At 49.1% G+C, this 42,414-nt stretch carries 22 protein-coding genes and 3 pseudogenes; 22 read left to right on the top strand and 3 right to left on the bottom strand.

The window, feature by feature from the left end; translation table 11 throughout:
* Window positions 1–168 precede the first annotated feature (168 nt).
* From DWZ56_RS21755 to DWZ56_RS21705, 11 genes are all read left to right on the top strand, one after another.
* Entirely contained in the window at window positions 169–2,709 is a 2,541-nt protein-coding gene (locus tag DWZ56_RS21755; RefSeq protein ID WP_118558727.1) for a sugar-binding protein, read from the top strand.
* A gap of 145 nt (window positions 2,710–2,854) precedes the next feature.
* Window positions 2,855–3,781 carry an ABC transporter permease gene (locus DWZ56_RS21750; protein WP_118558726.1) on the top strand — a complete coding sequence of 309 codons (927 nt, stop codon included), beginning with the start codon at window positions 2,855–2,857 and terminating at the stop codon, window positions 3,779–3,781.
* Window positions 3,782–3,792: 11 nt separating this feature from the next.
* Complete coding sequence (locus tag DWZ56_RS21745; RefSeq protein WP_118558725.1) at window positions 3,793–4,680, top strand: carbohydrate ABC transporter permease; 888 nt, start codon at window positions 3,793–3,795, stop codon at window positions 4,678–4,680.
* A gap of 76 nt (window positions 4,681–4,756) precedes the next feature.
* Window positions 4,757–6,295 carry an ABC transporter substrate-binding protein gene (locus tag DWZ56_RS21740; protein WP_118558724.1) on the top strand — a complete coding sequence of 513 codons (1,539 nt, stop codon included), beginning with the start codon at window positions 4,757–4,759 and terminating at the stop codon, window positions 6,293–6,295.
* Between the two features lie 121 nt (window positions 6,296–6,416).
* Entirely contained in the window at window positions 6,417–8,432 is a 2,016-nt protein-coding gene (locus tag DWZ56_RS21735; RefSeq protein ID WP_118558723.1) for an MGH1-like glycoside hydrolase domain-containing protein, read from the top strand.
* Window positions 8,433–8,448: 16 nt separating this feature from the next.
* Window positions 8,449–9,351: a glycyl-radical enzyme activating protein gene (locus tag DWZ56_RS21730; protein ID WP_118558722.1), complete on the top strand. Its 903-nt coding sequence runs from the start codon at window positions 8,449–8,451 to the stop codon at window positions 9,349–9,351.
* Window positions 9,352–9,361: 10 nt separating this feature from the next.
* Window positions 9,362–11,527: a pyruvate formate lyase family protein gene (locus DWZ56_RS21725; RefSeq protein ID WP_199679632.1), complete on the top strand. Its 2,166-nt coding sequence runs from the start codon at window positions 9,362–9,364 to the stop codon at window positions 11,525–11,527.
* Window positions 11,528–11,542: 15 nt separating this feature from the next.
* Window positions 11,543–12,613, top strand: a complete 1,071-nt coding sequence (locus DWZ56_RS21720) for a hypothetical protein (protein WP_118558721.1) — start codon at window positions 11,543–11,545, stop codon at window positions 12,611–12,613.
* Window positions 12,614–12,735: 122 nt separating this feature from the next.
* Window positions 12,736–14,124, top strand: a complete 1,389-nt coding sequence (locus tag DWZ56_RS21715; RefSeq protein ID WP_118558720.1) for an ABC transporter substrate-binding protein — start codon at window positions 12,736–12,738, stop codon at window positions 14,122–14,124.
* A gap of 51 nt (window positions 14,125–14,175) precedes the next feature.
* On the top strand, window positions 14,176–15,354 hold the full coding sequence (locus tag DWZ56_RS21710; RefSeq protein WP_118558719.1) for a glycoside hydrolase family 130 protein: 1,179 nt from the start codon (window positions 14,176–14,178) through the stop codon (window positions 15,352–15,354).
* A gap of 65 nt (window positions 15,355–15,419) precedes the next feature.
* The gene (locus DWZ56_RS21705) at window positions 15,420–17,858 is read left to right on the top strand and encodes a glycoside hydrolase (RefSeq protein ID WP_118558718.1); all 2,439 of its coding nucleotides are present in this window, start codon (window positions 15,420–15,422) and stop codon (window positions 17,856–17,858) included.
* A gap of 10 nt (window positions 17,859–17,868) precedes the next feature.
* Here the strand turns inward: DWZ56_RS21705 and DWZ56_RS21700 are convergent, their stop codons facing one another.
* The 3 genes from DWZ56_RS21700 to DWZ56_RS21690 all read right to left on the bottom strand — a co-directional run bounded on the left by DWZ56_RS21700 (window position 17,869) and on the right by DWZ56_RS21690 (window position 23,236).
* Window positions 17,869–19,617: an ammonium transporter gene (locus tag DWZ56_RS21700; RefSeq protein WP_118558717.1), complete on the bottom strand. Its 1,749-nt coding sequence runs from the start codon at window positions 19,615–19,617 to the stop codon at window positions 17,869–17,871.
* A gap of 102 nt (window positions 19,618–19,719) precedes the next feature.
* Window positions 19,720–21,108 (bottom strand): amidophosphoribosyltransferase, encoded by a 1,389-nt coding sequence (gene purF / locus DWZ56_RS21695; RefSeq protein ID WP_118558716.1) that lies wholly within the window; start codon window positions 21,106–21,108, stop codon window positions 19,720–19,722.
* 28 nt (window positions 21,109–21,136) lie between these two features.
* Window positions 21,137–23,236, bottom strand: a complete 2,100-nt coding sequence (locus DWZ56_RS21690) for a glutamine synthetase III family protein (RefSeq protein ID WP_118558715.1) — start codon at window positions 23,234–23,236, stop codon at window positions 21,137–21,139.
* Window positions 23,237–23,940: 704 nt separating this feature from the next.
* Between DWZ56_RS21690 and gltB the strand changes: the two genes are divergently transcribed.
* From gltB to DWZ56_RS21635, 11 genes and pseudogenes are all read left to right on the top strand, one after another.
* Entirely contained in the window at window positions 23,941–28,494 is a 4,554-nt protein-coding gene (gltB, locus tag DWZ56_RS21685) for a glutamate synthase large subunit (protein ID WP_330424943.1), read from the top strand.
* A 10-nt stretch (window positions 28,495–28,504) separates the two neighbouring features.
* On the top strand, window positions 28,505–29,989 hold the full coding sequence (locus tag DWZ56_RS21680; RefSeq protein ID WP_118558729.1) for a glutamate synthase subunit beta: 1,485 nt from the start codon (window positions 28,505–28,507) through the stop codon (window positions 29,987–29,989).
* Window positions 29,990–30,027: 38 nt separating this feature from the next.
* On the top strand, window positions 30,028–31,359 hold the full coding sequence (locus DWZ56_RS21675) for a glutamine synthetase family protein (protein WP_118558714.1): 1,332 nt from the start codon (window positions 30,028–30,030) through the stop codon (window positions 31,357–31,359).
* A 16-nt stretch (window positions 31,360–31,375) separates the two neighbouring features.
* Window positions 31,376–31,924, top strand: coding sequence for an ANTAR domain-containing response regulator (locus tag DWZ56_RS21670; RefSeq protein WP_118558713.1), 549 nt, complete (start codon window positions 31,376–31,378; stop codon window positions 31,922–31,924).
* A 68-nt stretch (window positions 31,925–31,992) separates the two neighbouring features.
* A complete protein-coding gene (gene asnB, locus DWZ56_RS21665; RefSeq protein ID WP_243095422.1) occupies window positions 31,993–33,576 on the top strand; it encodes an asparagine synthase B in 1,584 nt (527 codons plus the stop codon).
* Between the two features lie 325 nt (window positions 33,577–33,901).
* Entirely contained in the window at window positions 33,902–34,381 is a 480-nt protein-coding gene (locus tag DWZ56_RS21660) for a metallophosphoesterase (RefSeq protein WP_118558712.1), read from the top strand.
* Window positions 34,382–34,436: 55 nt separating this feature from the next.
* Window positions 34,437–34,932 (top strand): annotated as a pseudogene (locus DWZ56_RS21655) (virulence RhuM family protein); the annotation flags it as partial.
* Window positions 34,922–35,014 (top strand): annotated as a pseudogene (locus DWZ56_RS23880) (DEAD/DEAH box helicase family protein); the annotation flags it as partial. The pseudogenes DWZ56_RS21655 and DWZ56_RS23880, both read left to right, overlap by 11 nt.
* Before the next feature lie 342 nt (window positions 35,015–35,356).
* Window positions 35,357–36,889, top strand: a complete 1,533-nt coding sequence (locus DWZ56_RS21645; protein ID WP_118558711.1) for an RNA-binding domain-containing protein — start codon at window positions 35,357–35,359, stop codon at window positions 36,887–36,889.
* A gap of 78 nt (window positions 36,890–36,967) precedes the next feature.
* Window positions 36,968–41,518: a hypothetical protein gene (locus DWZ56_RS21640; RefSeq protein WP_118558710.1), complete on the top strand. Its 4,551-nt coding sequence runs from the start codon at window positions 36,968–36,970 to the stop codon at window positions 41,516–41,518.
* An 87-nt stretch (window positions 41,519–41,605) separates the two neighbouring features.
* Window positions 41,606–41,878 (top strand): annotated as a pseudogene (locus DWZ56_RS21635) (DEAD/DEAH box helicase family protein); the annotation flags it as partial.
* Window positions 41,879–42,414 lie beyond the last annotated feature (536 nt).

Below are 42,414 nucleotides of genomic sequence, written 5' to 3'. Positions count from 1 at the left end.
GGAACGGCAAAATTTTTTGCACTTCTATTGCTTCTTTATCACACATAAGCAAACGCGGACGGCAGTGTCGCAAGGCTGTTAGAAGATAAGGAACAGGATTTCTGCGATTATATAGTAAAATGTCTGGATCATCTGACAAAAGAAGAGAAACTGCCCGCGCCGATCGCGATGAGCCTGCAGAATGAACCGAGCACTGCCACCGCATATCAGTCCTGCTGGTATGATAAGGTACAGTATAAGCGGGTTGCCATCATGCTGCGCCATACCCTGGATGCGGCAGGCTATGACGGTGTAAAGCTCATGGGACCGGAAAGCGATGAATACAAGAACTCAGTCGTATGGATGGGTGAAGGCTTTTCAGAGCTTTTAAACGATCCGGAGTACAATGATGCCATTGATGTTCTGGCAAGTCATTCCTATAAGGGCAAGGACGCAACGGACCAGAATATCATTGACTGGGCGCAGAATGTGGCTAAATTTCCGGAAAAGGAAGCCTGGATGACGGAGTACTGCACAGCCGGCAATCAGATGGGCGATCTGGAAATCGACCGGGCGATTGAAGCGATGAGAATCCTGACCTCAGACCTGGCGTGGGGCGGTATCAACTCCTGGTTCTGGTGGCTTGGATGGGATCCGAGATATTCTGCCAAGAACCCTTACCAGGAAGTGATCCTTGAGGGAGAGGGAAAAACCGACCTTTACAAGGGCACAACCTATCAGGTTCTGGCCCAGCTGTTCAACAGCGTGCCGGTGAACTCCCATGTGCAGAGAATGTCAACCGATGATCCGACTGCGGCGAATAAAGCCGCTCTGCTAAGTGACCTGGTGGCGTTTAACACGGGAAGCGGAACCGTATGCATGATTACCAATACCTCCCGTGTTGCGAAAGCATATGACATCAGCGGACTGAAGGGCCAAAGCGCATCGGTGTACACCACTTCAGAAGTGAACCAGTCCGTTAAAAATACGGACAGCATCAACATAATCGGTGAAACGGCCAAAGATGTATTTGTTCCGGCCAGAAGCATCGTGATTGTTACGACAGACGCAGCGGATCACGCGGCACCTGCGGTCTCTGTGGACGAAAACCCTCAGCTGTTTGAGGAGAACGGTTCCTACACCAGCAGGGATCAGATCCTGCATCTTAGCGGAAGTGTAGATGAACAGGCCAGTGTTACGGTAAATGGAAGAGAAGTGGCTCTGGGCGCGGATTTTACATTTACCGCGGATATCACGCTGACAGAAGGCGGCAACATCATTACAATCGAAGCGAAAGATGTAAACGGAAACAGATCGGTTAAAAAATTGAACGTGAAGTACGATCCGAGCTATCTGGCGCTGGTCATGGAGAAAACCGCCGACAGGGTTAATAATACCGGCTATACCCTGAAGGGCAGAGTAAATGTACCGGCGGAAGTTACAGTTAACGGAACCGTAGTGGAAGTGAAGGATGACCTGACCTTTGAACATCAGGTGACCCTGAATCAGGGCGTCAACACATTTGAAGTTGCCGCAGTCAGCACAGAAGGCACAAAGACAGTTACCGTAAAGGTGAGCTGCGATTCCGTTGCGCCTGTTATAACCGTGAATCAACAGGGCGGAACGGTCACAGATTCCGAATATGTCATCACCGGATCTGTGAGCGAGACACTGGCAGGCTTTCGCGTTGACGGCGAAGATGTATCCGTGAGCCTTGATGATACCTTTATCACTAAAGTATCTTTAAAAGAAGGCAAAAACGAAATAAAACTGACCGGCACAGACCCTTACAAAAATGAGGGAACCACCGTTTTAACAATCACTTATAACAGGACGGAAACTTCACCTTTGCTGCCTGATCCGGATAATGCCGTCGCCTATGCGGTCAGGACAGATAACAAAGTCACTGTAGACGGCGACATCAGTGAAGCCGACTGGGCGATCAGCCAGAAGGCTGCAAAGCCGCTTTCCGGCACACCCAATAACATTTTTAATTTCGGCACCATGTGGGACGATGACTATCTCTATGTCGCCGCTGTCGTTCAGGATGAGGCGCTTTGCTTCGGCGACGAAAAGAACAGACAGTATATGCAGGATTGTTTCGAGCTGTTCTTAAATCCGACCAATTCCAAGGCGGGAGCATACAGCGGCAAAGACATGCAGCTCTTCGCCGGCTGGGACAAAGACAGACAGAACGCATTTGATAACGGAAAGGGCATCCTGACCGGATGGAAAGATCTGGAAGACGGATACTCCGTGGAGATGGCTATTCCGTGGGCATCCCTTGATATCACTGACCCGGCCGCAGATCTTGCGATCGGCTTTGATGTAGCCAACGATGACTCGGATATTTACGGAAGCAGGCAGCACATCATCGGATGGGCAGGCACGGGCGACAACTGGCAGGATACCAGCAAATTCGGAACGCTGATCCTGTCTGTCAAAAAAGACCAGGGCACCGATAACAGACCGGACTTAGAAACAGACTCGGACCCGGGCAGCTCCAATTCAGGCTCAGACTCTGGCTCTTCCGGTTCCACAGGAGCGAAAGACCCAGTCAGCCCGGCCCCATCGGCGGATACGCCAAATCCGCCAGCCCCGGATAACTTAGCGGCAGCCAGCCCGAATGCAGGGGATCACACCCCCATAAGCATTTTTGCTGCACTCCTGTTTCTATCCGGAGCATTGGCAATTGCCCTGATAAGAGCATCCAAAGCAAAAAGAATCTAACAATTCCCAGACGGAGCCGGCGCTTTACCACAAATGCGCCGGCTCCTTTATCTGTACACTCTCAAAGAGTCCACGAATTATCAACTTCTATTCCACTTCACCCGTTGCTATAATAGGTTCATCAAAACGAAGGAAGGAGATAAAGATGAAACGGTTTCAATCGGGAGTCAAGGGTCTGTGGAAGGACAGGGAACTGGTACTGATGGCGCTGCCCGCTGTGATCCTGCTGATTTTATTCAATTATGTACCGATGACCGGCCTGGTGCTCGCATTTAAGAAATTCGACTTTTCTTTGGGATTATACAGAAGCCCATGGAACGGTCTTGAGAATTTTAAACATCTGTTTTTAGCCGGAAATACATATTGGCGCATTACCCGCAATACGATTGCCTATTATCTTTTGTTCACCGCAATTGAAACGGTATGCAGCATTGCGCTGGCCGTTGCCGTCAACGAACTGGTCTTTAAGAAAATAGGAAAGTATGCCCACAGCGTCATGATCCTGCCTACATTTATTTCCTATGTGGCGGTTACTTATATCGTAAAAGCTCTGCTGGATTATAACACGGGTGTGATTAACTCCATCATCGCATCGGGAGGCGGGGAAAGGGTTAACTTTTATATGCAGGCGCAGTTTTGGCCATTGATCCTTTCGCTGATCACGGTGTGGAAACAGACAGGATACGGATCGGTGCTGTATCTGTCCGTGCTGTCGGGAATCGATCAGGAACTGTATGAATCGGCTTCCCTGGACGGGGCTAACGTCTGGAAGCGGATGCGCTACATCACCTTCCCCATGCTGGTGCCGATGATGATGGTAAAACTGCTTCTGGGGCTGGGCAACATCATGCACTCCGATACGGGCCTGTTCTATCAGGTGACAAGAAACACCGGAGCACTGTATAAAACCACACAGGTGCTTGACAGTTACGTCCTGAATTCCATAATGACAGCTACTGATTTTGGTGTAACCGCGGCGACCACATTTTATCAGTCGATCATCGGATTCGTTATGGTCATTGCCGTAAACCTGATTGTCCGGAAGGTTTCCCCTGAGAATTCGCTGTTTTAAGGAGAAGGAAAATGAGAAAAAAGAAGATAAAAACAGGACAGTATGTTCTCGCGTCCGTGCTCTGCGCATTGGCAATCCTGTTTGTAATGCCGGTGCTTTTAGTATTGATTGCTTCCTTTACCAGTGAGGCCAGCCTGGCGGCCAACGGGTTTACCTTCATTCCGGAAGAGTGGTCCTTAAGCGCGTGGAAGTATATCTTTAACATGGGAGATCAGCTGCTTGTATCCTACGGTGTAACGATTTTTGTTACGGTGGTGGGAACTCTCTCCGGACTGCTCATTCAGAGCATGTTTGCCTATACATTAAGCCGGAAAGGATTTAAGCTGAAAGGTTTCCTTTCCATCATGCTTCTGATCACCATGCTGTTTAACGGCGGACAGTTATCCAACTACATGATTAACTCGTCTGTCTACCATCTTAAAAATACGCTCCTGATCCTGTGTATCCCATCTGTACAGGCGATGACGGTAATCATGATGCGCACTTACATACAGACCAATATCACAGACGCCCTGATCGAATCCGCCAAGATTGACGGGGCGAAGGAATTCCGCATCTACTGCCAGATCTGTATGCCCCTGATGGTGCCGATGCTGGCAGCCTTAGGATTCATGTCGGCGATCAGCTTCTGGAATGACTGGCAGAAGAGTTACATGTACATCACATCCGCCAACAAAATGCCGCTGCAGCTGCTCCTGATCCGGATCGAAAAGAACATTGAGATCCTGACAAGCGGCAAGATATCCTCGGAGGCCGCATATGCGCTGGCTTCCCAGATACCGAAGGAAAGTACGAGAATGGCCATGCTCTTTACGGTGCTCGGCCCGATTATGATCGCATATCCGTTTTTCCAGAAGTATTTTATTAAAGGTCTTACCCTGGGAGCTGTGAAAGGCTGATAAGGGGGTAGTAAAACCAGGTTCCAAACTGATAAAGAATTATCAGTATATTAGATATAATAAGGAGGAAGAAAAAATGAGGAACAAATTTATGAAAGGGCTGGCACTGCTGCTTACGCTGACTATGATCGGCGCATCATTTGCCGGCTGTGCGAAGAAGGATGCAGACCCGACTGTGGCTGCTACTGAAGCGCCTACTACAAAGGAAGCCGGTACCGAGGGAACCACTGCTGCAGATGAAACAACCGCAGCATCACAGGAAACAGTAAACATCACATGGCACCGTACCTGCTGGCATACAAACGATGACGAAAAAGCGGTGGAAGATGCAATCAACGCTTACATCGAGCCTAAGATCGGCGTAACCGTAACCGTATTAAATGACGCTGAGAATACCGCGCTGGACCTTGCGTTAGCAGGCGGGGATGACATCGACCTGTTCTGGTGTGCATCCTGGGCAAACTTGTACAACTTCATCGACGGCAACAGCGTATATGATCTGACGGACGTGCTTGCCGACTATCCGGAATTATATGCTTCCATGCCTGAAACCGTATGGGAATCCGCCAAGAGCGCCGGCCGCAATTTCTACGTACCGGTATACAAAGAGAGCGCCAATGGACAGGGACTGTCCGTTCCCACGTCTTTAGTGGAAAAATACAACTGGGATCTCTCCGCTGTTAAAGAGTTAAAAGACATCGAGCCCATGCTTGCTGACTGCTATGCAGACGGTATGGCAAACCCGATCGCTTTACAGGACCCGACCTTTGACTGCTTCGAACTGGATAAATTCGCATTCCTGACAAAATATGCAGGCGTTGCCCGCGACGGCGATACCACCAAGATTGTAAACATCATGGAAACTCCTGAATACAAAGAATTCGTTGATATGATGTATTCCTGGAATAAAGCCGGCTATATCAATCAGGAAGAGTCCGCTCCGGATTCCATCAGCACTGAAATCGTAACCGAGAAGAGAAAGAACGGCGAGAACGCTTTTTACCGCTGGGCTATGACACCGGACAGCAAGGCAAACGCTTCTTCACGTTTTGGCATGGATGTGGAGATCATTCCTTTAACGGGAAGCTATGTAGAGACAGATTCCGCAGCGGGTTCCGCATACGCAATCAATGCGAAGACCACCAAGCTGGATGCCTGCATGAAATTCTTACAGCTTCTGAATACAGATGAAACCCTTGCAAACCTCGCAGCATTCGGTATTGAAGGCGAGCATTACACCAAGACGGCAGACGGCCGTGTGACTCTGATTCCTGAATCCGGCTATGCTTACCCGGGCGTATGGATCGTTTGTAACGTAAACGCTCCGAGCCTCCTGGACAATGAGTCCGCCGATAAGAAGGAACAGTATGACGCATTTAATAAAGAAGCAGAAGTTTCCTGCACAGCAGGCTTCCGTTTCGATAAGACTGCCGTAGAAGCAGAAGTGACCGCTCTTGACGGCGTTCTTGCCGAGTATCAGGCGCTTCTGGAAAAAGGCTTCTATGATCCGGAAGAATACCTGCCCGAGTTCCAGGCAGCGTTAAAGACAGCGGGTGTTGAGAAAGTCATCGCTGAAATGCAGACACAGTATGATGCGTGGCTGGCAGTGAAATAATCGTAATCCAGATTTGCAATGTGAAATGATATAAGATGCGGGAGGGGAAACGAGACTGTTGAGACAGTTCCCGTTTCCCTTTTCTAAAATGGGATAAGAGTATTCAGGAAGGAAATCAGAAATGAGCTATCAGAGTGAGGATTTTTCCGTTGACCTAAGAAAGTGCACGGCGCCCCCCAACTATATCTGGGTGAACAGCGGCTTTAGCACATGTGCTCCGGCAGGAGAGAATGTGACCGGAGCGGCGGGCTGCTTCTCACCGCCTTATGCGGCGGAGGACACTAAACTGTCGTTTTCCATAGAGGCGGACGGACATTATATAGAAGATACCGGCAATAAGGGGAAGGAGGACTGCGGTCTGCTCTATGCGGGCGGCACGTGGCAGCCCGACAAAATTGTGAGGAAGGGCACCTATCATTACAGGACGCAGAACGGCCTGATTTCCCTGGCAGTGGAAAGCGAGCTGGTGCCCCTGTTTCAAAAGGCGGGATTTCTTGTAAAGATCCGCATTAAAAACAGGGCTAGCAGGGAAACGGCTCTAAAGGTAAATGTGCAGTTTGACCCGGGGCATCCGCGGCTGACGGATTTGTCATCCTGGGATTTCATGCCGCCTAAAGCCGGCGGCAGCGGGATGATGAAAGTCTCGGACTGCGTCTGGGAGAACGGGGAGATAAGGGTGACCCTTGTCCTGGAAGACTGCATGGAGAGAAGAATCGGAAAAGATCAGATCTATGAGTGCCAAGCCGCAGTTGTCTATACAAAGGCCGGGGAATCTGCGGGGGCCGGCCGGCTCTCTGACTGGCAGAAAGAGACAGAAGAGGCCTGGAAAGCACGGCTTAGGATGGCGGACAGGGGGATTCCCGCGCTTAACAGCAATATCCCCGGACTGACGGAGTATTATCACAGATCCTTAATCAGCGGGCTGGTCTGCCTTTGGGAGAATGACGCCTTTGTGACAAACCCGTTTCCCGCTACCAGCGGCATGGACGGGGGCTCCATCTGCTGTTATCCGTGGGATGTGGCGGGATACAGCGCCAGAACCCTGGTGATGCTCATGGGTGAAAAGACGCTTGATTTCCTGAATAAAATGCTTGATTCCGGCATCGACCGGCATATCTGCATGTCCTTAAAGGGCGACGGCCAGGGATGGTGCAGCTATTCCTACAGCATGTGGTCCCTCATGAACCTTTACTGGACCGTTGTGACCATGACGGGAAAAGGCCTGGAGCTCTTTGACAAGATCCTGGCTCTGTTTCAGGCAGAGGAGGAACGGCTTGAGGAGTGGGAGGATTTAAAGGATTACGGCAGACAGCACAATCTGCTTGAAATGAGAAGCTGCGGGTATGAGTATGTGGTTCCCAGCCCCAATGCCGAGCGGGCATGGTGTTACGACCGGCTTTCCGATATCGGGGAGCGTCTGGGCCGTAAGGACACCGCGGGCTGGCGCAGTAAAGCGGAGGCCATCCGGACATCTCTGCGTGAGAACCTGTGGGATGAGGAAGCAGGATGGTTCCGGTGCATTCATCCGGAGCATCATGTTGAATATATCTATTCGATTCAGATGTATGATGCGCTGCGTTTCGGCGTATGTGACGAATCCATGACGGACGCACTGGCAAAGCACCTTGTAGACGGCAGGTTTTTGGGGGCTTACGGAGTCAGCAGCATATCGGCGGAGGATGAGCTGCACTATGAGCTGAATGATCCGGATTGGTCCGGCGGCGGAAGCTACAGCGGAGAAGGGCCGGAACTGGCGGAGACGCTGTGGAAGGCAAAGCGTCCGGAACTGGCGTGGGATGTGCTGCGGCGTCATTTCTGGCTGGGAACCATGGCGCCCTATATTCCCCAGGAGCACTACTGCGATAAGCCCGGCATGCCTGCGAATAAGCGCGCGAATATCATTGCCGGCGTGACCGGACTGCAGGCGGTCCTGTTTGGGCTGGCCGGATTTGAAATCGGACTGGATGGCGGTCTCACTGTCGATCCTGCGCCCGCGCCCGAAGGCTGGTACGAGGTCAAAGGCTTCCCTTACCGGGATCAGCCGGTCGATCTGTGGATAGATCAGGAGCGGATGAAGATATCTGTTGATCATGAAGTGATTTATGAGGGCGAAATCAAAAAGACAGTGATCCAATGACAGGAAGGATAAAAGCATGGAAGGAATTGTAACGGATATACAGAGATTTTCCCTGAAGGATGGGCCCGGAATCCGGACCACCGTATTCCTGCAGGGATGCAATATGGACTGCGCCTGGTGCCATAATCCGGAGACTATAACGCTGAAACCGGAACTTCTGTATTATGAGAAAAACTGCATCCGGTGCGGAAAGTGCATAGAAGTGTGCCCAAAAAGCGCGCTGCATACGGACGGGGACAGAATCCGTGTGGACAGAAACGCATGTATCCGCTGCGGGACATGTTCCGGGCAATGCTTTCCGGGCGCGCTGGCGATGTCCGGTAAAAGGATGAGTGCGGATGAGGTGATGGATGAAATCCTTCAGGATGAAGCATATTATCACAATTCCGGCGGCGGTGTGACCCTGTCCGGCGGCGAAGTCTTACTGCAGCAGGAATTTGCATATGAGATTTTAAGCAGATGTAAAGAACGGCACATTGCGACGGCAATCGAAACCAACTTAAATGTGCCCTGGAGCCGGTTGGAAAAAATGCTTCCCGTTTTAGACCTCATCATGTGCGATATCAAACTCCTGGATGAGCACAAACACAGAGAATGGACCGGGGTCAGCAACAAACTCATATTGGAAAATGCGGCGCGGCTTTCAAAGAGTTTCATTCCCATGATCATCCGGACACCGGTGATACCGGGTGTCAATCAGGATGAGGATGAGATTGCGGCTATTTCCGGATATATACAGGGGATCCATGCCAATCTGCTTTATTATGAGCTTTTAAATTTCAATCCCCTGGGAGATGCGAAATACCGGGGACTGGAAAAGGAGAACCGTTTTGACGGGCAGAAGCCGGCAGAGGAGTGCGTGATGAAGAGGCTGGCCCGGGCCGCTTCGGATCGGGGAATCACTGTACGGATCGGGTGAGGAGGAAACTATGAACCAGAAAATGGAACAGTATCTGGACAGGATCGCGGTCCTGAAACAGAAAAAGCTGGAGCAGACACAGCAAAAGGTGGACGTGGAAGGCGGGCTCGATGAGGATGATTACGGAAGGATCGTCCCTCCTGACGGGTTTGAATGGAAGATCATTCCCAATCATGAGAACGGTTCCTTTTATGGGTATGACGGATGGAGCAGGAATTTCTGCGATCTGATGGAGAAGCATCCGGTGTATGTGGACGCGAACGATGCCTTCTGCGGGAAATGGATGTTCTTCCTGTCCAGAATGAAGGGCCCTGTCTGGAATCCGGACTACGACTATTCCGATCTGAAGCCGGGGCTTGAAACATATGACATCATATCCGGAATCGGCTCCGACGCCCACTTCGCGCCGGATTATACGATCGGTCTGACTCTGGGCTGGGAAGGATTGCGCAGAAAAATCCATACATACAAAGAACAGAACGGCAGCGAATGCCTGGAATTTTATGAGGCGGAAGAAAAAACCATCGATGCCGTCCAGGTATGGATCAGGCACACCATAGAGCGGATCGAGGAAATGATACCGGAGGAAGAAGATCCGGCGCTGAAAGAAAATCTCACGGAGATGAAGCGGGTGAATGAGCGGATTTTGACGGAGGCGCCCGAGACGCTGCGGGAAGCCTGCCAGTGGATCTGCTGGTTCAATATGGCGTCGAGAACCTATAACCGGGACGGAGCAGGCGGGCAGCTGGATGAACTGCTGCGGCCCTATTATGAGAAAGACCTGAAAGAAGGCCGGATAGACGATGCCGATGCCAGATATTATATCGCCTGTCTGCTGCTGAACGATACACACTATTATCAGCTCGGAGGGCCGGACGGCGATGGGACGGATGTGACAAGCCGCGTTTCTTATCTGATACTGGAGGCAGCCGACCTGATCGACACCTCCTGCAACCTGACGGTCCGGGTGCATGACGGCCTGCCGGAGGAATTTTTCTTAAAGGCTGTGGGGTATCTGTTTAAAAACAGGAACGGATGGCCGCGGTTTTCTGGGGATAAAGCTCTCGTGGAAGGGTTTGTAAAAAACGGTTATACGCCTGAGCTGGCAAGAAAGAGGATTGCGGTGGGCTGTAACTGGATGTCTCTTCCAGGGCTAGAATACACGCTCAATGACCTGGTGAAAATCAATACGGCGCGGGTATTTGAGGTGGCCTTTTGGGAAATGATGGCTCTGCCGGAGGATGAATACGGCGTGGATAAGCTTTGGAGCCTGTTTACAAAGCATCTGCTGCGGGCAGTGGATGTCACTGTAAAGAGCATGAAATTCCACATGCGATATCAGGTATACAATGAGCCGGAGCTCCTGCTGAATCTGCTTAGCCACGGTCCGGTGGAGAAAGGGCATGACGTCTCTGACGGCGGCGCCATGTACTATAATCTGGCCATCGACGGAGCCGGGATCGCCGTGGTGGCCGATTCATTTGCCTGCCTGGAACAGCGGATAGAGAAGGAACACCGGCTGTCCTGGATGGAGATGAACGAATGCCTTCAGAATAACTATGGAGGAACGGGCGGGGAATATACGCGCAGGATGATGACAAGCGTTGCCCATTACGGCTCGGGAGGCTCCAGAGCCGATTGGTGGGGCAGGAAACTGTCGGATTTTTTTGCGGAGGCAGTGCACCGTAAGAGCTTTGAGGGGGACAATTTCTGTTTTATCCCGGGATGGTTTTCCTGGGCCAATACCATAGATTTCGGGAAGGCAGTAGGGGCTACGCCAAACGGAAGAAAAGCGGGGACGGCCATCAATCACGGGGCGAACCCCATGCCGGGATTCAGAAAAGACGGAGCGGTGACCGCCATGGCCAATACCATAGCGGATGTCCAGCCCGGATATGGCAATACGGCCCCCATCCAGCTGGAACTGGACCCGGGGCTCATCCGGGATGAGGAAGCCGTGAAAAAAATTGCCGATCTGATCCGCACCATGTTTGAAAAGGGAGCGACGCTTTTAAATATCAATATCATCGATGAGAAAAAGATACTAAAAGCGCATAAGGATCCGTCGCTGTATCCGGATCTGGTGGTGCGTGTGACAGGCTTTACCGCATATTTTTCCATGCTGTCGCCGGAATTTCGGCAGCTGGTTGTAGACCGCATTATAGCGAAAGAATAAAGAGGAGAAACCGTAATGGCTAAGAGATTTTTTGCAGAAGACAGCTTCTGGAACACGAAAATAGAAAAGGCGCCGGCGCTTCATCCGCAGTCGGACCATTATGTAAAACTGCTTGCGGGGCCCAATGGGCAGGACGGATTCCATATGAATCTGTACAATTGGACGCTTCCGATCTATGAAGTGACCAGGGATACCCCAACCGTCAACGTAGAGAAAAGGATCAAATATCATACCGGAGAGGGAAGACAGATGTATGTTCATTCCCAAAAATATGTGGAGGCAGTCGGTGAGGAAAACCACCGCATGGGACACGCGCCGGGCTTTGGCAAGGATGTCCCGATTCCGGAGGATGCGATTCCGGATAAGCAGTCCGATTCCCATATGTCGCTGGTGGATTATGAAAGAGGGCTCGCCTGGGATATGTGGGGCGCGCAGCAGAGGCCGGACGGCCAGTGGTGGTCCTGCAGCGGCATCACCTACGACCTGTACGGCAGCGGCGTATTTGATCCGGACAGCTTTCCGATTCATAACGGAGAGAGCATCCATATGTACGGCGGTTCCCATGCGGCAGGTGTTCCAAACGTCGCCGGAGTCGTGATGTACGATGAGCTGATGGAGGGAAGAATCGAGCATAAGCTGACATGGGCCTGTAAGTTCACGGCACTGCTTGAGCATATCTACCCGCCCACCGTCTGGACGGACGGCGGATATCCCAACGGTATCCCCATGGGCGTGCTGCTGCAGCTGGATCCGGACCTGGATCTGACGCAGTTCCAATTGACGGAATATGAGATGGTGCTTGCCAGGGCTCTGCAGGAATACGGGGCGGTGCCGGTGATGACGGCGGACAGCACCACGCTGTTCGGCGAAGGCTTATGGGCCAAGGAAGGCAAGTCCTGGGACGGAATACTTACGGAAGAGGGGATGATGAAGATTCCGTTTAAGCATTACCGCTTCCTTCAGTCTGGAACCAGTGTGGAAAAGGGAATGATCCCGAACCCTCATCCGGGAATCATGTCCACCTATTACCGCGCGACCGGACTGCCGGATTTTGACTACAAAGGGGATTCGGATGAACGGTGGTAACTGTGCAGGGTAATTGTGCAGGCGGTAATTGCCGCTTTTCAGCGGTGCGGTTTCAGTGGTATAATAGACTGTCAGAATAGGCCATCAGCCTGCGGCTGGTGACAGTAAAGTGGGGGAGAGATATGATGAAAAGAGCATTTGTCCTGTGTCTGGCAGTTTTAATAGCAGTGTCTGCTTTGACGGGCTGCGCTGAAACGGCGGCTACATCCGATGAGACCGTCACGGTTACGGTCTGGACAAACAATTACCATGATAAATCCTTTGTGATGGAGAAAGTGAATGAGTGGAACAGCACCGTCGGAAAGGATAAAAAGATCAGGATCGATTACCAGGTGAAAGATGATATAGAAAAGGTCCTGGAAGTGGCGCTGATTTCAGGACAGGGACCGGATATGTTTCCGATTTTGGGCGGCAGTCTGGAAAAGTATGCGACGGAAGGCTGGATCGAGGCCATAGAGGATCTGCCGGGCGGCCGGGAACTGATCGGCAGGTTTGGCGGAATGCTGTCCTACAACAAGCATATCTATGACGGCAAGACATATATCCTTCCCAACAGCTCCACTACATACGGACTGGTATATAATAAGGATATGTTTGCTGCGGCAGGGCTGGTGGACGAAGAGGGGGAGGCGAAGCCCCCGGCAACCCTGGAGGAACTGCGGGAGTGTGCCAGGATTTTGACAGATCCGGATAAAAACGAGTACGGTATCATATTTCCGGCAAAATACGGGGACTGGTTCAGCGATGATGTTATGAAGCCCGCAACCGGCAGCACCAGATGTTTTGGCTATGATCCGGTTACGGGCAGATATGATTATGGCAGCTTGGTAGATATGATGACCACACTCATGGAAATTAAGGCGGACGGAAGCTGTGTGCCGGGAGCCGACAGCCTGGACAATGATCCGGCGAGATCCAGATTTGCCGACGGGGGCATCGGAATGTATTTTTCCGCAAGCTATGACTACAGTGTATTCACCACGCAGTTTCCGGCTAAGATCCATTGGGGCGTAGCACCTTATCCGGTGTCGGATCCCGCCGATGCCAGGAAGCAGTATACCGCATATAACCGCTATATTGCCATCAATAAGGCTTCTGTGGAAAAGATAGGGGCGGCCAGGCTGATGGAAGTTTACCGGTGGTTTTACAGTGAGGAGATGATGGCGGAGGCATATGTGGAGGGCATCAATCTGCCTACGGACAAGGCTCTGGTAACGGACAATCCTATGGATAAAGACAAGATACAGTGGCAGGAATACGCTGCTCTGCTGGAAGTGAGCGCGGCCACGCCCATGCAGCAGCCCTATGACATCACCGGACTTAGGACTCCGGCAGAGATATGGGAAGAGGATATCTGGAGCGGGAAAACGGCCATCGCGGATATTCCGAAGGTCTGCGATGAAATGTCGGAAATCATGAATGAAGGCGTGCGGCGGTATCAGGAGCTTCATCCGGAGTTTGATCCGTCACAGCTCATCGTGCCGGAGTGGGAAGAGACTTCTAAAAGATAAACCAAATTCAGGTGCCGCACAGGTACTTATGAAACAAGAGGGAGAACGGACATGCTTCATGAAAGATATTATATAGAAAAAGAAAAGCAGGAAAGGCTGATTTCCAGACCCAATGTAAAATCCGATTTTTACAACGGTGTCTTTGACCGGTATGAATATCCGGTGCTGACGAGGGAACATATACCGCTGACCTGGCGTTACGATTTGAATCCGGAGACAAACCCGTTCTTTATGGAACGCCTGGGCGTCAACGCGGTCATGAATTCCGGTGCAATCGAACTGAACGGAAAATATTATCTGGTCGCCCGCATTGAAGGCAACGACCGGAAGTCCTTTTTCGGCGTGGCTGAGAGCGACAGCGGGGTGGACGGATTCCGCTTCTGGGACTATCCGATTCTCTTTGAGGATACCTGTCCGGAGGAGACCAATGTTTATGATATGCGCCTGACGAAACATGAGGACGGTTATATCTATGGCGTATTCTGTTCCGAAAGCAAGGATAAGACCGTAAGTGACCTCTCCGCGGCAGTGGCGGCGGCGGGCATTGTCCGGACCAAAAATCTGAAGGACTGGGAGCGTCTGCCCAACCTTACGACCCTTCGGTCCCCACAGCAGCGCAACGTGGTGCTGCATCCGGAATTTGTGGACGGCAGATATGCCTTTTATACCAGGCCGATGGATGACTTTATCGAGACGGGCAGCGGAAGCGGCATCGGCTTCGGGCTCTGCGAGGATATTACCAACCCTGTGGTTGATGAAGAACGGATGACCAGCCTTAGAAAATACCATACCATCACGGAAGCGAAAAACGGTGCGGGAGCCGTCCCCATAAAGACCGATATGGGGTGGATCCATATCGCTCACGGTGTGCGCAATACGGCTGCGGGTCTGCGCTATGTGATTTACGCCTTTGCCACCGATCTGAAGGAACCGTGGAAGGTGATCGCGGAACCTTCCGGTCTCCTGATCGGCCCGAGGGGAGGGGAACGTGTAGGAGATGTGAGCAATGTTGTGTTCACCAACGGGGCCATCGTCAACGAACAGGGTGAGGTGTTTATTTACTATGCCTCCTCGGATACCCGGATGCATGTGGCGGTTACCACACTGGAGAAGCTGGTGGACTATGTGTTCCACACGCCAAAAGACCCGGAACGTTCCGTGGAGTGCGTGGCTTTAAGATGTGAGTTGATTCAAAGAAATCTAAAATTTCTGGAGCGCACAGATTGCTGAAATGAATCTTCAGACACGCGCTATAGTCCAATTCAGGAAACAAATAACCGAAGAAGGAAACACCGATGAAAGAATATGAGACATTAAAGAAAAATTGGAAAATATATGTGATACATCAGACCCATACGGACATCGGATATACGGATGGGCAGGAGATCATCACGGCCCGTCAGATCGACTTTATCCGTCAGGCGGTCGAAATCAGCGAAGCGATTGCAAGCGGTGAGAAAAAGGAATGGGATGGCTTTCGCTGGGTGTGCGAAACCTTTTGGGGTGTGGAGCAGTTCTGGGAGCAGGCGGATGAGTCCTGGAGAACCAGATTTTTAAAAGCAGTGGAACGGGGAAATATCGAGGTGACCGGCAATTACCTGAATCTGTGTGAGGCTGTGGATGAGCATACGCTGCGGCATTATCTGCATAAGGCAGCGGATTTTGCCGGAGATGAAGGGATCGCTATGGATTGTGCCATGACATCGGATATCAACGGGTATTCCTGGGGATATGCGAGCCTGCTTCATGAGGCGGGCATCCGGAAGCTCTTTTCCTGCGTTCATAACCATCACGGTATGTTCCCTCTGTTTCAGAAACAGACGCCGTTTTACTGGGAGACAAAGGAAGGGGAACGCCTGCTGGTATGGAACGGAGACCACTATCAGCTGGGAAATGAGATGGGCATAGCTCCCGATGCCGTGCATTCCTATATCATCAGGGATGAATTTCAGGCAGGAGCATATATGGAAGGACAGGAGGAACTGTCAGAAAAGAGAATCTGCCGCTATTTAAAAGAGCTGGAGAGGGAAAATTATCCGTTTACTTTTGTACCGCTCAATGTGACCGGTCTCGTAACGGACAATGCGCCGCCAAATCCCAGGATCATGGAGTTCATCAACCGTTGGAACAAAAAATACGGCGGATATGTGACCATGGAAATGACGACGCTCTCCCATTTCTTTCAGGAAGTGACCAAGAGCGGTTACGGGATTCCCGTATACAGAGGCGACTGGCCGGACTGGTGGTCGGACGGAGCCGGATCTGCCAGCAGATTTACCAAGATATGCAGACAGGCCCAGAGCAAGCTGAAATCCATACTAGCGCTGGATCCTGGCCATCGGATTGTAAGCCAAAAAGAGCTGGATGAGATCTACTGGTATCTGATGCTGTATTCTGAACATACCTTCAGCTATTCCGCTTCCATGGAAGAGCCCTGGAATGAAAATGTGAATCTGATCAGCGAGCAGAAGCATGGCTATGCGGTGGAAGCCAACCGCCTCTGCAATATCGCTCTCGGGAAAATCCGAACGGCGAAGGGGGAGATTCTGCTTGGCCCTGCGAATCCGATGCATTTTAAGCTGGTGAACGGGGAGGACAGGCGCGCGGAAGGGATCTACAGGCTGGGCATCGACAGCTGGGAGCGCCCGCTCCTTGAGCGGGGATTTGCGGTACGCGATATGGAAAGCAAGGAGATCCTGCCGTCCCAGTACTTAAGAACTGCGAGAGGGGCGGATGTCTATGTCACAGCTTCGCTGGATGGCGGGAAAGAGCGCATGGTGGAAGTGATTCCGGAGTCGGATGGGCGGGGACATTCAACCGATAATTATGATATGACGGGCGTGGACGGCGTAAAGGATGTGCAGGGCCTTTTTCAGAACCCGGCTGCGGAGGTCAGAACCGGCTGTATAGAGACGGAATATCTTAGGATTCAATGGAAAGAATCGGAAGGAATCACAAGCTGGTATGATAAGACGCAGAAAAAGGAGCTGATTCTGCCGGACAGGAAGCATGCGGCTTTCCAACCGGTATATGAGGTGACCCCGCTGACCGGCAGCGATGATTACTGCAGCGTCCGAAGAAATATGGGAAGAAACCGCAAGGGGGCCGGCGTGGTGAGGACGGCCGGAAGATTTGCCGGGGCCAGAACCGCCTGTAAAGGAGAGGTATTTACGGATATAGAATTCTCCTATGAACTGCCGGGAGTCTCCTATTATGTCATGAATCTAAGAGTATTCCATCATTTTGCCCAGGCGGATGCCTCGGTCCGGATACATAAGGACAGCGTGTGGGAGCCGGAGAATCTCTATCTTTCTCTGCCCTTCGGCCTGCGGGATGGGAAATTATGGATTGAAAAGACCGGCGCCGTGCTGCGCCCGGGCGTAGACCAGCTGCCTGGAACCAATAGGGACTATTACTGCCTCCAGGCAGGGTACGGAATTTCAGGAAATGACGGATGGGTAGCCGTCAATACGGCGGACGTGCCGCTGCTTTGGACAGGGCCGCTGGAATACGGATCCCGCGTCTTAAATGATAATAGTCCCATGGATGATGCCAAGCTGTATTCCTGGATCATGAATAATTACTGGGAAACAAACTTTGACGCCGCAAGCGGCGGCTTCTATGAGTTCACCTACCGGATCAGAAGCGGCGCAGGAACGGTATCACCTGAGGAATTGATGGATCAGGTGCATCAAATGAACCGGATCACCTTAAGTTTCAGGGCAAAAGAATAATGCTGCGGCCTTAATCGGCGTTTTCAGGTGTGTCCTGAAGAGCGGCGCATCCTTCTTCACCGGTGCGGACCTTCACTACGTTTTCAATATCGTAAATGAAAAGCTTGCCGTCCCCGATCCGGCCCGTATAGAGCACACGGCGGGCTGTTTCGATCACCTGTTCCACAGGCACTTTGCTGACGACGATTTCAATCTTGATCTTGGGCAGCAGGCTCATATCCATTTCCACACCGCGGTAGTAGTGCTGTGCGCCTTTCTGCGTGCCACATCCGAGGACGTTGGTGACGGTGATGCCGGTCACGCCGATGGCGTTTAGCGCCTGCATCAAATCGTTCAGCTTGTTCTGGCGGGTGATGACGGTGATTTTTGTGAGTTTTGCAGCACCGGCAGCATTTCCTGTGCCGGGCACTCTCTCGGCAGGTGCCTGGGCGGCGCCGGAGACGTCTGTGAGCGCGGCCTTAGAGGTGGAAAGATTCGGTTCGGGAATGCTTCCTGTGTGATCATAGGTGATGAAATCCGCATAACTGCTTATAAGACCGTGTTCTTTCATATCCAGGCCCGCGATTTCCTCATCTTCGGAAACCCGCAGTCCCACGGTATGCTTGATGATCAGAAAGACGACCGTCATGGTGGCTGCAACCCAGGCGATTACAGATACTGTGCCCAGCGCCTGCACGCCCAGCAGATGAAACCCGCCGCCGGTAAAGAGACCCAGGCCATCCGTTCCCGCCCCGTCTGAGAAGAGTCCCACACAGAGGGTGCCGAGGATGCCGTTTAAGCCGTGTACGCCTACGGCGCCCACCGGATCGTCCACTTTCAGTACCTTGTCGATGAACTCGATGCCGAATACAACCGTGAGACCGGACAGAATGCCGATGATTGCGGAGGAAACAGGGGATACGGTATCGCAGCCCGCAGTGATGGCGACCAGACCTGCCAGCGTTCCGTTTAAGGTCATGGAAACATCGGGCTTTTTATAGCGGATCCAGGTGATAATCATGACGGTGCAGGTTGCGACAGCCGCGGCCAGGTTTGTCGTCACGAAAATCTTGCCTGCAGAAACGATCGCTTCTCCTTCCATGGATACGGTGGAGCAGCCGTTGAAGCCAAACCAGCAGAACCAGAGGATAAAAACGCCCAGAGCGCCCAGCGTCAGGCTGTGGCCGGGGATCGCTTTCGCCTTGCCGTCCTTTGTATATTTGCCGATACGGGGGCCCAGGATCGCTGCGCCGACAAATGCGGCGACACCGCCCACCATATGAACGGCGGCGGAACCGGCAAAATCGTGAAAGCCGAGGGCGGACAGCCATCCGCCGCCCCAGATCCAGTGCCCGGATACCGGATAGATGACCAGACTGATGATCAGGCTGTAGACGCAGTAGGCGGAAAATTTGGTGCGCTCCGCCATGGCGCCGGATACGATGGTAGCGGCGGTTGCGCAGAATACGGTCTGAAAGATCAGAAAGGCGAAGAAGGGTACGCCTTCAGGCAGCATGCCGGTTCCGTAAGTGGTTTCGCTCGCGATCCCCCGGATACTGCCAACCAGGGCACCGGAGCCTCCGAACATCAGCCCGAATCCGATAAGCCAGAACACCGGAGTCCCGATACAAAAATCCATCAGATTTTTCATGATGATGTTGCCGGCGTTTTTAGCCCGGGTGAAACCCGTTTCGACCATGGCGAACCCGGCCTGCATAAAGAATACAAGAGCGGCTCCTACCAGCACCCATATGGTGTTTACTGCTGAAAAATCACTCATACTCATTTCCTCCTTTATTTTCCAATTAATTGAAATAGAATACCGCTTGCGGCGGGCCGCTTCAGCGGAATATATAATATCTTACAGCCGTGATGCGGACATTCATACCGGATATCGGCTGTCAAAGCATGCTTTACATAACGCAAGATCCCCGGTCATCTGCTTCAGGTCTTCGATCTTCATGTAACCGAGGGAATCCGCGCCTATTTTGGCACAGATCTGGTCTGCCGTATAAGAGGCGGCAATCAGCTGATCGTTGCTGGGTACATCGGTTCCGTAGAAACAGGGATACAGAAAAGGCGGAGAGCTGATGCGCACATGGACCTCCCGGGCGCCGGCTTCCTTCAGCATGGTGATGAGTGCCGCAATCGTGGTGCCGCGGACAATGGAATCGTCGATCAGGACGAGCCGCTTATCCCTGACCACACTCTTTAGTACGCCGAGCTTCAGATGGACGGCCGACTCCCGTTCCTCCTGCGTGGGTTTGATGAAAGTTCTGCCCACATAGCTGTTTTTGTGAAATGCGTGGGCGAACGGCAGGTTTAAAGCCTGTGCATATCCCATCGCGGCCGTGAGTCCGGAGTCGGGAACCCCGGTGACCAGATCCGCGTCTGCAGGGCAGGAGGCGGCCAGCGCCCTGCCGGCGCGGATCCGCGCGTCGTATACGTTTACGGAGTCCAGCGTGGAATCCAGCCGGGCAAAATAAATGTATTCAAATATACAGTGCGCATGTTTATCCTGGACGAGGCGGCGGTCGGTCTGCACCTGGTCCCGGGTGACCGTAATGATTTCGCCGGGAGCAATATCACGGATGAAGCTGGCGCCCACCGCCGTAAGAGCGCAGCTTTCGGATGCGAGGATATAACTGCTGCCCCGTTTTCCAAGGCACAGTGGCTTTAAACCGAGGGGGTCGCGCACGCCGACCAGCTTCCTGGGACTCATGATTACCAGCGCATAGCCGCCTTTCAGCCTGCGGGCGGTCTGCAGGATCGCGTCCTCCACGCTGGCGGTCCGGGTCCTCTCCCTGGCGATGCAGCAGGCGATCACTTCAGAGTCCGTGGTGGTATGGAAGATTGCGCCGCTTTCCTGAAGCTCCTGGCGCAGCTTTGCCACATTGGTCAGATTGCCGTTGTGAGCAAGAGCCAGGGTGCCTTTCAGATATTTCAGGACCAGAGGCTGCGCATTTTCTGCGGTGCTGGCACCGGTGGTGGAATAGCGGACATGGCCGATTCCGATGTTGCCGTATAACTGTTTTAAAACGGACGGGCGGAACACCTCTCCCACAAGCCCCATATCCTTATGCCAGGAAATGTTGCCCTTTGGTCCGCCGGTATCGCAGACCGCAATGCCGCAGGCTTCCTGCCCCCTGTGCTGCAGGGCGCATAATCCGTAATAGACGGATGGGGCGGCCGCTGCGCCATCAGGATTAAAAATGCCGAATACGCCGCATTCCTCTTTCAGCTTATCGTTATCAACTATTGGACTGCACATGGCTTCGTATCATATCCTTTCCCGATGATTAAACGTAGAATAACAGTTTTTCGTAATTCGGATAAGGCAGGACGCTGTCGGGAAGATATTCTTCAGCGGCATCCGCGATATTCCTAAGCGATTCCATATCGGTGAGCACTGTTTCCTGATAGAAGAGGGCGGCATCTTTCATATCGGCCGCTGCTTCAGCCTTCGCTAGGTCGAAAGACAGTTTTTCTACCATATGGGACATCTCCTCATAATAGCAGGAAAGCTTGGTAAGAAGCTGTTCTAAAGCATCACAGGAAAATTCCTTAAGCATGCTTTTTCTGCGGCTGACAGAGGAGGCAACCTGGTCCGTATACTCCATCAGGGCAGGAAGGAATTCACGCCGCACCATGTCCAGCATGGTCTTTGCCTCGATATGGATGGTCTTGCAGTAATTTTCCAGCAGGATTTCATACCTGGAATAGATCTCCTGTTCGGTAAAAATATGATGCCCGGTAAAGAGATCCACATTTTTCTTATTTATAAAGTATGGGAGTGCATCGGGAGTGGACTTTAAGTTGTAAAGGCCGCGGCTCTGCGCTTCTTCCACCCACTCGTCCGTATAGCCGTTGCCGTTGAAGATGACCTTTTTGTGTTTGAAAATCGCACGCTTTACAAGCTCATGCACCGCCTCATCCAGCTGGTCCGCGGGGGTATCCTTCAATTCTTCATAGAACTGTCGGAGAGCTTCGGCAACCGCCGTATTCAGCACGATATTGGGCCCTGCCACGGAAATGGAGGAACCCGGCATGCGGAATTCAAACTTATTGCCGGTGAAGGCAAAGGGGGAGGTACGGTTTCTGTCGGTGTTGTCTTTGAAAAAGTGGGGAAGGACCGTAGCGCCGGTTTCCATCTGCACCCTCTGCTGCGTCCCGAAAAAGGTATCATTTTCTATGGAATGTAGGACTGCGGTCAGCTCATCGCCCAGAAAGATGGAAACAATGGCCGGCGGCGCTTCATTGGCTCCGAGCCTGTGGTCGTTTCCCGCGCTGGCTACGGAAATGCGCATCAGATCCGCATATTCGTCCACCGCCTTGATGACCGCCATCAAAAATACGAGAAACTGGATGTTTTCGGTGGGGGTACGGCCAGGATCCAGCAGGTTTGTGCCGGTATTGGTGACCATGGACCAGTTGTTATGCTTGCCGGAACCGTTGATGCCCTCAAAAGGTTTCTCGTGCAGAAGGCATACGAGTCCGTGTCTGTCAGCCACTTTCTTCATCATTTCCATGGTCAGCTGGTTATGGTCTACCGCGATGTTGGCGGTGTCAAAGACCGGAGCCAGCTCATGCTGGGCGGGAGCTACTTCATTATGCTTGGTTTTGGCCGGGATGCCCAGTTTCCAGAGCTCTTCGTCCAGATCGTGCATATAGGCGGAAACACGCGGCTTTAAGGCTCCGAAGTAGTGATCCTCCATTTCCTGCCCCTTGGGAGGCTTCGCCCCCAGCAATGTTCTGCCGGTAAAGATCAGATCTTTTCTTTTTTCGTAATCGGCCTTATCCACCAGAAAATACTCCTGTTCGGGGCCGATGGTCGCGGTGACGCCAGTCACATCTGTTTTTCCCAGCAGATGAAGGATTTTCACAGCTTCCTTATTCAGTGTTTCCATGGAACGCAGGAGCGGCGTCTTTTTATCCAGCGCTTCGCCGCTATAGGAGCAGAAAGCTGTGGGGATATACAGCGTCTTATCTTTGATAAACGCGGGGGAGGTAGGGTCCCAGGCGGTGTAGCCTCTGGCCTCAAAGGTGGCCCTTAAGCCGCCGGAAGGAAAGCTGGAGGCATCCGGCTCCCCCTTTACCAGCTCTTTGCCGGAGAAATCCATGATAACCTGCCCGTCACCGGTAGGTGAGATAAAGCTGTCATGCTTTTCTGCGGTGAAGCCGGTCATTGGCTGGAACCAATGTGTATAGTGAGTCGCGCCGTTTTCAACGGCCCATTCCTTCATGGCCACTGCCACAGAGTTTGCCACATCCAGTTCCAGATGCGTGTTGTTCTCGATCGTTTTTTTAAGCGCCTTATAAATATCCATTGGAAGCTTGTCGCGCATCACACGGTCATTGAAAACCAGGCTGCCATAGAGTTCAGGAATTCCTTTTGCCATAAATATCTCTCCTTTCTCCTGTCACCAGCCGGAGGCTGATGACCTACGCACACGTCAGTGTGCTTCCTCTTTCTCCTGTCACCAGCCGGAGGCTGATGACCTACGCACACGTCAGTGTGCTTCTTCTATCAGATTGAAGAACCTGCAAAAAAATAGCGCTCTGGAAGAAAATCTTCCAAAGCGCCTTTGCTTTACGGTTTGCATCATACACCCGCTTTTTTTGTGTGTCAAGAAAAATTTGAAAAAAATTTAGTCCTGCATAAATTTCAAAGCCGTCTTTCTTTCTGCCATACGCGGACAGCTTACGGGTTACTGCTCACGGCTGCCGATAAAGCAGCACATAGCGGGGCAGAGTATAGTCCCCATAGGGATCCCTTGAAGCCCGCACAAGGAAGCGCACTGATGTGCGCGCAGGTCATCAACCTGGCGGTTGGTGACGATCTGCGCGCTTCACGGAGCGAGAGCGGGTCCCAATGAGGACCATACCCTGCCCTCTCATATGCGGGAATTTTTCGGTAACTGTGAACAGTAACGTTTCCGACAGCCGTGAACAACAATTTTAAAATAAGTCTTTACAAATCCGGATGAATGGTTTATATTAAAACGCATAAAAAAACACCTATGACAATGGCGTCAAAGGGCTTGCGGGAGCGGGCTTCTTTGGCGCCTTTTTTCAATTATTAACTCTGCGGGAGGGCGAAGAGATGGCGATGAATCGGGAACGGATGCAGCAGGGGCTTTACGATCCGGTATTTGAGCATGATAACTGCGGAATCGGGGCGGTTGTACATATAAAGGGAAGGAAGAGCCATCAGATCGTGGCGGACGCCCTGACGATTGTGGAAAATCTGGAACACCGCGCGGGTAAGGATGCGGAGGGCAAAACCGGAGACGGTGTCGGTATTCTGACTCAGATTTCCCACCGCTTTTTCGCAAAAGCATGCAGGGAATGCGGGATTGAGATCGGCGGGGAGAGAGAATACGGGATCGGCATGTTTTTCTTTCCGCAGAGTGAACTCAAACGCAGCCGGGCAAAGAAAATGTTTGAGATCATTGTGGAGAAAGAGGGCATGGAGTTTCTGGGCTGGAGAGATGTGCCCGTACAGCCCGGAGTGCTGGGCCACAAGGCCAGAGAATGCATGCCCGTGATCTGCCAGGGCTTTGTGAAAAAGCCGGAGCATATACAAAAGGGACTGGATTTTGACCGGCGGCTCTATGTGGTGCGGCGCGTATTTGAACAGAGCAACGACAATACCTATGTGCCGTCCCTGTCCAGCAGGACCATCGTATATAAAGGAATGTTTCTGGTTGGACAGCTGCGCACCTTTTTTACAGATCTGCAGGAGACGGATTACGACTCCGCTATTGCCATCGTGCATTCCCGTTTTTCTACCAATACAAATCCCAGCTGGGAACGGGCCCATCCGAACCGGTTTATCGTACATAACGGCGAAATCAACACCATCCGGGGAAATGCGGATAAAATGCTGGCCAGGGAAGAGACCATGCGCGCGCTGCATTTTTCTGCGGATGACCTGACGAAAGTGCTGCCTGTAGTGAATACAGGCGGTTCAGACTCCGCCATGCTGGACAATACACTGGAATTTCTGGCGATGAGCGGCATGGAGCTGCCTCTGGCCGCGATGGTTGCCATACCGGAGCCATGGGCGAATAATGATACCATCTCCCAGGAGGTGCGTGATTTTTATCAGTATTATGCCACCATGATGGAGCCCTGGGACGGTCCGGCGTCCATCCTTTTTTCAGACGGAGATGTGATGGGGGCGGTGCTGGACAGAAACGGACTGCGTCCGTCCCGCTACTATATTACGGATGACGGACGGCTGATCCTCTCATCGGAGGTGGGCGTACTGGAGATTTTGCCGGAACACATCCTGAAAAAAGAAAGGCTGCATCCGGGGAAAATGCTGCTGGTGGATACACAAAAGGGAGAGGTGCTAAGCGATGAAGAACTGAAGGAGCACTACGCCCATAAAGAGCCCTATGGGGAATGGCTGGACAGCAATCTGATTTCCCTTAGGGAGCTTAAGATACCGAATGAAAAAATTCCTTCCTATAGCAGGGAGGAGAGAGCCAGGCTGCAGAAGGCATTTGGCTATACATACGAAGAGTACCGGGAGAGCATCTGTTCCATGGCTCTTAACGGCACGGAGCAGATCGGCGCCATGGGCGCGGATACGCCGCTGGCGGTCCTGTCCAAAGAGTATCAGCCGCTGTTTTCCTATTTTAAACAGATGTTTGCACAGGTGACAAACCCGCCGATCGACGCGGTGAGGGAAAAAATCGTAACCTCCACAAGCGTTTATGTGGGCAAGAACGGGAATCTGCTGGAAGAAAAACCGGAGAACTGCCAGGTGCTGAAAATCAACAATCCCATTCTGACGGATTTGGACCTGTTAAAGATCAAGGGAATGAAAAAGGCAGGATTTCAGGTGGTCAGCGTGCCGATTATCTTCTATAAGAGCACGCCGATGGACCGGGTTTTAGAGCATTTGTTCGTGGAAGTGGATAAGGCTTATCGAAAAGGCGCCAATATCCTGATCCTGTCCGACCGGGGAGTGGATGAAAACCATGTGGCCATCCCCTCGCTGCTGGCGGTTTCCGCGGTTCATAAGCATCTGGTGAAAACCAGGAAATGTACGGCGCTGTCCCTGATTCTGGAGTCCGGCGAGCCCAGAGAGGTGCATGATTTTGCGGCGCTTTTGGGATACGGCGCCTGCGCAGTCAACCCGTATCTGGCCCATGCCGCCATTGCGGAATTGGTGGATGACGGGCTGTTAAATAAGGACTATTATGCCGCAGTGGAGGATTATGACCGCGCGGTACTGCAGGGAATTGTGAAGATAGCCTCCAAAATGGGCATTTCCACCATTCAGTCCTACCAGGGAAGCCAGATCTTTGAGGCGCTGGGCATAGCACAGGAGGTCATAGACTTATACTTTACCGGAACGGTGAGCAGGGTGGGCGGCATCACGCTTAAGGATATTGCGGCCAGAACCGATGCGCAGCATTCCAAGGCATTTGACCCGCTGGGACTTGATACGGATCTGACGCTCTCTTCCATGGGACGCCATAAAATGCGCAGCCAGGGGGAAGAGCACCGCTACAATCCGCAGACAATCCATCTGCTGCAGCAGTCGGTCAGGGAAGGCAGTTATGAAAGGTTCTGCGAGTATACAGAGTGTGCGGATCGGGAAAATACAGGCTATCTGCGCAGCCTCATGGACTTCTGCTATCCCGGGAAAGGGGTGCCGATCGAAGAGGTGGAGAGCGTGGAATCCATTGTAAAGCGGTTTAAGACGGGCGCCATGTCCTATGGCTCTATTTCCGAGGAAGCGCATGAGACGCTGGCGATAGCCATGAACCGCCTGCACGGTAAGTCCAACAGCGGAGAGGGCGGTGAGAGTGAGGAGAGGCTTAAGTCCGCGGGGACGGACTGCGACAGAAGCTCCGCCATCAAGCAGGTGGCCAGCGGGCGGTTCGGCGTGACCAGCCGGTATCTGGTGAGCGCGAAGGAAATACAGATCAAGATGGCTCAGGGGGCTAAGCCGGGAGAGGGAGGCCACCTTCCTGCAAAAAAGGTCTACCCCTGGATCGCGAAAACGCGGCATTCCACCCCCGGCGTGAGCCTGATTTCACCGCCGCCCCATCATGATATCTATTCCATAGAGGATCTGGCCCAACTGATTTACGATTTGAAAAATGCGAACAAATATGCCAGAATATCCGTGAAACTCGTGTCGGAGGCCGGAGTGGGCACCGTTGCGGCGGGCGTGGCAAAGGCGGGAGCGCAGGTCATTTTGATTTCCGGCTATGACGGCGGCACCGGCGCGGCTCCCATCAGTTCCATCCACAATGCGGGCCTGCCCTGGGAACTGGGTCTTTCGGAAACACATCAGACGCTCCTTAAGAACGGGCTGCGCAACCGGGTGATCATAGAGACCGACGGTAAGCTGATGAGCGGCCGGGATGTGGCGGTCGCGGCGCTTCTGGGGGCCGAGGAATTCGGATTTGCGACGGCGCCGCTGGTGGCGCTTGGCTGTGTGATGATGCGCGTCTGCAATCTGGATACGTGTCCTATGGGCATAGCCACCCAGAATCCGAAGCTTCGGGAGCGCTTTGCCGGAAAACCGGAATATGTCATGAATTTTATGATCTTCATCGCGCGGCAGCTGCGTGAATATATGGCGAAGCTGGGCGTGCGCACCGTGGAGGAGATGGTGGGGCGTACGGACCTGCTAAGGATAAGAGAGGACCTTTCGGAGCTGGAGGCAAAGGTGGATTTAAGCCGTATCCTGCTTGGCGGCAGGGCTGCGGGTCGAAAAGAATCCGTGTTTGATCCGGCCTGCGTGTATGATTTCAAGCTGGAACAGACGAAGGATGAAACGGTGCTACTGCGGAATAAGGAGATCCTTCAGGCAGTGGATCAGGGAAAAAAGGTGTCCTGCCGGGTGAAGCTGACCAACACGGACCGCACTTTCGGCACGCTGCTGGGTGCGGAGGTGACAAGACGGCATCCGGATGGACTGCCGGAGGACACCGTCAAGGTCCTGTGCGAAGGGGCGGGCGGACAGAGCTTCGGTGCGTTTCTGCCGAAGGGCATCACTCTTTCGCTGTGCGGCGACAGCAACGACTATTTTGGAAAGGGGCTCTCCGGCGGCAAACTGGCGCTGCATGCGCCCGAAAAGGCCGGGTTTGTGCCGGAGGACAATATTATCGCCGGAAATGTGGCGCTGTATGGGGCTACCGGCGGTGAGGCCTATATCGCGGGTGTGGCAGGAGAACGCTTCTGCGTGAGAAATTCCGGCGCAACGGCCGTCGTGGAAGGCGTAGGCGAACACGGCTGTGAATATATGACCGGAGGCCGTGTAGCGGTGCTGGGATCTGCCGGGAAGAATTTCGCGGCGGGCATGAGCGGCGGCATCGCCTATGTTCTGGATGAAAAAAACTGCCTGTATAAAAATCTGAACAAAGAGATGGTGCTCATGGAAAAAGTGGAAACCCAATATGACCGGGACGAATTGCGATCCATGATCGAAGCACATGTGGCGAATACCGGATCCCGTAAAGGAAAAGAGATCCTGGCGCAGTTTGAAAAATACCTGCCTGCATTTAAGAAAATCATCCCGGCCGATTATAAACGTCTGCTCCAGCTGTCCTCACAGTTTGAGGAGCAGGGCATGGACAGACAGGAAGCACAGACAGAAGCCTTCTATGCGGCTTTGGGCGGAAAGTGAGGTGGAGAGCATGGGAAAACCGACGGGTTTTTTGGAATATGAACGGGAGACGGGGCCGATTGCGGCTCCGGAAGAAAGAATACGCAGTTTCAGAGAATTTCACGGATCGCTCTCCGAACAACAGCAGCGCCTGCAGGGGGCCAGATGCATGGAATGCGGCGTGCCGTTCTGTCAGGCGGGCGTGATGATCGCAGGAATGGCGTCGGGATGCCCGCTGCATAACCTGATACCGGAGATCAATGATCTGGTGTACCGGGGCAGATGGGAGCAGGCCTATATCCGACTGTCGAAAACGCACTGTTTTCCGGAGTTTACCTCCAGAGTGTGCCCGGCCCTGTGCGAGGCCGCCTGTACCTGCGGCCTGCACGGTGATCCGGTATCCACAAAGGAAAATGAGCGTGCGGTGATCGAATATGCTTTTGCGAACGGCCTTGTGAAAGCGGATGCGCCAAAAGTCCGGACCGGTAAGACGGCCGCCGTCATCGGCAGCGGCCCCGCCGGGCTGGCGGCGGCCTGGCAGCTGAACCGCCGCGGCCACAGCGTGACGGTATATGAGAGAAATGACCGCCCGGGCGGGCTGCTGCGCTATGGCATCCCGAACATGAAGCTTGAGAAAAGCGTCATTGACAGGCGGACCCGTCTCATGGAGGAAGCCGGCATAAGGTTTCTCTGCAATGTGGATGTGGGAAAGGATATTTCCGGAGAAGAACTGCTAAGTCAGTACGACCGCATTTTGCTGGCCTGCGGCGCTTCCCGGCCGAGGGATATAGCGGTTTCCGGCAGGGATGCCGGGGGCATTTATTTCGCGGTGGATTTTCTGAAAAATGTAACCAAAGCCCTGCTGGACAGCGATTTTAAGCAGAACCCGGAAAAGCTTGTAAAGGGCAGGCAGGTCCTGGTGGTCGGCGGCGGTGATACAGGAAATGACTGTGTGGGGACCGCCGTACGTCTGGGAGCGGCCGGTGTAATACAGCTGGAAATGATGCCAAAGCCGCCGGAAACACGGGCTTTGAACAACCCCTGGCCGGAATGGCCGAAGGTGTTGAAGACGGATTACGGCCAGGAGGAAGCCGCACATTGTTTCGGGCATGATCCCAGAATTTATCAGGCTACGGTGACCGGCTTTCGGAAGAATAAAAGCAAAGATGTATGCGCTGCGCAGATTGTGAGCCTGGCGCCGGTGAGAGATGAGAAGACGGGCAGGATGTCCATGGAGCCCATACCGGGAACCGAAAAGGAAATCCCGGTAGATCTTGTGCTGATAGCGGCAGGCTTTTTGGGCTGTGAGGGTTACGCAGCGGAAACTTTTGGTGTAAAATTAAACGCGAAAGGCAATGTGGAGACGGCCCCCGGTTCCTGTTATACCGGCAGCGGGCGGGTTTTTACGGCAGGGGATATGCACAGAGGACAGTCGCTGGTAGTCTGGGCCATTGCGGAAGGCAGGGAGGCTGCCAGGCAGATGGATGAGTCGTTGATGGGATATACCGGCCTGTAAATAAAACGCGCCGGGCTAATTCAATAAGGGAGTGTAAAATGAAGACCAGAGAGGAAATTTTGGAATTGGTGGAAGAGGAAGACGTGGAATTTGTGCGTCTGCAGTTTACGGATATGTTCGGCACATTAAAAAACGCTGCCGTGACTGCGAATCAGCTGAAAAATGTGATGGAAAACCGCTATGTATTTGACGGATCGTGTGTATATGGGGATCTGCGGGAGGGGGAAGAGGATATGTATCTGTGCCCGGATCTGAACACCTTTGTAATCCTGCCCTGGAGGCCCCAGCAGGGAAAGGTGGCGCGGCTTCTCTGCGATATCTGCCGTGCGGACGGCACGCCGCTCCTCGTAAGTCCCCGGGAGATCCTGAAAAAGATATTGGAGAAATGTACGGCCGCGGGCTATGAATTTCGCGTGGACCCGGAGTGTGAGTTCTTTTTGTTTCACACGGATGAGAACGGGATTCCCACTGCCGTAACCCATGAGCAGGCCGGCTATATGGATATAAGTCCTCTGGATCTGGGCGAAAATGCCAGGAGAGACATGGTGCTCATGTTGGAGGAAATGGGTTTTGAGATAGAATCGTCCCATCATGAGACGGCGCCAGCACAGCATGAGATCGATTTTAAAGATGCGCCGCCGCTGGAAACCGCAGATAATATCATGACCTTCAAAACTGCCGTGCGTTCCATTGCAAAGCGTTTCGGTCTGCATGCCACGTTTATGCCGAAACCCCGCCCCGGCGCAGCCGGTTCCGGGATGCATCTCAACGTATCGCTTTTTAAGGACGGAAGAAATGTGTTCAGTGATCCTGCGGGGGAGAATGGGCTTAGCAGGGAAGCGAAGTGGTTTATGGGCGGCATCCTGGCCCATGCAAAAGGGATCTGCGCGGTGTCCAATCCCCTTGTCAATTCCTATAAACGCCTGATGTCAGGATTTGAAGCTCCCAGAGATATCGCCTGGACAGCAAAGCATCGGAACACTCTGATCCGAGTGCCCTTTTTCAGAGGGGAACAGACCAGGATTGAACTGCGCTTTCCGGACCCTTCTGCGAATCCGTATCTGACGCTGGCGCTTATAATGGCGGCCGGTCTGGATGGAATCAGCCGCAGGACAGAGCCGGGACCCGAGACGGCCGACCGGTCTGCGGGGCAGGTTAATGAGCGGGGCAGCGCCGTGGATGAAGCGGCCGACCGGCTTCCGTATACTCTGCGGGAAGCCATCGCATATATGGAACAGGACGATTTGGTAAAAGACGTGCTGGGACAGGAATTTGTGCGGCTGTATACAAATGCCAAGAAGGCGGAATGGAACGAGTACATGTCGCAGGTATCGGAGTGGGAACTGGAAAAGTATCTGTACCGGACTTAAGACGGGAGTGGGCTGGATGAGCAGTGTAATTGTTGTTTCGCCTAAACTGGAGGATGCAAAACAGATACAAAATCTGCTGAACCGGCGGGGAATCGGGACCGCGGCGGTCTGCACCACCGCTTCCGCAGCGCTCTCTTTCGCCCATCAGATGGAGAGCGGCGTAGTGATTTTCAGCTACAGGGTTTCGGATATGCATTATACTCAGGCAGCGGAATATCTGCCGGAGTATTTTGAAATGCTTCTTTTGATCTCACCGGCAGAGGCAGAGAACTGTCCTTCGGGAGTGATGATGCTGACCTATCCGGTAAAGCCCGGCGATCTGGCGGGAACTGTGGAGATGATGCTGTCCCAGCAGCAGCGCCGTCTGAAACGGAAAAAAGCCATTCCACCCAAACGGACACAGCGGGAGCAGAATTATATCAACAATGCGAAATGGGTCCTGATGGAAAGAAACCATATGACAGAGCCGGAAGCATTCCGGTATATTCAGAAATGCAGCATGGATTCCGGCACCAACATGGTGGAGACTGCGCAGATGATCCTGCTTTTGATTTATGACGGATGAGCGTGCGCCGGCCGGCCTGCGGGAATCCGAAAAAACGTGCGTCAATCTTGGATAAGGAGGAGTTCACTATGTGTTCCATCATGTGTTATGCGGGAGACGATATCAGCAAAGAGCAGCTGGAAAGCTGTCTGGAGAAAACCAGGATGAGAGGTCCGGATGCTATTAAGGTTGTGAAAACGCCTTTTGGATATCTGGGGTTTGCCAGACTTGCGATCATGGGACTGACAAATGAGGGCATGCAGCCCTTTGAGCGGGACGGAAGCTTTGCAGTCTGCAACGGAGAGATTTATGGGTTTCGGACGGTCAAAGAGGAGCTTGCGGAAAGGGGCTATGTCTTTAAGAGCGGTTCCGACTGTGAGATACTGCTGCCCTTGTTTGCGGAATACGGTCTGGAAATGTTCGCTCATCTGGATGCGGAGTTTGCCTGTGTTCTGTATGACGCAAAGAGCGCAAAGCTCATCGCCGCGAGGGATCCTGTAGGAATCCGTCCCCTGTTTTACGGATATTCTTTAAGCGGGAAAATAGCATTTGCCAGCGAGGCGAGAAATCTGTACGGGTGGGTGGATAAAGTGCGCCCTTTTCCGCCGGGCTGCTACTGGTGTGACGGTGAATTTGTGCGGTATGAGGACATCGCTTCGGTGCGCAGCTATGTGCACGACAGTCTGGACGTGATCACAGGCAAAATTCACGATAAGCTGATAGAAGCGGTTAGAAAGCGGCTGGATGCCGATGCGCCGCTGGGCTTTCTGCTTTCCGGCGGTCTGGATTCCAGCCTGGTCTGTGCGATCGCATCCGGCATTCTCAAAAAGAAAATCAGGACATTTGCGATCGGCATGGATACGGATGCCATCGATTTAAAATATGCCAGAGAGGCCGCCGATTACATAGGCGCAGAGCATACGGAGATCATCATGACAAAGGAAGACGTGCTCTCCAGTCTTGAAACCGTCATAGAAGCGCTGGCGACCTATGATATCACAACGGTGCGGGCGAGCATGGGCATGTATCTGGTATGCAGGGCCATTCACTGCCAGACGGATCTCAAGGTGCTTCTGACAGGAGAGATATCGGATGAGCTGTTCGGATATAAATATACAGATTTCGCGCCGGACGCGGCGGCGTTTCAGCAGGAGGCGTCAAAAAGAATGCGGGAGCTGCAGTATTACGATGTGCTGCGCGCCGACCGCTGTCTGGCGGCCAACAGCCTGGAAGCCAGAGTGCCCTTCGGGGATCTGGATTTCGTCCGTTACGTGATGTCCATCGATCCTGCCAGAAAGCTGAATACCTATGGAAAGGGAAAATATCTGCTGCGTAAGGCATTTGAGAAGGATCATATTCTGCCGGAGGGCATCCTGTGGCGGGAAAAGGCGGCCTTCAGCGATGCGGTCGGGCACAGCATGGTGGATGATTTAAAGGAGTATGCGGAAACTCTGTATACGGACGCGGATTTTACCAGGCTTAGCGGGAAATACAGGCACGCGCAGCCGTTCACAAAAGAAAGCCTTCTGTACCGGGAGATATTTGAGAAGTACTATCCGGGCGAAGCGGAAATGATTCCCGGATTCTGGATGCCAAACCGCCGGTGGGAGGGCTGCGATGTGGATGACCCCAGCGCCCGGGTGCTGTCAAACTATGGGGATAGCGCGAGGTAGTCCGGATGGGGGAACGGAAGTATAATTGAATGAGAGCACGATTGATGGCGGCACCTGTTCATTATGATGGATGGGTGCTTATTTTTATTGCGGGTGGATTGGAGTGGCGAGGTTGGAGTGTTAGGATTAAAATAAAAGGCGGAATCTGGCGTGAAAGTGGGATGTAACTTTTATAACTTTATTTCAAAAAAGAATGATAGGGATAGAACAAATGTTCCGATTCCGTCTATACATTTTTTATTGTGTATGTTATAATTCTCAAAGAACCGCTATATGGCAAATTCAAAGAAATTTCCGTAACAGCGTGGTGGAGTAGGGCGATATCATGATATATTTTACAAGTGATTTACATTTAGGGCATCGTGGAATTATCAGCATGCAGAATCGTCCTTTTGAAAATATACAAGAGATGAATCAGGTTTTGATTCGAAATTATAATGCAGTAGTACATAAAAATGATACGGTGTATATTCTTGGAGATATCAGTCATCATTTGCCGATGGATAGGGCAAATGAATTGATCAGTAAAATGAACGGAAAGAAGATTTTAGTTAAAGGGAATCATGACAAAAAATATGATACAGAGTTGTTTGAGGAGATTTGTGATTTTAAGACAGTGCCATTGAATGGAGAGTATTTTGCATTGATGCATTATCCGATGTTATCATGGCCGAAGAAGAATAGTGGGAGTATTCAGTTACATGCACATATACATGCTCGTGAGGAATATAATCTGCAGAATAGAGTAGATGGAATTAGAAGGTATGATGTTGGTGTGGATGCAAATAATTATTATCAGGTGTGATGGAAGAGATTATAGAGTTTTTAGATATAAAATCAAATTGCGAGGAGGAATTTAAATGGAAAATCAGGGTGAAGTTATTTTTATAATACGGATGATGGATTGACGCATATCGAAGTAAAAGTAGAAGAAGAAACTGTTTGGTTGACGATAGATCAGATGTCAGAATTATTTGGAAAAGCTAGATCAACTATAAATGAGCATATTTTAAATGTTTTTTCAGAAGGGGAATTACTCAAATCAGAGTCTGTAGAAAAATCGGAAATTCCGATTTTTCTACAAAACCTACGAATTATTATAATCTTGATGTTATAATCTCTGTAGGATATCGAGTAAAGTCTATCAGGGGTACACAATTTCGTCGATGGGCAACAGAACGCTTAAAGGAATATATGGTTAAGGGGTTCACAATGGACGATGAGCGATTAAAAGGAAATGGTGGAGGAAACTACTGGAAAGAATTACTTGACCGAATTAGAGATATTCGATCATCTGAAAAGGTTCTTTATTGTCAAGTACTTGATTTATATGCTACAAGTGTTGATTACAATCCAATTATACGGTGAATTCAAGAAATTTTTCCCCAACAACGCGGTGGAATATTTCGTGTCCTACTATGAAATGAATTTCCAACCACTACTGATTGGTGCTGATTGGTGCTGTTAATACCATATTTTGTGGACTATATGGACTGTATGGACGGAATAACACCAGGTGGACTGGGTGGACAGGTGACCTTCATTCGTAATGAGAACAATTGACAGAAAATAGAACATGCTAGATGAATTGAAAAGACGGGGATTTTCTGTCGATAATTTAGAAAATATAAGAAAATTTTACATGAGTTTGAGGGATAGAATTTCCGAACCAATGATTCGGAAATTGGAGGATGAAAAATTTAGATTGGCTACATGCGTGTAGCCAATTCAAAAGAGGATGATGTAATGACATTCCAGGATATTTGAAGGAGGAAAAATTATGGCAATACCAACAAATATAAAAACATTATTATCAGGAGAGGTTGTTGAGTGGGCAAGAATCGAATTTAAAGAAACCTGGAATGCAGAAGCCTCTTTGAAATCGGTTTGCGCATTTGCAAATGATCTGGATAACTGGGGTGGCGGGTATATCATAATTGGTGTAGAAGAAAATGAGGGACAACCGATCCACCCACTTAAGGGCGTGCCGGTAGATAAAATTGATGCCTGTCAAAAAAATATTTTGGCAAAATGTAAGCTGATTCGACCTGCATATATGCCAATAGTTGAAGTCGTGGATTACGAAAACAAGAAATTTATTGTTCTTTGGTGTCCGGGTGGAGACAGCAGACCATATTCAGCTCCGAAAACGATGGCGAAAGATAATAAAGAACGCATTCACTATATACGGAAAATGTCTAATACAGTAGAGCCATCGGATGACGAAGAAAAAGATCTGTTCAATTTAGCAAATCGAATTCCGTTTGATGATCGTGTAAATCACCAGGCAGAGATATCGGACTTAAATATAACACTTATTCAGAATTACTTAAAGGAAGTTAAAAGCTCACTGTATGAAAAATCAAAAACGGGAGATTTTGTTGAAGTATGTAGTGATATGAACATTATTAGCAATCTTCCGGAATATACGAAGCCTAAGAATGTAGGATTGATGTTTTTTAGTATGGAGCCAGATAAATTTTTTCCATACACGCAGATAGATGTTGTACAGTTTCCGGAGGGATTAGGCGGCAATCATATTATTGAACAGACTTTTAAAGGGCCGATTCAGCAGCAACTTAGAGATGCCTTGCAATATATCAGAAATACCATTATTACCGAGAAGGTAGTAAAACACCCAGATCGTGCAGAGGCAGACCGCTTTTTCAATTATCCATTCGCAGCAATAGAGGAGGCCCTGTCTAATGCGGTGTATCATCGTGCTTATGATGAAAGAGAGCCGATTGAAGTTCGAGTGGAGAATGACAGGATAGAGATATTAAGTTTTCCGGGACCGGATCGTTCTGTAACAATGGAAGGATTAAAATCATATCGGGTATCAAATCGTCGGTATCGGAACCGCAGGATAGGGGATTTTCTGAAAGAACTGCATTTGACTGAGGGAAGGAATACAGGATTTAAGAAAATTCTTGATGCATTAGAAGCAAATGGGTCGCCAAAACCAGAGTTTGAAACGGATGAAGCACGCAGTTACTTTATCACAAGATTATTTGTCCATGAAGGATTTTGGAATACAAAACATGAGGACGAAAATGCGTCAACTCCAAATTCAACCCCATCAACCCCAAATTCAACCCCATCGCACACATTGTTGGAGGATTTGCAGGGATTATCATTGAGAGAGCAGATATTGGTACTTATAAAGAGAAATCCTTCAATTTCAAAAAAGAAAATGACAGAAATCCTTGGGGTTTCGATGTATGCGCTGAAAAAGGAACTGGCGATGATGAGTGAAGAGCATGTGGCTGAGTTCGTTGGATATAGTCGGAGCGGCAAGTGGGTTGTATATTAGTTGTGTTAATGAAAAATATTATACAAGGTAAGTGTAATGTGTTTGGTAATTTGGTGTTGAAAACAAGGGGGTACGCATATGGCATATGAAGTGGGAGGAAGAGCCGATAAATACGGAAATCGTTTTGAATATAATTGGACGATTAATAAGTTATTAGATGTATTAAATGAAAAAATTTCATATGTCATTATTGAAGCGATAGGCGATGATGAAAAGGGAGTTGATTTGTGGATAGGAAATAGTAATGGGATTCGTGAGGGGCAGCAATGTAAGGGCCGGACTGGAAGTGAAGAGTATTGGACATATAGCTCTGTGAATACAAAAGGGATTTTTACAAACTGGAAACAGCAACTAGAGCGTAGTAAAGCATGTAAGGTTTCTTTAGTTTCTCCATTACCATTTACATTATTTGAAGATTTGACACAAAGGGCGCGAGATACTGATATTTCAAAATCTATAGATTTTTATCAATATCAGATAAAAGGATCGGGAGCTAAAACAGTAACACTTTTTCATCAGTATTGTGATGTAATGGGATTAGATTGTAACAAGGAAGATGATTTGTCCCTAACTGTTGACTATCTATCGAGAACGTATTGTAGACAGGAAGGCGATTATGAACAAAAAGAAATTTTATTAGCAAAAATTAATCTGTTGTTTGTTGGAGATGAAGATAGTATTTACTCTAAATTCCTTGAATTGATTTTAACTAAGGATGTATATGGAAAGCCAATAGATGCGTTGATGCTTACTGAGTTTTGTAAAAGTAAAAATGTAGTTTTTCGAGATCTTTCAAATGATGATAGATTACTTCCGGCGATGATTGATCTTAATCATGAATATAAGGAAACGTTCAGAAGTTTATCAACAGGGCGCATTATGCGTAGTGAGGCGGCTGTTTGTATGCGATCGATTTTGAATGGGGATTCTGTTATCATTCATGGACAAGCTGGCGTTGGTAAAAGCGGATGTACAGAAAATATCATTCAATCATGCGAGAATTTAGGAATTCTATATTTGGCGATTAAGCTAGATAAAAGAATTCCAAAGAATACTACTGAAATATGGGGCAAAAGTATGGGATTGCAGGCATCAGTATCTCATTGCTTAGATGCGATGTCTAAAGATAAAAATGCAGTTCTTATTTTAGATCAATTAGATGCATTAAGATGGACACAAGCTCATTCAGGAGAAGCACTTGCCATATGTGAAAATATTATACGGGAAGTTGAAGTGATAAATATAGAACGTACTAATAAAATTTCTATCGTAATGGTATGCCGTTCCTATGATCTAGATAATGATCGTAATATAAAAAATATATTTGAAAATGCGAGAACTAAAATTAAATGGAAAAAAGTTTGCATTGGGAAGTTGCAAGATGATACGGTGAAAAATATTGTAGGAGCAAATTATGATTTTTTTCCTACAAAGATGCGTGAGTTATTGTCAATTGCAAGTAATTTATACATTTGGGAACAATTGGATGAGGAACAAAAGAAGATAGAAGTTAATACAACCACGCAGTTGGTTCAGGAATGGTGGAAGCAGTTAAAGAGCAAAGCAGATCGAAGCGGCCTTTCGTCAGATACATTAGAACAAATAAAAGAACATTTTGTAGAGTTTTGCGATAAATTTGGAAGAATAAATGTTCCAGTTTCGCGGTTGAAAATGCCACAGGACTATTGTGATTTTCTGCAATCCAATGGTTTTGTTATAGTGTCTGGAAATATTGTATCATTGGTGCATCAATCTGTATTGGATTGCTTTTTTTCAGAATATATGCTTGATAGTTTTTATGATGGAAATAAAGTTGCTGATATTATTGGAGTGAAAGAAAAACAGACACCTGGAAGACGATATCAAGTTCAGATGTTTTTGCAGCAACTCTTGGAGGAATCAAAATCAGATTTTTTACAGGTTGGAGAGGAGTTATTAACTCTGCCCAATATTCGATATAGTTTTAAATATGTCTTCTTGGAATTACTGTCACAAATTGCAGAACCAGATGAAGATGTATTTGAAATTGTGCATAAGTATTTGAGGATAGCAGAATGGGAAAATTCGTTTTTTAATATTGTGGTGAGAGGGAAAAAGGCATATGTGAGTAAACTTCGAGAATGTGGTGAATTAGAAAATTGGATAAATGTAGAAAATAAGGTAAATAAAGTCATTGAATTATATGCTTCAATATCACCAGATTATGCAGATAATGATATTAATTCCTTGGAAAAATATGTATTAGCGGATGAAGAAGGAGGAGGGTGGTTTAGATGCTTCCTTAGAGATGTAAATGAGGGAAACGATAAGTTTTTTGAATTGAAAATGAAATTTTATGAGAAGTTTCCAGAATATCTTGACCGAAACATAGATATTATTTCAATGATGAAAATGTGTGAAATTCGTATAGTCAAAGTATTAGCTTTGATGTTAAAATACAGGGCAAAGAAAAATGAAAAAAATTTATATCGTTATGAAGAGGAGTATGTTTTAGAAGATTCAAATATGTTAATTAGAGAGTACAGGAAAGTGATAGAAATACTTATGCCATTTATTCCTACTGATGAACAAAGTGTTTATTCAGAATGGTCATCAAAATATTTCTATAAAGCTACTTTAGAACGAGCATGCATTCAGATTGTAAAAAAAGCAAATAAACAATTTGCACAGCAGGAACCAGAGATTTTGTTAGGGATACTTTCAAATTATATGGGGACGGGAAATGCGTTGCATAATGAAATTGTGTTAGATGCGTTACTGTATTTTCCAAATTCATATAAGGATTATATTATATCCTACTTATGCAAATTTTTTGACAAGGCAATATTGGAATATACAAGTGGTAATGGTAATCAATTGTTGTTGGCAAAAAGGGTAATAGAGAAGTATTCTATGCAATGCAAAGACATAGTATATTTTGAGTTAGAAAATAAAATCATTCATTTTATTCCATCAGATGCAAAAGAAAGACTAAAAAATAGGATGGAATATAATAAAAATAAAACTCAGAATGGAGGTGTTGTTTATTGGAAATACTGGGGGGATTTACAAAGAGAACTATTGAATGCATTACCAAATTGGAGAATGAGTCGAGAAGCGAGAAATCTAAAACAAGTTTTGGACCGTGAATTTAACGGATATTCTATATATCGTTATGATGTGAATGGTTGTGCTAAAAATGTTATTTCTCCAGTTTCTGGTAAGAAACTGAGTTTTTACGTTTGGAAATCAATAATTTCAAATAAAAAGATTCCAACAGATGATCATAAATCGTGGAAAGAAACAAAAAATGCTTATATCGAAAGTTCTTTAAGAAATTTTGCAAGTGATTTCAGGCAGGCAGTATCGGATGCTCCAATGCAATTTTGGCTTGGTATGTCGGTATGCGGTGAGGAAGTTCAAGGTGTATTTGTTGACGCTTTCGTATCTGGTTTGACATACAGTGAAAAATTGGATGAAATTGATAATTTTGAGATTGAAAAAGTGTTTAGAAAGTTTGGGTACGATTATAAATCCAAAAGGGCAATGCTGTATTGTGAAATTATTGAAAAGAAACAGGATATTATATGGTCGGAATATGTTTTGAAAATGTTAAAAGATATTGCAGAAAATCATCAAAATCCTTGTATTGGAGAAATCGAAGTAAAGACAGATGATGATAAAGATGCCCATACAGTAGAAATGATTGAAGCTAATTTAATTAATTCGGTAAGAGGAGTTGCTGCAAAGGCAATAGGCCATATATTATGGAACTGTAAGGAGTTTCTGAGTGCTTTTAAGCATACTATCGAAATTCTGACAAATGATGAAAATCCGATTATTAGATATTCGAGTTTATATGCATTGTGGCCCTCTTATAATATTGATAGAGACTGGGCGAAAAATGAAATTGTTAAAGTGTTTTTATCAGATTATAGAATGTTAGGATTTCGAGATAGGAGTATGTTATTTCTACTGCATGATGAATATAGTGAACAATTAAGTAGTGTGTTATTGATGGGATTTTATTCTGACGATAAACACTTGCAACAACTTCACGGTTATACAATTAGTGAAATGTATATGCGCTATGGAGAATATTCAGAAGTTATCAATGATTTTTATAATCTAAATAATATTCAAAGATCAGCAATTGTTCATATGTTTGCTATTTATTTGGGAGTAGAGCAACACAAGGAAAGTGCAAAATGTGGTCTACTTAAGTTCCTTGAGCATATTAACTATGCGGAAATTGAGAATACATGGACACATATATTTGATGAGCATAGATTAGTGATATCAGAAGATAAAGAATTTTTAATGCGAATAATGACTTCTGGAATTGAACAAAAGCTTCTGGATTCATTTATTAGATATATTGAAGAAAATGGAAGACTATTAGAATTTTCTGATATAATTTTTAATATGAGTTACTGTATTCTAGAAAATATAAGTGAGATGGAAGACAATATTTGGGAAATTAAAAGAGATATTCCTAAATTAATATTAGCACTTTATGATGAAACCAGCGCTGGAAAAACAAAGCAGGAAAAGGAAATATCTTTACAATGCTTAGATATTTGGGATTTATTGTTTGAAAAGCAAATAGGTAATACAAGAATATTAAGCAAAAAAATGATGGAGTTATAAAACATAGTATATTCATGTGTTGAAGTTAAGCTGAGGAAATACTGGTGTTAATTTGATGTTTATTAAATTATAAAGGAGAGATCTTTCATGGATCATTTTGAATTAGTATCAGAATACGCACCAACCGGCGATCAGCCCCAGGCGATCGCCGATCTGGTAAAAGGTTTCCAGGAAGGCAATCAGTTTCAGACCTTACTTGGTGTCACCGGCTCTGGCAAGACCTTTACCATGGCTAATGTTATCCAGGCGTTGAATAAACCAACGTTAATTATTGCTCATAACAAGACATTGGCAGCCCAGTTGTACGGAGAATTCAAAGAATTCTTCCCCAACAACGCGGTGGAGTATTTTGTGTCCTATTGTCACTGGACCCGGTTTCGGGTCTTTTTTAATGCCATTTAGTACGTTTTTATGCTGTTTTGTATGTCAAAAACAGATTTGATACCACTGCATGGACTAGATAATATCAGGCGGATAGGTGACCTTATGTGTACGATAGTAAGAAAGGTTTCGTATTCGCCAGTGGTTAAGCGGTAGAGTTTTATGCTTTGAGGAATCTATTTGCATGAGATTTTTATACATAGAATATGCAGAATGTTATGGTCATAGAAAACGGCAGACTGACCGCCGTTTTTCTATGTCTGCTGGTTGCTTCATTTTGTATTTGAGCCATAAAAAAATTGGATAGGGAGATTCATAAACGGCTGATTACTCATCAAAGGGGTATCAGCTGCTTTTTTTATGTTTTAGTTTCACTTATATTCTCATTGTACCATAAACAGATGAAAGGGGAGCATTTTGGAGAAACAAAGAAACGGAGGAGGTGACTATTCTACAAAGCCTGGTAAGCGCCAAATGTTAGGGTGGCTGGCGTTTCGCCACCAAATACCTCATAA

The organism is Lachnotalea sp. AF33-28, assembly GCF_003477885.1.
Classification (GTDB): domain Bacteria; phylum Bacillota; class Clostridia; order Lachnospirales; family Lachnospiraceae; genus AF33-28.
This window is presented reverse-complemented; position numbering and strand designations above follow the sequence as displayed.

Coding starts and splice junctions, on each gene's coding strand:
- DWZ56_RS21755 (WP_118558727.1), top strand. CDS start 169: ATGAGCCTGCAGAATGAACCGAGCACTGCCACCGCATATCAGTCCTGC.
- DWZ56_RS21750 (WP_118558726.1), top strand. CDS start 2,855: ATGAAACGGTTTCAATCGGGAGTCAAGGGTCTGTGGAAGGACAGGGAA.
- DWZ56_RS21745 (WP_118558725.1), top strand. CDS start 3,793: ATGAGAAAAAAGAAGATAAAAACAGGACAGTATGTTCTCGCGTCCGTG.
- DWZ56_RS21740 (WP_118558724.1), top strand. CDS start 4,757: ATGAGGAACAAATTTATGAAAGGGCTGGCACTGCTGCTTACGCTGACT.
- DWZ56_RS21735 (WP_118558723.1), top strand. CDS start 6,417: ATGAGCTATCAGAGTGAGGATTTTTCCGTTGACCTAAGAAAGTGCACG.
- DWZ56_RS21730 (WP_118558722.1), top strand. CDS start 8,449: ATGGAAGGAATTGTAACGGATATACAGAGATTTTCCCTGAAGGATGGG.
- DWZ56_RS21725 (WP_199679632.1), top strand. CDS start 9,362: ATGAACCAGAAAATGGAACAGTATCTGGACAGGATCGCGGTCCTGAAA.
- DWZ56_RS21720 (WP_118558721.1), top strand. CDS start 11,543: ATGGCTAAGAGATTTTTTGCAGAAGACAGCTTCTGGAACACGAAAATA.
- DWZ56_RS21715 (WP_118558720.1), top strand. CDS start 12,736: ATGATGAAAAGAGCATTTGTCCTGTGTCTGGCAGTTTTAATAGCAGTG.
- DWZ56_RS21710 (WP_118558719.1), top strand. CDS start 14,176: ATGCTTCATGAAAGATATTATATAGAAAAAGAAAAGCAGGAAAGGCTG.
- DWZ56_RS21705 (WP_118558718.1), top strand. CDS start 15,420: ATGAAAGAATATGAGACATTAAAGAAAAATTGGAAAATATATGTGATA.
- DWZ56_RS21700 (WP_118558717.1), bottom strand. CDS start 19,617: ATGAGTGATTTTTCAGCAGTAAACACCATATGGGTGCTGGTAGGAGCC.
- purF (WP_118558716.1), bottom strand. CDS start 21,108: ATGTGCAGTCCAATAGTTGATAACGATAAGCTGAAAGAGGAATGCGGC.
- DWZ56_RS21690 (WP_118558715.1), bottom strand. CDS start 23,236: ATGGCAAAAGGAATTCCTGAACTCTATGGCAGCCTGGTTTTCAATGAC.
- gltB (WP_330424943.1), top strand. CDS start 23,941: ATGGCGATGAATCGGGAACGGATGCAGCAGGGGCTTTACGATCCGGTA.
- DWZ56_RS21680 (WP_118558729.1), top strand. CDS start 28,505: ATGGGAAAACCGACGGGTTTTTTGGAATATGAACGGGAGACGGGGCCG.
- DWZ56_RS21675 (WP_118558714.1), top strand. CDS start 30,028: ATGAAGACCAGAGAGGAAATTTTGGAATTGGTGGAAGAGGAAGACGTG.
- DWZ56_RS21670 (WP_118558713.1), top strand. CDS start 31,376: ATGAGCAGTGTAATTGTTGTTTCGCCTAAACTGGAGGATGCAAAACAG.
- asnB (WP_243095422.1), top strand. CDS start 31,993: ATGTGTTCCATCATGTGTTATGCGGGAGACGATATCAGCAAAGAGCAG.
- DWZ56_RS21660 (WP_118558712.1), top strand. CDS start 33,902: ATGATATATTTTACAAGTGATTTACATTTAGGGCATCGTGGAATTATC.
- DWZ56_RS21645 (WP_118558711.1), top strand. CDS start 35,357: ATGGCAATACCAACAAATATAAAAACATTATTATCAGGAGAGGTTGTT.
- DWZ56_RS21640 (WP_118558710.1), top strand. CDS start 36,968: ATGGCATATGAAGTGGGAGGAAGAGCCGATAAATACGGAAATCGTTTT.